Genomic DNA, 57671 nt, shown 5'->3' on the forward strand with positions numbered 1-57671 from the left:
AACCGAAATTCATCTCCCCCTTACCGTTGGGCTTTGCCCTTCACACGCTTGAAGAGGGAGACTTCTTTCGGAAAAACATTAAATAAAAAAGCCGATCATAAAGCCAAACTGGCCTTATCACCGGCTACTTACATTTCTGGTATTTCTAGTGAAATTCTCCCTAATATGCCTGAGCGCATCTCTCTTAGTATGATTTCTGCAGCCTTATCGTAATCGACATAGCCACCTCCTAGTAAACAGCCACGTTTTTTACCAATCTCATCAAAAAGAGCTACCCCTTCTTCTGGAACATGATTTAATTTATAACGTTCCTGCACTAAAGTTGGATAGTGGTCTTTTAAATAATTAAGGATAAACAGAGCAATGTCCTGAAAATCTAATAATTCATCTTTAATTGCCCCTGTTGCAGCTAGACGATAGCCAATGATTTGATCCTCAAACTTCGGCCATAAAATACCTGGTGTATCAAGTAATTCTAATTCAGTCCCTACTTTAATCCATTGCTGTTTCTTTGTTACACCTGGTCTATCCCCAACCTGGGCTGTACGCTTAGATGCAAGTCGATTAATTAACGTTGACTTACCTACGTTTGGTATGCCTAAAATCATTGCCCGAATAGCCCTTGGTTTCATTCCTTTAGAAATCATTTTGTCAATGATTGGCTTGGCCAACTGCTTGCATGCACCTGGGATTTTTTCCGTCCCTTTCCCTGTTTGTGCATTGATAGAAAGTACAGTAGCGCCTTTTTTTTCAAAGTACATCTTCCACTTTTCTGTCACAAATTGATCAGCCAGATCTGCTTTATTAAGTAATATTAAACGTGGCTTATGAGCTACGATTTCATCGATCATTGGATTACGAGAAGCTAATGGAACTCGTGCATCTAGAAGTTCTATCACAACATCAATAAATTTAAGTTTTTCGGTCACTTCTCTTCTTGCTTTTGCCATATGACCCGGAAACCACTGAATGGTCAAAATACCCCTCCTCTTCTAATTCGCAATTCGAATATTTGATACAGGCCAAAATACAACATTAGCTTTCCCGATTACTTCATCGATATGAATGGTTCCAATATCACGACTATCTTTGCTTCGACCTCGGTTATCTCCTAATACAAATAGTTCATTTTCAGGAACTGTAATAACTGAAAAGTCTCGTGTTAGTCTTTCCCCATTATACGATTGCTTTAGTTCATCTAAGTATGGTTCTTCTACAGCTTCGCCATTTACATAAAGAATGTCATTCTTAAATTCAATTGTATCTCCGGGTAAGCCTATTACACGTTTAATATAATCTTTTCCTGCCGGAGCATGGAAAACGATAATATCAAACCGCTCTGGTTCACCAAAAGAGTAACTGATTTTATTTACAATCATCCTATCGCTATGTTCAAGAGTTGGAATCATTGACTCTCCATCAACGATTACTGGAGCAAATAAAAAATGGCGGATAACAAATGCAAGGATAAGCGCAATAACGATTGCTTTCAGCCACTCCCATGATTCTTTCTTCTCCTTACTCATGCTAATTCCTCCATATATGTAATTCATCACAAACAATAGTTTACCACATTCTAGGATCGATGTCGGCTTTTATCTGATCATCAACTTTGGCTCTTATTCATCATTTGTAATAGCTCTGTTCGTTTCTGCTCTTTATAGCTGACTTTAGGCGTAAGACACCTCTCACGCCATTGGCAGCGACTTCGCTCATTGCTTTGAGGTCGTAAAAAAAGAGCTTAGTTTCCTAAGCTCTTTCCTCGCTCTATTATCGAATTTCTTTAATACGAGCTTTTTTACCACGTAGGCTACGTAGGTAGTAAAGTTTAGCACGACGTACTTTACCGCGACGCTTCACTTCGATCTTCGCGATCTTTGGTGAATGTAATGGGAATGTACGCTCAACTCCTACACCGTACGAAATCTTACGCGCTGTGAAAGTTTCGCTGATTCCAGTACCACGACGCTTAATAACAACGCCTTCGAATAACTGAATACGCTCACGAGTTCCCTCAACAACTTTAACGTGGATAACTAAAGTGTCACCAGGACGAAACGCTGGAAGATCACTACGTAGTTGCTCACTAGTAATTTCACGGATAATGTTGTTCATATAATTCCACTCCTTCCATACAGATGCTCATGTCAGCTATATACTACAGCGGAACATCGTAATAACAGGCCTTAAGCCACAAAAACTATAATACCACATTTGTCCGTCTATCACAAGGTTTAGTTATTCATTTCTAACAAATTCTTTGAGCCATTTTTGCTCTTGTTCCGTTAAATCTTTATCTTTAAGTAAATCAGGGCGCCTTTCCCATGTTCGTCTAAGAGATTCGCGATGGCGCCACTCATCAATATTTTTATGATGACCTGATAATAACACGTCCGGTACTTTCATTCCGCGAAAATCAGCAGGTCTAGTATAATGGGCATGTTCTAATAATCCTGTAGAGAAGGAATCTGTAATAGCTGATTGATCGTTTCCAAGCACACCTGGTAGCAGTCTTGTTACACTATCAGCTATAACCATTGCACCGAGTTCCCCACCTGTTAACACAAAATCACCTATCGAAATCTCATCAGTTACAAGAAATTGCCTGACACGTTCATCATAGCCCTCATAGTGGCCGCATAACAAAATTATATGGTCTTCCATCGCAAACTCTTCTGCCTTCTGCTGTGTGTAGCGCTCTCCTTGAGGACAGAGCATAACAACTCGTGGTTTTGACTTACTACCTTGTTGTAAATCTTCAACTGCATCGAAAAACGGCTGAGCACGCAAAACCATTCCTGCTCCACCGCCATATGGATAGTCATCTACTTTTCGATGCTTATTGTCTGCATAATCTCTGAAATCTACAACTTGATAGTCAACCGCGCCAGACTCCTGTGCATGTTTTAAAATTGAGGAACCAAAGACGTTTGTAAACATATCAGGGAATAGGGATAATACATCAATTCTCATTCCGCTAATCCTTCTAATAAATGTACACGAATGACTTTATTCTCTAAGTCAATATCTTTCACAACGTCTTCAATGTATGGCAACAAAATATCTTTTCCACCACCTAAACGCTGTACAACCCAGACATCATTCGCTCCTGTTTCAAAGATTTCTTTTACCTTACCAAGCTCTTCACCTGATTCAGTTATCACCGTTGAACCAATAATTTCATGATAATAAAACTCGTTTTCCTCTAACTCCTCTAGGTATTCTTCTGAAACATATAAAGTAGATCCTTTAAATTGTTCCACGTCATTTATTGAATGATACCCTTCAAACTCGAGTAGATCAAAGTTTTTATGACGACGATGATGACGAACGACGACAGAAATCTCCTTGTTTTCATTTTCATTTTTGATCATCAGTTTCGTTCCTACTTGATAGCGGTCGTCAGCAAAGTCAGTAGATGAAATAACGCGAATTTCACCTCTAACTCCATGAGTATTTACAATCTTTCCAACTTTAAACCATTCAGTCATCCTCATTCCTACCTTCTCGAATTTCTTGTACAATTCCATCTTTTATTATAATCTCAGGCATAGAGCCTAAGCCTGTCCACATATCGCCTTCATTTATTTCAATAATGCTTTCTGCTGTACCTTCACGAATTTCTGTTCCAATTTGTAATTGATTGATCTGTTGAATTTTAAATGAAAGAGCTTGAATACTGTCTTCTCGCTTTTTGATGTCTTTATTATATCGTGCTCGCAATTGTTGCTGTTCATGCTTCGTAACACGATCTTTAGTTGCTCTATGTAATTGAAAATTTAATTGGTCAATTTCACGCTTATATTGTATTAATCCTTCTTCATACTGCTGGATGATCGATGCTTTCTTTGCTTTTGTTAACACTTGCTTTATGACGACATTTTGTATTAACTTCATCATGCACCCCTAGAGCTAGAAAGTTCTTACTGATTCACATTGGTATTATGACTGCATTCCCTGCACTAAAACCTTATAGGTTGTTCAAAAAAGGGAATCCACCCTTTCTAAATACTTATAGATATACAAAAAGGGAGAGGTTATCCCTCACCCTTTTCTTGCGTTACTAATCCACGATGTCTAATCGTACTTTTTGCGATGGAGTTGCGGCATAAACAACCGAACGTATCGCTTTAATAGTCCGACCTTGCTTACCTATGACCTTTCCCATATCGTCAGGGTGAACGGTTAATCGTAAAGTAAGGTTTTTCCCTTCTTCAACTGCCTCCACTTGAACTAAATCTGGTTGGTCAACAAGTGCTTTTACAATGTGTTCAACTAACGCTTTCATTGAATTCTCCTTTTATTCATCTTAAAAAAGAGAGGCAATGGCTTCGCACGCTTCAATTATACCTAACAGCGTCTACGCTCATCGCTACGAGTTATAAGAAAAAGGTAAAGTTCAACCTTTTTGAATTGGCATGGCTCCACTCACTGCGCGTCAGAGAAAATCACTCATAACTGACTTAAACCCTTGCACTGGTTTCGCTCATACTTCAAGAGTGAACAAAAAGGTAAAAATCAACCTTTTTGTTCACTCTCTCTTACTTCTGGTTCTTTGCGTTGTGTAACTTTTCCATTAACCCTTCTTTAGAGAAAAGGTTGCGAACTGTATCAGATGGCTTTGCACCTTTTAACATCCAGTCTAGAGCTTTCTCTTCAGCAATATCAACTTTTGCTGGTTGAGTTAGTGGGTTGTACGTTCCAATCTCCTCGATGAAACGACCATCACGCGGTGCGCGAGAATCTGCTACTACTACACGATAAAATGGGGCCTTCTTAGAACCCATACGCTTTAAACGAATTTTTACTGCCATTCGTGGGACACCTCCAAAATTATTCACACAAAATTTTATATTATCATCAATTTTTCTAGTTTGCAACTAGAAAAATGGATTTCCAAAAATTAAAATGGAAGTTTGAAACCTCCAAGACCCTTTCCTCTTTTCTTTCCTTTACCTGAGGTCATACCGGTCATTTGTTTCATCATCTTCTTCATGTCTTCAAACTGCTTTAACAGACGATTAACATCTTGAATCGTCGTTCCACTGCCTTTAGCAATTCGGCGTCGTCTGCTAGCATTCATCAGGCTTGGATCTTGCTTTTCTTTCTTCGTCATCGAACGAACGATTGCTTCAACTTTGCTGATTTGCTTATCATCCACCTGTAAATCTTTCATACCCTTTGCTTTGTTCATCCCAGGCATCATATTTAGTAATTCATCAAGTGGTCCCATATTTCGAACTTGATCAAGCTGCTCAAGAAAATCATCAAATGTGAAATCCATCGTCCGCATTTTCTTTTCAAGTTCACGGGCTTTTTCTTCATCAACATTTGTTTGGGCTTTTTCGATTAGAGAAAGTACATCACCCATTCCAAGAATTCTAGAAGCCATACGGTCTGGATGGAATGGCTCAAGCTGATCAATTTTTTCACCCATACCAGCAAACTTAATTGGTGTATTGGTAACGGCCTTAACCGAAATTGCTGCACCACCGCGTGTATCTCCATCAAGCTTTGTCAATACAACACCCGTTACATCGAGTTGTTCATTAAAACTTTCTGCAACGTTGACAGCATCTTGACCAGTCATTGCATCGACTACAAGTAAAATTTCATCAGGACTTGCAATTTCTTTTACTTGTTTCAATTCATCCATTAACGTTTCGTCGATATGCAAACGACCTGCTGTATCTATTAAAACATAATCAAGATGGTCTTCTTTTGCCTTTGCAATTGCTTGTTTAGCAATCTCAACTGGACTCACCTTATCACCTAAAGTGAAAACCGGCATACTTAATTGCTTCCCTAATGTCTCTAACTGCTGAATCGCAGCAGGTCTGTATATATCAGCAGCAACTAATAGCGGGTTTCGATTATGTTTCTTCCGCAAATGGTTCGCAAGCTTTGCTGTTGTCGTTGTCTTACCTGCCCCTTGAAGACCGACCATCATGACGACAGTTGGTGACTTAGGTGCAACAGCGATCTTGCTTTGCTCTCCCCCCATTAATGTTGTTAACTCTTCATTAACAACTTTAATGACTTGTTGTCCTGGCGTTAAGCTTTTCATAACTTCTTGCCCAAGTGCTTTTTCTTTCACGCTGGCAATAAATTGTTTGACAACTTTAAAATTAACATCCGCTTCTAGTAGAGCTAGTCGAACTTCTCGCATCATTTCTTTAACGTCTTGTTCACTTACTTTTCCTTTGCCACGGATTTTGGTTAACGTCCCTTGCAGTCGTTCCGCTAAACCTTCAAATGCCATGTTGTCGCCTCCTAGTCCAATTTCTCAAGAGATTCAAGCAGTGACATAATCTCTTCAGGAGTCGCATTTACTTTGATTGCTGTTTTCATCTGAGTCACGAGCTCCGTACGCTTCTCAAACTTCGAAAGAAGCATTAACTTAACTTCGTAATCTTCTAACATCACTTCCGTACGTTTAATGTTATCATAAACGGCTTGGCGACTAATTTCAAACTCCTCAGCAATCTCACCTAACGATAAATCATCTAGATAATACAATGACATATACTTCCGCTGTTTCTGTGTTAGCAATGACTGATAGAAATCGAATAAATAATTCATCCTAAGTGCCTTATCTAACACACAACCAACTCCTTGTTAAGTGTTTTTCCTTTACGAGATTATATGTTACAACATCAGTGTTTAAGTGTCAAGTTTTTTTCTTAACATCACTTAAATGCACCTGGTTCTCTCTTGATTTTCTATTCTTCTTCTACTGCTTCAGCCTCGACAAGTTCACGGAACAGCCCGTACACAAATTGCTCAGCATCAAATACTTGAAGGTCATCCATTTGTTCCCCAAGCCCGACAAATTTAACTGGAATCTCAAGCTCATGACGAATCGCTAGGACAATTCCACCCTTTGCGGTTCCATCAAGCTTTGTCAACACGATCCCTGACACATCAGTGGTTTTCCCGAACGTTTTTGCCTGTGACATCGCATTTTGACCTGTTGTTGCATCGAGAACTAATAGTACTTCATGCGGCGCACCAGGAATTTCACGTTCTATGACACGCTTAACTTTTTCTAGCTCATTCATAAGATTTACTTTATTTTGAAGACGTCCTGCTGTATCACAGAGTAACACATCAATATTCCGGGACTTTGCTGCTTGCACAGCGTCATACATAACAGCAGCTGGATCGGATCCCTCTTGTTGCTTTATAACATCTACACCAACACGTTCTCCCCAAACTTCAAGTTGTTCAATTGCTCCAGCACGGAATGTATCGCCAGCAGCCATCATAACCGATTTCCCTTCTCGTTTCAGGTGATGTGCAAGCTTTCCAATAGAGGTTGTCTTCCCTACCCCATTTACACCTACAACCAATATAACAGTCATACCATCATCTTGAAGGTTCAGTGTCGTGTCATCCCCATCTTTTTCAAGAAGTTCAGCAAGCTTTTCAGAGATAACAGGTTGGATTTCTTTCGTATCTTTAATATTACGTAAACGCACTTCATCTTTAAGTTGATCAATCAACTCCATCACCGTTGTTACACCAACATCAGAACTGATTAGTAGTTCTTCTAATTCCTCGAAAAAGTCTTCGTCTACTTTTCGATATTTATAAACTAATTCATTCATCCGCCCAACAAAGGAGTCACGCGTTTTCTCTAGACCTTCTTTAAACTTGTCTGTTACTTCAGTCGTTTGATTTGTAATCTTCTCTTTTAGCTTCTTAAAAAAACTCATTCTTTGCACCTAACTTTCTATTAATTCTTTTGTTTCTTCTAGTTTAACGGATACTAAGCGAGATACACCCGATTCTTGCATAGTGACGCCATATAATACATCTGCTTCTTCCATTGTTCCTTTTCTGTGTGTGATGACAATAAATTGTGTTTCGTCACTAAAATCTTTTAAGAAGTGAGCAAATCGGCTAACATTGGCTTCATCAAGCGCAGCTTCTACCTCGTCAAGTACACAAAATGGCACTGGGCGCACTTTTAATATAGCAAACAAGAGACCAATTGCCGTTAGAGAACGTTCTCCCCCCGATAACAGGGCTAAGTTTTGCATTTTTTTACCTGGTGGCTTTGCGATAATTTCTACTCCTGTTTCAAGTAAGTTATCTGGATCTGTTAGTACTAAATCGGCTTGACCACCACCAAATAAATCTTTGAAAACGGTTTGAAAATGTGCACGAATTTGAACATAGGACTCATAAAACCGTTTCGTCATTTCTTCATCCATCTCAGAAATCACATCATGAAGTGTTGTTTTAGCAGTAAGAAGGTCTTTTTGTTGTTCACTTAAGAATTCGAACCTTTCTCTCACTCGTTCGTATTCATCAATGGCCCCTAAATTAACTGTTCCTAACTCTTCGATTGCAAGCTTAATTAATTTTACTTTTGTCCTTGCCTCATCAGGTTCGATAAAAAGGCGATATGTTTCTTTTGCAGCTTGAAACGAAAGCTCATATTCTTCACGGAGATGCGTTAAGCGGTTATCTAATTCCACATCCATACGGTTTACTTTCACTTCAATTTTCCGACACTCATCAGCCAATATAACGTGTTCAGCTTGCTGTTGTTTCAGGGCATGCTCTAGATCGGCATAGGCTATGTCTAATTCTTCACGCTCTCGTTTCATCTTTGCAATCGTTTCAGTTAGTTCATCCTTACGTACGCGTCCGAACTTAATCCGTTCATCAAGACTACTTTCTCCATTTGAGCGATCAGACATCTCCCCTACTAACAATTCATAATGATCGTTTATATCTTTTAATTCTTCTTCTAGTTGTAATTTTGCTTTTAATAACCCATTAGCTCTTGTTTCAATCGCAAGGAAGCGTTCTTTCGCAGTTGCAAGCTCTATTTTTTCCAAAACGAGTTCTTCTTTCAGACTCTCCTTAGATTCTAGCTGTTGTTTTTGCTGTTGCTCTAAGAGCTTTACTTTCTCTTCTAGCTCTTGTGCCTGCTTAGAAGCAATTTCATATGATTCTTCCAACTCGATCAAGCGATTTTTCAATCGTTCAATCTCATCAATGTATCCAGATTTATCACGATCAAACCTTGAAAATTGATCATGCATCCGTTCCGCTTCACGTTCAAGTTCACGTACAGAAGCTTTTGCCTCTTGCACAATATGACGTGCTTCTTCACCTTTTATTCGAAGTTCTTCAAGTTCATGCTCTTGTTCTGCCTGCTTATCTTTCAGGTGTTTAACCTCATGTTCGAGTTTCTTTGTGACAGCATCGAGCTTTTTTATTTTGTCCTTCAAATCATCTAGCTCTCGTTTTCTTCCTAAAAGAGGAGTTTGTTTTTGTTTACTAGCTCCTCCTGTCATTGAACCACCTGGATTGACAACATCGCCATCAAGCGTAACAATGCGGAAGCGATGACCTGAAAGCTTTGCTAGTTCATTCGCTCCTTGAAGTGAATCGGCAATGATAACATTACCTAATAAATTAGAAATGACATTCTCATATGTCTTCTCATATGAAACCAAGCTAGCCGCAACGCCAACAAAAGCTGTATGTTTTTTCATCTGTTCAAGCTGAAAGTCTGGAATACTTTTCGGTTTCATGACAGGTAACGGCAAAAATGTTGCTCTCCCAATACGGTTTTTTTTCAAAAAGCCAATCGCAAATCTAGCATCAGCTTCTGTCTTCATAACAATATATTGGGAGGCGCCACCTAACGTAATTTCTAATGCAGTTTCATACTCTTTGGGTACTTGAATAAGCTCTGCTACAGCACCAATGACACCCATCAGCTTGCCGTTTCTTTCTTTCAACACTTCTTTTACTCCGTGAAAAAAGCCAGAAAAATCAGCCTGCATTTCTTCCAAAACGTCCGCACGTGACTGTAGCTTTTGTACCATTTGATACGTTTCATATAATTGCGATTCTTTTTTATGATAACGATCTTTTTCTTGTTCGTAGTCACGTAATTGACTCCGATAATTTTCTCCGATTGTTTCCAAGTAACTTTCGTGCTTTGCAACATCAAGTTGCGCAGCCTCTAGCTTAGCATTTGTTTCGTGACGATTGGAAAGTAATCCTTTATTCTCGGTTAAAAGTCGTTCTTGGTTTAATTCCTGCTTTTGCAACTGTTCTTTTAAATACCGACTTTCATTGCGAATACTCGCTTGTTCGTTTAACACTTCAATAAAGTCAGATTTTAAGTGATCAATTTCTTCCTCGACATCTGTTTCCGTTCGTTCAACTAATGACTGCTTACTTTTAACAAGTGCTTCTAGTTCCGTTAATTTTTTTTGCGCTTCCTCAAGAAGCCCCTGTTCTAATTGCCATTCAGTTCGCACCTTTTGTAATTGCACTTCTTTATCTTTTAACGTTCGTTTAAGCTGCTCTTTGTTTTGTGAAGCATTTTTCTTACGCTCTTTTAATACTTCACGCTTACCTTCGCTTTTCTCAAGCTCTTCACTAGCTTGAAGTAACTCTTCTTGCAATTCCGTAAATTGACTTGATAAATACCCTGTCTTTTCTCGTAAAGATCCCCTCACTCTCTCCATTTCTTCAAGCTTCTCTTGCCGCTGCTCATACGTTTCTAACAGATTCTGCAAATTTTCTTTTTCTTTGGTCCATGTTTGATGTAAATCATCAATTTCATGAACTAATAACGCAATGTCCACTTCTTTTAACTCTTCGCGCTTATGTAAATAGTCTTTTGCTATCGAAGCTTGAATTTCAAGTGGTTCAACTTGCCCTTCTAATTCATTTAAAATATCCTCAACCCGGTATAAATTCTCTTGAGTTTCCACTAGCCTTTTTTCGGCTTTTACTTTTCTTGTCTTGTACTTCAGAACCCCGGCGGCTTCCTCGAAGATGACTCGCCTATCTTCGGCTTTATTGCTTAAGATTTCTTCTACTTTCCCTTGTCCAATGATCGAGTACGCTTCTCTCCCTAAACCAGAATCTAGAAATAAATCGATGATGTCCTTTAAGCGGCAAGCCTGTTTATTAATAAGATATTCGCTATCACCTGAACGATACACTCTTCGTGTGACACTTACTTCACTATAATCTATCGATAAATGCTGATCCACGTTATCGAGGACCAAACTAACCTCTGCATAATTTAATGCCTTTCGACTATCACTTCCGGCAAAAATAATATCTTCCATTTTCGAGCCTCTAAGTGATTTTGCTGATTGTTCTCCTAAAACCCAGCGAATACTATCAGAAATATTACTTTTCCCACTTCCATTAGGTCCAACTACTGCTGTAACACCTGGAACAAAATCAATATTGATTTGCTCAGCAAAAGATTTGAACCCTACGACTTCGAGCCGTTTGAGGAACATACTCTTTCCCCCTTACTTTAATTAACAACTAATCTATTTTACCACAGCCTCATCCTGAATTATAGAAGGACTAGGACAAATGGACAACTCTATGATACGATACATATATCTATAAAAAATTTAGGAGTGAAATCATGAATCTGGATGTAAATACACGTGATAATATTGAATTCATGTTAGATGAAATAAAAAATAAGCTACAAATTGTTAACGCTGCTGCCCTTAATTCCAAAAGCTTTGATACCGATCAATATGAAGATCTCCGTGATATTTATGAAATGATTCAAAAGAAATCGTCATTTTCAGTCAGTGAATTAGATGCCATTGTAACGGAACTCGGTAAACTACGTAAATAAAGCCAAAGGGTCTGACCCCCTAATACAGGGGTCAGACCCTTTTTTTGTAAGAATTTATAAAAATTGAGTAAATACAAAGAATTATGAAAGAACTCAATAAGAAAAAAACGATTTGCAGCTTATTCTTATTTTAACTTATCTTGCTCACTTAATTTCATTAACGCTTGTTGAGCAGCATGTTGCTCTGCTTCTTTCTTTGATCTACCTGTACCTATTCCAAGAGCAGAATCATTCAATTGAACTTCAGAAACAAATTCTCGATTATGAGCAGGCCCACGTTCCTGTACGATAATATATTGTATTTGTCCAAGGTTATCGCGTTGAATGAACTCTTGAAGCTGACTTTTAAAATCCATCATATGAGAAAAAGCACCATCATTTATTTTTGGATACATCGTATTATTTAAAAATATAAATACGGAATCCAATCCTTGATCAAGATAAAGAGCACCAATAAACGCTTCAAATACGTCGGCTAATAATGCCGGTCTAGCACGTCCCCCAGTCATTTCTTCCCCTTTTCCAAGTAATACAACCTCGCCAAAGTTTAATTCTTCGGCAAACCTGGCTAAAGAAGGTTCGCAAACGATTGAAGCACGTAACTTCGTCATATCGCCTTCACTCATTGTCTTAAATTTCTTAAATAAAAATTGAGACACAGCAAGTTCTAGCACCGCATCTCCTAAAAACTCTAAACGCTCATTATCTTGGAATGAATAAATTCGGTGCTCATTCACATAGGATGAATGGGTGAAAGCCTGGATTAGGAGCTTTCTGTTTTCAAAAGTCAACTCAGTTCGTTGCATTAAAGTATCAAATTTCTTTTTTTGTTCTTCAGTTAGAATCATTTTTCTATTTCCCCGCCTTCGATCATTCGCATGATGGGGCTTCGATTTTCGTTGGTATTTCGAAGATTGCGGCATAGTAACCTCCAACATCATAATTAGCGACCACTGTGTAACGTAGGGTACAATGGCTGGTTCACATTCATTTGAGAAGCAAGCCCCACATGAATATCACATGGGACTTCCTTTGAACTACTGACGGCTGTTTATGTAATCAACTACATCAGCTACAGTTGAAATTTTTTCTGCCTCTTCATCAGAAATTTCTAGGTCAAACTCATCTTCAAGTTCCATAACAAGTTCAACAACATCTAATGAATCTGCCCCTAAATCATCTTTAAAAGAAGCTTCTAGTTTTACTTCCGCTTCTTCTACACCAAGACGATCTACGACAATTTTAGTCACACGTGATAATGTATCTGCCATGTTCCGTTCACCTCCTCTCAAGTTTAACAGGTGCTTATTACAATAAGCTAAAGGACGAAGGCTAGGAAAAGTTTACCGATGAACGCCCGTTCTGTCAACCTTATTTTCTGTAAAGTGCCTTCAACGTTGTTCTAACTCATTACATTACCATTCCACCATCTACATGGAGAGTTTGTCCTGTCATATAATCAGCATCAGCACTTGCTAAGAAACGGACGACGTTCGCTATTTGCTCTGGCTTACCTAATGTTGCAAGCGGGATTTGCCCTAGTAATTGAGCTTTCATGTCCTCACCAAGCTCATCCGTCATATCAGTTTCAATGAATCCAGGTGCAACGGCGTTCACATGAATGTTACGGTTTGCAAGCTCCCGTGCCATTGTTTTGGTCAGTCCAATCACACCAGCTTTAGCAGCAACGTAATTAGCTTGCCCTGCATTTCCTAACACTCCAACAACAGAAGCAATATTAATAATTCTACCATACCGTTGTTTCATCATTTGACGAGTCACCGCCTTCCCGCAATTGAAGACGCCTTTTAAATTTGTATTAATAACAGCATCCCACTCGTCCTCTTTCATTCTCATAATTAAATTGTCTTTTGTAATACCAGCATTATTTACAAGAATGTCGATACTCCCAAACGTATCTATGGTCTCTTTTACCATGGCCTGTACTTGTTCGCTATTTGCAACATCCGCTTGTATAGCAAGTGAGTCAACACCTAGAGCCTTAATTTCTGCAACAACTTGTTCAGCACGTTCCTGACTACCTGCATAATTCACTACCACATTTGCTCCATTACGTCCAAGCTCGATCGCTGTTGCACGTCCAATTCCACGAGATGCTCCAGTGACAATGGCTGTTTTCCCTTGTAACATTATTCGCTCACCCCTTCTAGTAATTCTTTTACTTTCAACACGCCTTCTCGATCGCTTACTGCAACGGCTTTTGCTTTTCTTTCTACTTTTCGGACAAGACCAGTTAGGACATTCCCTGAGCCAACTTCTACAAATACATCTACACCGTTATGCAGCAGATCGCGAATCGTATCTTCCCATAGAACAGGTGAATACACTTGTTCTATAAGATTTGCGCGAATTTGAGTAGATTCTTGAACACCTCTTGCTGACACATTTGCAACAACAGGGACCGATGCATCTTCAATGGAGATTTGCTCAAGAACATTTTTTAATTTCTCAGCTGCAGGCTTCATTAAACTTGAGTGAAATGGTCCACTAACTTGCAACGGGATGACCCTTTTTGCACCAGCTTCTTTTGCTTTCACACTAGCTAACTCCACACCTTTAGCGGAACCAGAAATAACAATTTGCCCTGGACAATTTAAGTTAGCTAGTTCTGCTGTTTCACTAGAATTAAGTTTAATTTGTGAACAAACTTCATCAAGTGTTTGTCTATCTAAGCCAAGAACCGCCGCCATCGCCCCTTCACCAAATGGCACAGCTTCCTCCATAAATAAACCGCGATTTCTCACAGCATATACCGCATCCTCAAAAGACATCGCTCCTGCTGCAACAAGCGCACTATATTCCCCTAAACTATGACCAGCTACATAGTCAGGTTTAATCCCTTCTTGTTCCAACAGCTGTAATACAGCTGTACTCATCGTCACTAATGCTGGTTGAGTATGTTCTGTACGTCGCAATGTGTCCTCTGGACCTTCAAGCATGATTTTAGATAGGTCATACTCTAACTTTGCATCCGCACGGTTAAAAATCACCTTGCAAGCTTGTTCCTGCTCAATTAATTCTCGGCCCATTCCAACTGATTGTGACCCTTGTCCCGGAAATAAAAATGCAATCTTTCCCATAAACATCCTCCTCTACTCTCTTTCTACTACTTTGGCTACTTCATTTTTAATGATTGTGACAACTTGTTGCTCAACCATTTCCTTCGCTTGGCGAATCGCATGAAATATTGCTGTAGCATCAGAAGATCCATGCGCTTTTATAACAGGCGCCTTAAGTCCATAAAGCCCTGCACCACCATACTCTGAATAACTCATCGTATTCTTTATTTCTTTAAATCCTGATTTCAGAACACCCGCTGCGATTTTTTTGACGATAGAACTAGTTAATTCTTTCTTCAACAAAGTAAACAAAGTTCCTGCTGTTCCTTCAGTAGATTTTAAGACAATGTTCCCTGAAAAACCATCACAAACGACAACGTCAGCAACACCCGACAATAAATCACGAGCTTCCACGTTTCCGATGAAGTTTATGTCACTCGATTGAAGAAGCGGAAATGTAGCTTTTGTTAGTTCATTTCCTTTTCCTGCCTCAGTACCAACATTTAATAGTCCAACACGAGGACTTTCTATATTCCGAACCATTTCCATATAGGTTTTCCCAATAATCGCGTATTGTTGAAGATGTTCAGGCTTAGCATCCATGTTCGCTCCTACATCTAATAACAAAAAACCTTTTCCATCTAGAGTTGGTAACATCGGAGACAAGGCAGGACGATCAATCCCTTTTATACGACCAACATATAATAAACCTGCCGTCATTAACGCTCCTGTATTCCCGGCAGATATACATGCATCAGCCCGTCCTTCCTTCACTTCACGTACAGCTAGAACCATAGAGGAATCTTTTTTTCTCCGGACGGCTGTTGTTGGTTGATCTGTATCATCTATCTTTTCCGTTGTATGTAAAATCGTTATTTGCTTTTCATTCGTTATGTGTTTACGAATCTCACTCTCGTTCCCAACAAGGGTTATGTTCACTTTCGGAAACGATTGAATCGCATTTTGAGCAGCTTCGACCTGCGCTTTCGGTGCTTGATCGCCTCCCATGGCATCAATCGAAATGTTCATTCAAGTTCTCTCCTTTTCGTCTCTCTTTCATTTGTTCGATACATAACGAATTCGCCCAAAAAAACCAACTCTTGTTCAACATAGCTTGTAACATCTACTGTTGTACGGTCTTTTTCAATTCCAACAACTCGAGCTTTCGCGATCACTCTTTCTCCAGCTTGGACTTGCCTTTTGAAATGGATCGTCGCTTTAGCAGTTAACGCCATCTCATCATTAATAATAGCGACAGCTAACGAGTTGGCTTGAGCAAATAGATGGTGGCCTCGAGCAATTCCACTACGCGCAAAAACATGCTCTTCTCGTACATCTAAAATAGATATAGCACGTTCGTCAAGCTGAAGGTCAACGATTTCTCCTATAACTTCTTCAGGAGATAGTGCCTTCACATCGTCAAGTTGTTTTTTTGCGACACCTTTTATACGTTCACGTAGTTCAGGTATTGCGAGTTCTAATCGATCAAGACGAATTGTTTGAATACTGACAGAAAAACGCTCTGCAAGATCTTCATCCGTCATAAAGGGATTCTCTTCTAACGCCTCTTTTAAGAGTTCCTGTCGCTCCTTTTTTTTTCGCCTCATGTCTTGCACCGCCCACTTTACTAAAGTACTATATTTACGTTTTTAGTTGGACTCACCTTAAGTTATATGACTAGGTACTAAGAGTAGTATATAATTGCTTATCTACGATTTCAATAGTCAATCAATTTTTTCGCCATTCAAAACTCCCTGATCTTCAATGTATGTTCGCAAACCTTCGTAACTCGGATCTGTCCAAAACCCGTCTGTATAAATTAACTTTACAGCATCTTGCCTCGCAACTTCTAATGCCCTGTAATCATGGACCACATCTGCGATTTTAAAATCAGGAAGACCACTTTGCTTTGCACCAAAAAAATCTCCAGGACCTCTCAACTCTAAATCACGTTCGGATAGAACAAAACCGTCGTTTGTTTCCGTCATAATTTTCATACGCTCTTTTCCTACTTCAGATTTTGGATCAGCTAATAAAACACAGTAAGACTGAGCCTCCCCTCGTCCAACTCGACCTCTTAATTGGTGCAGTTGAGCTAATCCGAATCTCTCGGCATCATAAATAACCATAATCGTTGCATTAGGCACATTCACTCCAACCTCAACAACCGTCGTTGATACTAGGATTTGCGTCTCATTCTTACTAAACGCCTCCATAACCGCTTCTTTTTCTGAAGGGTGAAGCCGTCCGTGCATTAAGCCAACTTCCCACTTCTCTTTATAGTGCTGTTTTAAAATCATATGAACATCAATGGCATTTTGGACGTCAAGTTTTTCTGACTCTTCGATTAACGGACAAATAACATAGGCTTGTCTACCTGCATGAATTTCTTTTTCAATAAAATCAAGCACACGTTCAAGCATGTCAGGTTTAGCCCAATATGTTTCAATTGACTTTCTCCCTGCTGGCATTTCATCGATGATTGAAACATCCATATCTCCAAATACTGAAATAGCTAACGTTCGCGGAATCGGAGTTGCCGTCATAAAAAGAACGTCGGGATTTTCTCCTTTATCACGTAATACTCTTCGCTGTTCTACCCCGAAACGATGTTGCTCATCCGTAATCACCAACCCGAGTTTACGAAAATGAACATCATCCTGAATTAAAGCATGCGTACCAACAACAAGTGATAACTCTCCACTCTCTAGCATAGAAAGTCGTTCTGCTCGTTTCTTTCCTTTTACGGAGCCAGCTAATAATTCAACCGTTACTCCAAGTGGTTCTAAAAGTCCTTTTAATGACTGGACATGTTGTTCAGCAAGTATTTCTGTAGGGACCATTAAGGCAGTCTGATAACCAGCACAAATCACCGCGTACATACAAATGGCAGCCACAACCGTTTTACCTGACCCTACATCCCCTTGCAATAAGCGATTCATTCGATAACTTGATTGAATATCTTTGATAATTTCATCAACTACTCGCTTTTGAGCCCCGGTCAATGGAAATGGAAGTTGTCTGATAAATGCTTCTATTTCTTTTTCAGGAACAGCTAGAGCTCGTCCATTCGTTCGATCTCGATTCGCTTTTCTAAAAGCTTGCATTTTCAACTGAAACAACAGAAACTCCTCATAAACCATGCGCCTTCTAGCATGTTTCAATGACTCGGCATTTGGTGGAAAATGCAACCTAGACAAAGCCTCTTTTTTTGTTGGTAATTTGTACGATTGTAATAAGTCAGGCGGTAGCAAGTCTGGGATGTACGAACCAAACTGGTTCATTGCTTGATAAACATATTTACGGATCGCTTTCGTTGTCAATTTACCAGCCACAGAATAAATTGGAGCTATCGTTTGCCCTCTCTCTTCGCGACCTTTTTTTAACTCACTTCCAGTAATCGTCATCCGGTGCTGGTCCCACTTTCCAGTGATTGTCAATTCAGCCCCAACCGTCACTTGATTTTTTAAAAAAGCTCGATTGAAGAAAGTAACTGTAACAAGGATCTGATTAACCAACAATCGAAAGGATAGGCGATTTTTCTTTTTCCCAAAATAACGAACTGAAACTTCACTTTGAACCTTACCGACAACCGTCACACGTTCCTCATGCTTAACATCATGTAAATCTTTTAATTGATAATCTTCATATCGAAATGGAAAGTGTTCAAGCAAATCCCCCACTGTAAAGATTCGTAATCCTTGTAATAACTTCGCTGTTTCGTCCCCTATCCCATTAACATCTATCACTGGTCTTTTCATTGCATCATTCATTTTTTATTAAGCGACACTCCAAAGATTCTCACGTCTAACTCTCAGCCCTTTAGTGTCGCTTATAACCCTCCTTGTGCCGTTTGTCTTATTGATTAGACATTGTTTGCCCAATCTTATACATCGCATTAATTACTTCTTCATAAAAATTCACTTGAATGCTTTCTTCTTTAGCAATAGCTAGCCTTAATGTCAATTATCACTCGCATTTATACACATTATCTTTTTAAAAAAAATAAGGGCGACTCTCTAGAATTAGCCCACAACTAGCGCAAACAATTTAGTAACAAGTAAAAGCACAATCCTTTTTCTTGTCTATTGTACACTAGAGGTCAGACTGCTTCACTTGAGTCACCCTCAATATTATCAATATATCAAGCTTTTGTCATAGCTATTGAAACCGTGCCCGGCCCTACATGCGCCCCAATGACAGCACCTATGGATGTAACGACATCACTTTGAACATTAAACTCTTCTTTAAACCTAGTGATTATTTCCTCGGCTAATGGTTCATTAACAGCATGGGAAATCCCAACATGAACAGGATTTGATCCATACTTTTCTTTTAGAATTTCAATAATCCGGTTTATCGCCTTCTTTTGTCCTCGAACCTTTTCAAAAGGATATACTTCCCCCTCTTTTGTTAAAGACAAAATCGGTTTAATTTTCAACATAGATCCAAGGACTGCAGAAGCTTTCCCAATACGACCATTTTTCTGAAGATATTCTAGCGTGTCTACCATAAAAAATACATTCGTATCTTGCAACAATTCATTTAATCTTTCCTTACATTGTTCTAAAGAATGACCCTCTTTTGCTAATTTCGCTATTTCTACAACAATAATCCCAATGGCATACGATGCTCGTTTAGAGTCAACGACATGGATAGAGTCATCCTCATCCATTGATTGTTTAGCAATCGAAGCAGCTTGATACGTCCCACTCATTTTAGAAGATAAGTGAATAGAAATGACCTTACTTTCGTTATCATGCAACAAAGAACGGTACACTTCCTCAAACTGATACGGTGTTGGTTGTGAAGTTGAGGGAATGATATTTAATTCTTGTACTTTTTTGTAAAATTGGTCTGCTACAAGTGTCACTCCATCTTCATACGATTCGTTATCTGAAAAAATAACATTTAATGGAACTACTGTAATGCCTAAATCACTTACCAAATCAGCGGGAATGTCAGCCGTACTATCCGTTACAATTTTTATATTGGGCACTTTTGCACCCCTCCTTTAAATCACTTTACTCAACAGAGACAATATACGAGTAAAGTGGCTGGTTCCCTGAGTGTACATCGACTTCTACATCTGGGTGATGCTGTTCCAAGAACGAAACAAGTAGCTCGGTTTGATCATCGGATGCATCCTCACCTTGTAAAAGTGTAACAATTTCACTTTCATTATCCAACATTTTTGTAAGGAGATCTTTTGTAACTTCGAGAACATCCGCCCCTGAACTAACAATTTTTTTCTCGGAAATCCCCATAAAATCATTTTTCTTAATATCTATCCCGTCAATATTTGTATCACGGACTGCAAATGTCACTTGACCTGATTTAACCGTCGTTAATGCATCTTTCATCATTCCGGCATTCACTTCTAACCCTTGCGTTGGGTTAAATGACAATAACGCAGCTAACCCTTGTGGAACTGTCTTCGATGGAACAACGACTGCTTTTTCCCCTACGACTTTGGCAGCTTGTTCGGCAGCCATTATGATATTTCCATTATTAGGCAAAATAATTACCTTTTCCGCATGAACTTCTTCAATTGCATTAACGATATCTTCTGTACTCGGGTTCATCGTTTGTCCACCCTCAATGATGACACCAGCTCCTAAACCTTTAAAGATTTTAGCAATTCCTGCCCCCATTGCGACCGTTACAATGCCAAATTCACTCTTTTCCTTTTTCTTTGGATCAGGCCAAACAGGTGATTCTTGACCATATGCTTCTTTTGTTTCATCAAGAAGATGTGTATGTTGTTCACGCATGTTCTCAATTTTTATATTAATGAGCTCACCATACCTTTGAGCTTTTGTTAATACTTCTCCTGGTTGCTCAGCATGAATATGTACTTTTATTAAATCGTCATCTGAAACAACAAGTAAAGAGTCCCCAATTTCACTTAATTCTTTCTTGAATTCCGCTTCTACAAACGGGTGTATTTTTGTTTTTTCCTCATCAATCCGAACCATCACTTCTGTACAAAAGCCAAACTCGATATCCTCAGTTGCCATATGACTTTGCGCATTGTGATGTTCAATCTTCACAAGATTATCCATTGAGAGTTCTTCTGAAGTCGGATTATCTGAAAGTTTTTCGCCTTTTAACACCGCTAGAAATCCTTCATAAATGTAGACGAGCCCTTGTCCACCAGAGTCAACAACACCCACTTCTTTTAAAATCGGAAGTAGGTCAGGTGTACGTTTTAACGAGGCTTTCGCTTCTTTTAAGGTTTCTTCCATAACATAGACTACATCATCATGTTTCTTCGCTGTTGTTAATGCGTGTTTCGCTGCATCTTTCGCAACTGTAAGTATTGTACCTTCTACTGGCTTCATTACAGCTTTATAAGCTGTTTCAACACCATTCTCAAAGGCTTGCGCTAAATCACTAGCCGTGATTTGCTTTTTTCCTTCCACTTGTTTCGAGAACCCTCTAAATAATTGGGAGAGGATAACTCCAGAATTCCCTCTAGCCCCCATTAATAATCCTTTTGCAAAAGAAGCTGCAACTTTACTTGAATCATCTTGAATGTTTTGTTTTACTTCTTTGACACCTGATGTAATAGATAAATTCATATTTGTTCCTGTATCACCATCTGGTACTGGAAACACATTTAACGCATCGACCACTTTTACGTGCCTCGATAAATTGGTAGCTCCCTCAATAAACATGTAAGCGAGCTTTTTACCTTCAATTTGTTTTGCCACGAACTTTTTCCTCCTTACTAAGCGCTTACGGTGTGACGCGGACTCCTTGAACAAAGATGTTCACAGAATCAACATCAAGGCCCAACATTTGTTCTAGTTGATATTTCACTTTTGTTTGTACGTTGTAAGCCACTTCAGAGATTTTAGTGCCATAGCTAACAATGATGTACATATCAATATGAATTTCTTCTTCGTCTTCACGAATGACGACACCACGACGGAAATTCTCTTTTCCTAGTAAATCTGTAAGGCCATCTTTCAGTTGCTTTTGAGAAGCCATTCCAACGATTCCATAACAGTCAATAGCTGCTCCACCAGCAATTGTTGCAACAACATCCTTTGAAACATCTACAACACCTAGTTGCGTTTTCATTTCAATTGACATTCTTATTCCTCCCTCTCGAAAACAGACTTGATTCATTAACGTCATTTTACTATACAATACCTTAATTTAAAAGCGTATTCGAAACGAAGCTCGCTCATCAGGTGTCAAGCAAGATTACTTGATAAAGTTTTTAGGAAGCTATTGCATTATACCAAGGGCTATGCTACTATATTCAAGTATGATTTCAAGGTCTGTATTGGGAATAAGGAGGTGCATATCATGGCACGTAAATGTTATATTACAGGAAGACAAGCTCGCACAGGAAACAAGCGCTCTCACGCACTAAATAAAACGAAGCGCCGTTGGGGTGCAAACGTTCAAAAGGTACGTATTTTAGTAGACGGTAAACCAAAACGTGTATACGTTTCTACTCGCGCACTTAAATCTGGTAAAGTAGAACGTGTGTAAGTTACGAAAATAAACTTTCACATTGTTAACAAAAAAGCACCGTAAATACGGTGCTTTTTTGTTTTACCCTTTTTTTAATGAGTTCAGTACTGCCCTGACAAACCCACCTAAAAACTTAGGTAGCTTGATCGTGTAGAATTTCATAGCTCCTCCTCCTCAACGTGAATAGCCACGGGGATAATGTTAAAGAAACTTGACTCACGACCATAGGACGTGAAGCGAAGTCGCCCCTATCCATCAAGCCATTTGTTCAGACAAGAATCATGATAAGGATAAAAATAATTGCTCCTTTTAAACTAATATATGCAGATACGACAAACTATTCCTAATTTTTTATTTATGCCGTACCCTTTTATTTTGCATGAGCAAATTATCCTTGTCTTCTATCATTATGCTTATGCCCTATACCCCAATATATGTCTATAGTTAAAGAATGTTCATGACCAAATAAAAAATCTTCGCGCATACCTATGTACCAAAATAGACAATTCGTTGTTCACCTTGAGAAATCAACATTACAACATAATTGTTTTCTTTAATAAAAAGACAAACAACATGCCTATTGACATGTTGTTTGTCTTTTTAATTCGAATTTGAACCTCTTATTTCTAATATCGCATTTGCTCTGCTTTCTTGCGAGTAAATTGCTGACCCTGCAACTAAAACATTGGCCCCAGCTTCTACACACCTTTTGGCAGTTTCAGCATTTACTCCACCATCAACTTCAATCTCCACATTTAAACCACGTTCTTGAATCATTTTTGCCACTTTTTCAATCTTTGCTAGTACTGATTCAATAAAGCGCTGTCCACCAAATCCAGGGTTAACTGTCATTAATAAGACTAAATCTACATCTCCTATAATTGGTTCGATTACATCCACAGGAGTTCCAGGGTTTAATACAATTCCAGGCTTTACTCCTTGTTCTTTAATAAGGTGAATGGTCCGATGCAAATGAGGACACGCTTCTACATGTACAGATATAATATCCGCTCCCGCTTTTGCAAATTGCGGAATATAGGCATCTGGATTTTCAATCATTAAATGAACATCCAAAGGTAAGTCCGTAATTGGTCGAATCGCTTCTACAACAAGCGGTCCAATCGTAATATTAGGGACAAAGTGTCCGTCCATAACATCTACGTGAATATAATCAGCGCCTCCTAATTCCACATCTTTTATTTCTTCACCTAATTTAGCAAAATCAGCTGATAAAATGGAAGGTGCAATCTTAATCATTTGTCATACCTCTTTTTTTGATTTTTTATTTCTTCTAAAAATTGCAAATAATGCTTCATTCTTGATTCACTAATCTCTCCTTGCTCGAGTGCAGCTTTCACTGCACACTTCGGCTCTGATGTATGGGTACATCCCCGAAACTTACAGTTTGATGCTTGCTCGTCCATTTCAGGAAAACAAGCTGATAAATCTTCAGCTTCTAAATTACTAAAATCTAGTGAACTGAACCCCGGTGTATCAGCTACTAGTCCACCACCAATTCGTAACAATTCGACGTGTCTGGTTGTATGTTTGCCCCGTCCTAGATGGGACGAAATTTCATTCGTTTCAATATTTAATTCTGGCTGTAAACTATTTAGGAGAGAGGATTTCCCTACTCCGGATTGCCCCGCCACAACGCTGACTTTCTCATTTAGAAATGGAACAATTTCATCAATCCCATCACTTTGCAACGTAGATGTCAACAAGACAGTATATCCAATCTCCTCGTACAATTTTTTGTATGATTCAATAATTGTCAAGGCACGACTATCTAACAAATCAACTTTGCTAATAATAATAACTGGCGTTAAATCATTGGCTTCGATATGAACAAGAAATTTATCAAGGAGCAATGGGCTAAAATCTGGTTCCAATGCAGAAAAAACTAGAAGTGCTTGATCGACGTTAGCAATCGGCGGACGAATTAGTTCATTTTTCCGTTCGAATACATTGAGGATATAGCCATCTGTAACATTTTCTGCTTCAAATTCTACTTGATCGCCAACTAATGGTTTAATTTGTCTTAAGCGAAAATTCCCTCTCCCTCGACATTGGATAATACCTTCTTCAGTTTGAACATAATAAAAACCACTTAATGCTTTTACAATCATTCCTGTTGCCATTTACAACCTCCTAAGGATATACAAATGACAAGAGGCCAAAGCAAATGAAAGCCTCTTGTCAGCATGACATTTAATTCGGATACTCATACTGCTTTGTTTGTTTTTCAAGTTGACCGTTAATATATAAATCAAATGACCCACTTTGTGAAGGGCTCACGGTCAATGGTACAACATACTCTGCCGTTTCACTGATTGTTTCATCTACAAACACTTGATCTTCTCCATTGGTCGTTGCGTCCCTGTACACAATACGGATCTCAACCGTCTTACCTTCCTCTACCTCTTGCTCAGACATACTAATCACTTGCCTAACTTCCCATTGATACGTAGGATCTTCTTCAGGTTCTGGTTCTGGCTCTGGTTCTTTCCCTCTTGAGATAACGATTCGCACCTCATCCCCACTATTTAACACTGTATAGGGAGAAGGAGACTGACTAATCACTCTTCCAGAATCCACTGAATTAGAAAATTCATAATCATAGCGCCCTACTAACCCTTCTTCCAACAGATACTGTTGAACTGATGATTCATATCTATTCTTAAGGTCCTGTAAGCGAATTTCCTTCTCTACACTATAAGTTAAATAAACCGTCGTTTCATCGACTATTACGATTGATCCTTCATCAGGATTTTGTGATAAAACCAACCCTGGAGAATGTTCGTCTGTTTCTGTTTCATCCTTCTCTACCTGAAATCCCATTCTTTTCAATCGAGACTCTGCAGTATTAATATGCATTCCAACGACATTTTCTAATTCAATTTCTTCTTTCCCAAGACTGACATATAACTTTATCGTGGATCCTTCTTTTACGACTGACCCAGGTGACTGACTTTGTCTAATAACATAGTTTTTCTCAATTATATCATCTTTGATATCTTCACGTTCGGCATGAAGTTTATGTGCACGGAGTTCCTCCTCAGCTTCCTCAAATGGTAGCTCTATCACATTTGGAACCTCAACTTCACCTACTTGAAAGATCGTTGGCAAAATGAAAAATGCCGTAACAAGCGCCCCGAAAATTAGAATCGCTATAACAATTAAAATCGTAAGCCATTTCGTTGCTTTCTTTTTTTGCTTCGGCTTTTGCTTTTCTATTTTTTGAACAGGTACTTTAGGTGGAATAGTAGTCTCTTTAACAGCTGGTGCTTCAACCGTCTTTTCTAAGTCGGAAGGATCGACATCACGAATAATTGGTATTGCTTTTGTAGCTTCATCATCATCGACAAGTGCAACAAAAGGGGCTTCATTTACCCGTTCGGGATTTAAAGCTGTAGTAACATCCTCTTCCATCTCTTGAATCGTTGAATAACGTTTCAGAGGATCTTTCTCTGTTGCTTTACGAATAATATTTTCAATACTTTGCGGTAACTCTGGGACTATGAGTCTTGCTGATGGAATTTCACTTTGCAAATGCTTAATCGCAATTGATACGGCTGTATCCCCTGAAAAAGGCAACACTCCAGTAACCATTTCATACAAAACAATACCGAGCGAATAAATATCTGATTTATAAGTGATATGCCCGCCCCGTGCTTGTTCAGGAGATAAATAATGTACAGACCCCATGACTGAATTCGTATGTGTAATCGTAGCAGCTGAAATAGCACGTGCAATCCCAAAATCAGTTATCTTCACAACACCATCGTTGCCAATTAATATATTATGCGGCTTAATATCTCGATGAATAATATGATTTTCATGAGAATGTTCAAGAGCTGCGAGCATCTGTTCCATATAACCAACCGACTCTTCTATAGGAATCGGTCCACGTGATTGTATTAATTCTTTTAATGTTTGACCTTCAACAAATTCCATTACTATGTAGTATGTGTTACCTTCTTCACCAACATCGTAAATGTTTACGATGTTCGGATGAGCAAGACTTGTGGCAGATTGAGCTTCACGTCTAAACCGCTTAATAAACTGCTCGTCACCTGAAAATTGTGGTTGTAATACCTTTACGGCAACATAGCGGTCGAGAATGACATCGAGCGCTTTATATACATTTGCCATCCCGCCGCCACCAATTGTTTCAAGGATTTCATAACGACCACTTATCCGTTGTCCAATCATTGCTTTGGTCCCCTATCAAAGGTACTCGAATAATGAATTAAGGCAACTGTTATATTGTCTTCGCCACCGCGCTCATTTGCTAAAGTAATTAGCTTTTCTGCTTTGGATGATAAATCATCGTTTTCGTCAAGATGCAATTTCAGTTCATCATTCGTTACCTTATTTGTTAAACCATCTGAACATAATAAGATCGATTGATCTTCCTCGACTTGTAAAGTTGTCACATCAATCTTTATTTCACGTTCTGTACCAAGCGCACGTAAAAGAACGTTTCTCCTCGGATGATGTTCTGCTTCTTCTTCAGAAATCTGTCCGTTACGAACTAGTTCTTGAACAAGAGAATGATCGGATGTCTTTAAGTGAAATCCAAATTCATTAAACACATAAGCACGACTATCCCCAACATGAGCAATCGTGATAAATTCTTCTGTACACAGTGCTATAACAAGTGTTGTTCCCATCCCACGACACTCTTCATGTTCATCGGCATGAGAATACAGTTGTTCATTTATTAATTCGAAATGACTCAGAAGCCACTGTTCTGCTTCTACGACAGAAGAAATTTCTGGTGTTCTCTCCCAAACACTCCGAAAATAATCGGTGGTCATCGAACTAGCTACATCCCCAGCACGATGCCCCCCCATTCCATCAGCTACCACCGCTAAAATTCCTATATCATTCTTAAATACCCCACCACTGTCTTCATTATGAGCACGAACTTTACCTACATCTGTTCGAAATGTAAACTCCATCAAAAAAAGTCACCTCGTCTCTTCTTTCCGCTCCTTTGCTCGAAGCTGTCCACACGCTGCGTCAATATCATGTCCTTGTTCTCTTCTAATGGTTACATTGATTTTGCGTTTTTTCAATACTGCTTCAAACGCAAATATTTGATCCCTCGGAGTTCTGACGTAATCACGTTCTAACACATAATTTACTGGAATTAAATTAACATGACATTTTAGATCTTTAATTAAATCAGCTAGTTGTTCTGCATGTTCTTCTTGATCATTCACTCCACCAAATAACCCATATTCAAATGTTACTCTTCGTCCTGTTTTCTCAATGTAATAGCGAATTGACTCCATTAATTTTGGCAATGGCCATGCTCGGTTAACGGGCATGAGCTTGCTTCTGATTTCCGTGGTCGGGGCGTGTAAGGAAATAGCAAAATTTATTTGCATTTTTTCATCTGCAAATTTATAAATTTTTGGAACAACACCACTTGTTGATACAGTGATATGACGCGCTCCAATATTAAGCCCCTTATCATGATTAACTGTTTTTAAGAATGGAACAAGCTCGTCATAGTTATCAAATGGCTCTCCTATTCCCATCACAACAACAGAACTCACTCGCTCGTTAACTTCATCCATTGCACGTTGCGACTCTAAAACTTGTGCAACAATTTCACCTGCTTCAAGGTTCCGTTTTAAACCGCCAAGTGTAGATGCACAGAACGTACAGCCAAGTCTACAGCCAACTTGAGTTGTTACACAAACACTATTTCCATAGTCATGTCGCATGACAACTGTTTCGATTGAATATCCATCATGGAGCTCAAATAAAAATTTCACCGTTCCATCAGAAGACATTTGCTTAGTTACGATTTTTAATGTCGTTAACACGAATGATTTCGACAACTTTTCACGTAAATCCTTTGAAAGGTTTGACATTTGTTCAAAATCATTCACCCGCTTTTGATAAAGCCATTCAAAAATTTGAGTCGCACGAAACTTTGGTTCACCTTGGTCTATTAACCATTCTTGCAATTCATCAAATTGTACAGAATAAATGGACCTTAGTTGTCCAGTATCTGGGATTTTCACTGTCGTCTTTAATTCTTCCATCGTTGTACACCTTTTTCTATCAGTTATTGTTTAATGAGACTTGCAATAAAGAAACCATCTGTCTGAAAATCTTGAGGGAGTATTGTTATCATTCCCTCTTGATAACGACCTACTACTTTTTCAGGAAGTCTCTCTCGTAACGTCTTGTCTAGTTGAAATTCCGGATGCTCAGCTAAGAAACAGGCGACATTCTCTTCATTCTCATCTTTATCTACTGTACACGTACTATAAATAAGCGTGCCACCTGATTTCACAAATGGGGCAACTGAGCGCAAAATTTCTAATTGGATCTTCTGAATTGCTTTAATATCTTGTTCCTGTTTTGACCATTTAATATCTGGCTTTCTTCGGATTACACCAAATCCACTACAAGGAGCATCCACTAATACACGATCAAATGGCTCCACTTTCTCATCACGTATCTTTCTTGCATCCATCGCTTCTGCTGTTATACAAGTTAACCCAAGTCGATTCGCTTGATCATGTATGAGCTTCACTTTATGATCATGTAAATCAAAGGACAAAACAGTACCTGTATCATCCATTTGCTCAGCAATATGAGTTGATTTCCCTCCAGGGGCTGCACATGTATCTGCTACACGCATTCCCGGTGTTGCACCTAGCGCACGTCCAACTAGCATAGAACTTTCATCTTGAGCTGTCACATACCCTTGTGTATACACATTCGTCTGAAATATATTTCCTTTTTCCACGACAATTGCATCCGGTGATAACTCGCCTTGTTTAACTTCAAGCCCCTCTTCTCTTAACAGCTTCAACACTTCTCCAACCGTACCTTTGACTCGATTCACCCGAACAGTAACAGATGGGGGAATAAGGCTAGAAAAGCACATCGACTTCGTTTCTTCTAACCCATATTGATTAATCCAGCGTCGTATGAGCCATTCTGGAAAACTCGTTTCAAGTGCTAACTTTTTCGTTTCATCACCTACCTTGTCTATAGAAGGTAAGCCCTCGCGTAGGATTGACCGTAATACCCCATTTACCATCCCACTAATTCCTTTATGCCCTCTTTTTTTAGCGATTGTCACAGCTTCATGGACAACAGCACGTTCAGGTACACGGTCTAAATAAGCGAACTGATAAACAGAAAGTCTTAATAGAACCTTTACCCAATCTTGCAAGGAGTCTACACCTTTTTTTACAAACGATTGTAAGTAAAAATCAAGTGTGCTCTTACGCTGAATGGTCCCATAAACAATTTCTGTTAACAGTCCAACATCACGAGGGTCTAAATTTGTCCGTTTAACGGTTTGATTTAATAATAAATTGCTGTAAGCCTGATTTTTTTCAATTTGAAGCAAAACGTCTAACGCTACTTCTCGAACTGGTTTACTCATCTCATTCTCCTAGCTTTACTCCAATAGTTAGATGGGCACCTGCACCGCGAATAAACGACTGCACATCCATCTTCTTTTTACCTGAAGGTTGAAGTTCTGTTATCTTAATAGCTACTTGATTGCCTGTAGATACGACAATCCCATCATTTTCTATACGTTCAATAGTGCCTGGCTCCATTTTCTCTGTGGATGCTACTTTCTTTGCCCACCAAATTTTCAAAGGCTTTCCTTCTAGCATTGTGTAAGCAACAGGCCATGGGTGCATCCCACGGATATGGTTGTACAACTCCTCTCCAGATCGCTTCCAATCAAGGAGCTCCATTTCACGGGAGATATTTTTAGCAAAGGTTACTTTCGACTCATCTTGCTTTATCGGGTTCATATCTCCGTTTATTAACGCAGGAATCGTATCCAATAATAAACGAGCGCCTGCCACGCTCAATTTATCAAACATCGTTCCTACATGGTCCTCTTCATTAATTGGTACAGTTACATGAGAAAGCATATCACCTGCATCTAATTTTTCAACCATGTACATGATCGTCACGCCCGTTTCTTTCTCACCATCAATAATTGCCTTATGAATTGGTGCCCCTCCGCGATACTTTGGTAAAAGAGAGGCATGAACGTTAATGCATCCATGCTCCGGATAATCTAGCAGCTCTTTCGGCAATATTTGTCCAAAAGCTGCGGTTACAATTAAATCTGGTTTATAAGAAAATACCTTATCTAATTCAGACTGCTCACGAATTTTTTTAGGTTGAAGCACGTCTATTTGATGTTTCTCTGCCTCAACTTTTACAGGAGTTGGTGTTAAAACGCGTTTTCTTCCAACTGGACGATCAGGTTGAGTGACAACGGCTACAACATCATACCCTGCTGTTACCAAATTTCTTAAAACAGGAACAGAAAAGTCTGGAGTCCCCATAAAAACAATTTTCATATATTTATCCGCCTTTCACACATGCGTTCGATATTCATATATTTTCACTTTTAACTCAGTAAGCCTCCATCTGTCATCTGCATCTAATCGTGAATGGTTTAGTATGCCAATAGCTTCAAGCTATGCACAATAGGAGAATCACGACATTCTCACACATTCTCTATTTAAGTAAATAAATAAGGTTGCAAATCTATCGAAATTTGCAAATCCCCTTGATTAATTTCACGAATAAAGTGTTGTCTGATTTCACGTAATGCTTCTAATAACCTCGGCTCGTTTCTGTATTTTATCATGCATTGATATCGATATCTATCTTTTATCCGTGCTAGTGGTGAAGCAACTGGACCAAGCACAGTTGTCGATTCAAAAAGCTCTCTTCTCAAAAACGAAACCACTTTTTCAGACACCGTTATGACATTTGTTAATTCAGAATGAGAAATCGTAATTAATACCATGAATACGTATGGCGGATATAAGCCTACTTTACGTTGGGTCATTTCCATTTGAAAAAACTGTTCATAATCATGAGATTTTACAAGCTCGATGCTATAATGATCCGGCGTATAAGATTGGATAATCACCTCACCTTTTAGATCATGTCGACCTGCTCTTCCGCTCACTTGTTCCATTAACTGAAATGTACGTTCAGCTGATCTGAAATCAGGAATATGAAGCATTGAATCAGCAGCTAGAACTCCCACTAGTGTAATCTTCGGGAAGTCCAATCCTTTTGCAATCATTTGTGTTCCGAGTAAGATATCAGCCTCGCCTCGCCCGAACGCTGAAAGAAGCCTCTCATGTGACCCCTTCCGTCTTGTTGTATCAATATCCATCCGAATGACTTTTGCCTCAGGTAAAACCCTCGTAAGTTCTTCTTCTACTTTCTGAGTTCCTGAACCAAAAAAACGAATATGCTCACTCCCACAAGAATCACATTTAGTAGGCATTTTTTCTTCGTGTCCACAATAATGACACTTCAATGAATTCTGAGTACGGTGATAGGTTAGCGAAATATCACAATGCTCGCAAGAAGCTACGTATCCGCAGTCTCGACACATAACAAATGTCGAATACCCTCTTCGGTTTAAAAAAAGAACCGTTTGTTCACCTTTTTCAATTCTATCTTTTAATTTTTCAAGCAATATATAGGAGAACATTGAGCGATTGCCACTTCGAAGTTCCTCACGCATATCTACTACATGAACTTCTGGCATTGCACGATTATGTACTCTCTCTGTTAGTGGAAGGAGCCTGTACACATTCTTTCTTGCCCTAGCATATGACTCTAAGGAAGGTGTAGCACTTCCTAATATTACTGGGCATTGATGATGTTTCCCTCGAAATATAGCGACATCTCTTGCATGATATCTCGGATTTTCTTCTTGTTTATAGCTTGTCTCATGTTCTTCATCAATGATAATAATCCCCAAATTTGTAAAAGGAGCAAAAATGGCCGATCTTGCACCGACAACGACCTGCACTTCTTTTCTTAAGATTTTTCTCCACTCATCGTATTTCTCTCCCATTGACAGACCAGAATGAAGAACAGCCACTTTTGAACCAAAGCGTCCTTTAAATCGTTGCACCATTTGCGGGGTTAGTGAAATTTCAGGGACGAGAACAATCGCTTCTCGCTTTTGTTCAAGTGCCTTGTCAATTGATTGTAAATATACCTCAGTCTTTCCACTCCCCGTTACACCATGAAGCAAAAATGTATAATGACTCTTTGTTTCAAGAGTATCTAGAATGGGTTGTATTACGTCTCGTTGTTGGTCTGTTAGTTCTAAGGGTAAGGTTCGCTCATATTCTACTCCAGCAAGAGGATCTCGATATACCTCTTTATCGAACTCTTGAAGAACTCCTTTTTTCACAAGTGTCGTAATCGTTTGCCGTGTCATTTTAGTTTCTTGCAACAGTGCCTGTACAGCTATTGGTTTTCCAAGTGATTGTAAGTAAGCTAAGAGCTCACGTTGTTTCACAGCTCTTGTCGGAATATCACAGGTAGTATTTTCACTTACCTTTACATAACGCTCCATTTTCTTTTTTCCCTTTTCTTCCACTTGATAACGAACCTCAAGTTTTCCTTCTTTCACTGCTTGTTGAATTTCCTTGAGACTAACATTTTTATCTTTTACAAGGTCATTCCAGAGTGGGCTTTTGTCTCCTTGAAAATGTGGGCGAATGGAGTAAGGCAATGTTTCAATATGAGCAAGTAAACATAGTTCTTTTTTTACTTTGGTTCGTAGTGCCGCTGGAATCATTAGTTGATACGCTGATAATTGAAAACAAAGAGTTTGATCAGCTAACCATTCACCTAATGAAAGTAGCTCACTAGTTAGAACGGGCACAACATCTAAAAAATCATCAATTGGTTTTGTTTTATGAAAGGTTGAATCGTTTGTAACGTCAACAACAAACCCTTGAATCTTACGTGGCCCAAATGGCACAACGACTCGTACTCCAGGTTGAATGACTTCCTCCCATTCTTTAGGTATATCATAATCAAATACTCGATCCGTATTGGAAGTAGGTACATCTACTATCACTTTTGCAATCATGAATGTTCTTGCCTTTTTGTATAGGAAATAATGTCTTCTATAATACATTTAGCTGCTTCTATTTTTGATAGAACAGGATATTCTTTCTTCCTTCCGTCTTTGGCAATTGTCATAATAATATTGGTCTCCCCTTTAAAACCAGCACCTTCTTGTAATATATTGTTCGCTACGATAAGATCAAGATTTTTCGAGTGCAATTTGCTTAAAGCATACTCTTCTACATTTTCTGATTCAGCTGCAAAACCAACAAGTAATTGCGTTGTTTTTTGTTCCCCTATTGTTTTTAAAATATCAATGGTTCTCTCCATTTCAACAGACCAAGTGCCAGGTTGCTTTTTTCTTTTATGCAAAAACGTATCCTTTGGCCTATAATCAGCTACCGCTGCTGATTTAATGACTATATCGGCGTGAACAAAATACTTTATCACAGCTTCATACATATCTTGTGCTGAGATTGTGTGTACCACTTCTATTCCGTCTGGTACTTGTAAAGTCGTCGGACCAGAAATCAAAACTACCTCTGCCCCTTGTTCCTTTGCAGCTTGCGCGATTGCATACCCCATTTTCCCCGAAGAATGATTTGTAAAGTAGCGTACGGGATCGATACGTTCTTGTGTTGGTCCAGCAGTGATTACCACTTTTTTCCCCGCTAAAAGATTCCTACTTTGACTTGAAAAATGCTTTTGCAAAATTTGAAGAAGATCATCTGGTTCGGCCATTCTTCCTTTTCCTGTCCACCCACATGCTAAATAACCTTCCTCACCATCAATCACTTTGTAACCATCTTCTTTTAATGTCTTTACATTTCTTTGGACTGATCGACGGTTATACATATTAACATTCATTGCTGGAGCAAGATAGATTGGAGCAGTTGTTGCAAGTATTGTTGTTGTGAGCATATCGTCTGCAATTCCATTGGCTAGCTTCGCAAGAACATTGGCTGTTGCTGGAGCAACAAGGATCACATCAGCCCAATCGGCGATATCAATATGAGCAATTTTCGTGGGGTCTGGCTCGTGAAATGTATTGTCATATACAGGTTGACTGGAAAGGGCTTGAAACGTAAGAGGAGTAACAAATTCCTTGGCCGATTCTGTCATCATAACTTTTACATTCGCTCCTGCCTGTACGAGTTTGCTCACTAGAGCAGCTGATTTAAATGCGGCTATTCCGCCACTCACTGCAAGAATCACATTTTTTCCTTCTACCATCTTTTCCACCTACTCCCAACTATAAAGAAATTTATTTGGTTTATGTACATGAGGTAACGTAACCACTATAGCGCCTAATCACTTCTTAGCTTCGATCTTACTTATGAGTCATGTTAATCTCAGTATCGTTGTTGCCTTTGATTCTTCTCATAGAAAAAAAGACTGACTCAAAGATTAAGACCCCTGCAACAATCTCTACGAACACAATGTGTCTATCGGGGTCTAAAACTTACGTGTTGAGTCAGTCTCTAGCTCTTATTCCTCATCATCTAATGGGGTAATTCGTTTAAAATGCAAATGATCATCTATTATTTCTTCAAGCGCAACCCCTACCGGTTTATAAGATACAGGTCGATGCACCATAGGTCCACGTGATAAATCTTCCTTAATCTCACGTGCCCGTTTAGCTGAAACCGTCACAAGCGTGTACTTTGAATCTAGTTTTGTTAAAAGCGAGTCAATAGAAGGATATAGCATTAGTTGACCTCCACAAGTTGTTTGTATTTTTCAATTAGGCGTTCACGTTTACAATGTTCTGCTGTTACAATTGACTTTATTCGTTCAACAGCTAAATGAACTTGATCGTTTTCTACGACATAGTCATATTTTTTCATCATTTCAATTTCTTCGCGAGCCACAGTCATTCGTTTATTTATAATATCTTCTGTTTCCGTCCCACGTCCAACAATTCGACTTCTCAGTTCTGCTAAACTAGGCGGCATTAAGAAAATAAAAACACCCTCTGGAAAGCGTTCCTTAACTTTTAAAGCACCTTGAACTTCAATTTCTAGGATGATATCTTGACCACTTTCAATTGTTTTCTTCACATACTCAATCGGTGTTCCATAATAGTTCCCAACATACTCTGCCCATTCTAATAGCTGATCTTGTTCAATCATTTTTTCAAATTGCTCTCTTGTTTTAAAAAAATAATTGACTCCATCCTTCTCTCCGCCTCTAGGAGATCTGGTTGTTGCAGATACCGAATATTGAACGGATGTGTCCTCTTGGCGTAATGCAGCACAAACTGTCCCTTTTCCAACGCCAGCGGGACCTGATAATACAAGTAATAGACCTTTCTCTTTCTTCATGGAAACCTCCTACATCTTACATTCAACTTATGTATCCTATCATATTTCTTATTAATCTTCACCTGTGTCGTCTTTACTTGTTAAACGCTGAGCTACTGTTTCAGGCTGAACAGCGCTTAATATTACGTGATCACTATCAGCAATAATAACAGCACGAGTTCTACGACCATATGTTGCATCAATTAACATATTACGATCTCTTGCATCTTGAATAATCCGTTTAATTGGTGCTGACTCTGGACTTACGATGGAAATAATTCGATTTGCCGATACAATATTTCCAAACCCGATGTTTATTAGTTTTATGTTCATTCTACTTTCCCCCACTTCAGGAGAGTCGCATCCACTCTCAACATTGTTATCCAAACTAATCTAACTATATACGAAAATCCGTTCGAATTCTAGCTTCTATTCAACATTTTGTACTTGTTCTTTTAATTTTTCTAGGTATCCTTTCATTTCCACAACATGTTGTCTTATTGAAGAATCAGGAGCTTTAGAGCCAATTGTGTTGACTTCTCGATTCATTTCTTGTACAAGAAAATCAAGACGTCTTCCTATCGCTTCGTCTTTTACATCCATGTATTTCGTATATTGTTTACAATGAGAACGTAAGCGAACAAGTTCTTCACGAATATCCATTTTCTCTGTGAAAATGGCGATTTCAGTAAGCAATCTTGTTTCATCCATTTCTAGTTCAGCATCTAAAACAGCTCGAATCCTTTGTTCTAGCTTTTCACGATAACGATCTACCAATGAAGGAATTAATGTTTCAATTTCATCGCAGCACTGTTGCAATTTATGTAACCAGTCCATCATATCTTGTTGTAAGTATGCTCCCTCTTCCTCCCTCATTTTGTTAAATGACGAAAGAGCTTCACTTATGCCCTTTAAAATTAACCTTTCTTCCTCTTGCCAATTTACATTGCTAATTTCTTCAACTTGAGCAATCGCTGTATCCATTAGAAGGGCACTAACCTCAAGCTTCATTTCTTGACTGAACTTTTCGTTGATCATGTTTGCAGCTGACACATATTGATCCAGTAATTGCTCATTTATAGTGAGAACACGCTTTTTGCTTGTTCTCTCTTCTACATGCACAGAAATGTCAATTTTCCCGCGTAAGACATGCTCCTTAATTTGCTTATGAATCTTATCTTCAATAGCCATTAATTCATATGGCAATTTGATTTGACTATCAAGAAATCGGTAATTTACAGCTTTTATTTCAATTGTAATTTCTCCACATTCAACATTAATTTTGGTAGAACCATACCCTGTCATACTTTTCATTGTTATCACATCCAGCTTTCATTTTACAGAAAAAAACTACCAGCAACAAGCAAGTAAACAAAGAAATAGGTTGACCCTAGTCGGCACTTTAGACTTACGTAAAACTGTCTGAAGCTTCCTCATGAGTCAACCAGATCAATCTTATTTCTTTCTTAACAATTGAAAACCTCCAAGAACAACTGTTGGAATCGAAGCCATTGCCAACACTAGTAACCATTCATGTCCATTTAAAGCGACCGTGTGAAATACTGTTTGCAATGGTGGATAATAAATAACAGCGAGCATTAATAATGTCGAAATGAAAACAGCTCCAACTAAATAGCGGTTTTCAAACGGGTTACGATGATACACTGAATACTCACTTCTACAGTCAAAAACATGTATGAGCTGTGCCATTACAAGTGTGACAAAAGCCACTGTTTGTGCTCTTGTTAAGTCACTTGGATCCGCTTGTAATGTCACCCAAAAAGCAGCAAGTGTGACAACCCCAATCATGAAACCACGACTTAAGATTTTCCAAGTTAACCCACGAGCAAATACTCCTTCGTTCGGACTTCTTGGCGATCGCTTCATCACGTCCCCTTCCGCTTGGTCCATCCCAAGGGCCATTGCCGGCAATCCATCTGTTACAAGGTTAATCCAGAGGATTTGAATGGCCACTAACGGCAGCGGCATTCCAAGAATCATCGCAAACAACATCACGAGAATTTCACCGACATTTGAAGCCATCATATAACGAATGAATTTACGAATGTTTTCGTAAATATTGCGACCTTCTTTAATGGCTGCTTTAATGGTAGCAAAATTGTCATCACTTAAGATGAGTGAGGATGCCTCTTTTGCGACGTCTGTACCCGTAATTCCCATTGCGATTCCTATATTTGCTGCTTTAATAGCTGGGGCATCATTCACTCCATCACCAGTCATTGCAACGATATGCCCTTTAGCTTGTAGCGCTTTAACAATCTTTAGCTTATGTTCTGGGGAAACTCGTGCATACACATCAACATCATCCACTACTTCCTCAAGCTCAGCAACACTCATTTTTGAGAGAGCTTGCCCGTCTAATACCTTCCCCTTTTTTGATAAAATTCCTAACTGATTTGCAATCGCCGCTGCTGTTATCTTATGATCACCCGTAATCATAACCGTTTTAATACCAGCTTGCCTACATTCAATAATAGAATCCTTTACCTCGGGTCTAGGTGGGTCAATCATCCCTTGTAACCCAATAAACGTTAATCCACGTTCAGCTTCAAAAGGTTGCTTACATACTTCTTTGTCATGAAGAGGCCTATACGCTATGGCAATCGTTCGTAAAGCACTCCCTGCTAACTGATCAATAACTCCTTCAACCTCCGTACGCCTTCTTGAAGTAAGAGCTTCTTCATTGATTCCATAGACAAGTTTGTTACAGCGCTCTAGAACAACATCAGGAGCACCCTTTGTAATCACATAGGATCTTCCTTTTTGATCTTTCACAATGACAGACATCATTTTTCTTCCTGAGTCAAATGGAAACTCTAGTACTCTTGAAAAATGCTTATCAAGTCCTTTTTTTGTATATCCTGCTTTCATTGAAGCGACAACTAGTGCTCCCTCAGTAGGATCACCGTCAATCACATACTCTGTCACTTGTTTTCGTAACATTCCTTGTTTCACTGTTTTCTCTAATAAATTAGCATTATTACAAAGCCACCCATAGCTTAAAAGTTGCTGTAACTTACGATCGCTAGTAGGCTCAACTTTTTTGCCGTTTTGTATAAACGTTCCTGACGGCTCATACCCTCCTCCAGTGATTTCCCACAGCTTTCCACCACTCCATGCATGAGTAACGGTCATCTTATTTTGCGTGAGTGTGCCTGTTTTATCTGAACAAATAACAGATGCACAACCTAGCGTTTCGACTGCTGGAAGTTTCCTTACAATTGCTTTTCGTTTAATCATTCGCTGTACACCAAGAGCGAGAGCAACCGTTACGATTGCAGGCAACCCCTCAGGTATTGCGGCAACGGCAAGTGACACACCAGATAAAATCATTGTATACACATCATGACCTTGTACCACTCCAATAATGACAACAAGAGCAGTTAATACTAATGCAACAGCAATTAATATTTTTCCTAACTGTTCAAGTCGACGTTGCAACGGTGTAACAAGAGTAGTTGTTGATTGCAAGAGATGGGCAATCTTCCCCATTTCCGTCTTCATTCCAGTACCGACGACTACACCAATCCCACTTCCTTGTGTCACAAGCGTTCCCATAAATGCCATATTTGACTGGTCGCCAAGTTCGGCGTGTTCACAATTAAGCAAATGTTGCTGTTTTTGTACCGGAACAGATTCTCCAGTTAAAGAAGACTCTTCAATACGTAATCCATTAGTTTCTAAAAGGCGCAGATCTGCTCCAATACGATCTCCACTAGAAATCTTTACAATATCACCAGGAACAACATGTGCAGACAAAACCTTTTTCCATTCCCCTTGCCTTAGTACCTGCATTTGCGGAGCTGATAATTCTTTTAGTGCATCAAGTGATTTTTCTGCTTTTCGTTCTTGAACAAAACCAAGAATTCCATTTAATAGAACAATAATCATGATGGTAATGGCATCAATATACTCCCCAAGCATACCGGAGATAAACGTAGCTGCTAAAAGGACAAGAACCATAAAGTCTTTAAATTGACCGAGAAAAACAAACAATGCAGATGGTCTTTTTCCTTCATCTAACTTATTCTCCCCGTACTTCTTTAACCTTTTGTCTACTTCTTTTTCTGTTAACCCCTTTTCTATATTTGTACCAACGGATGAGGTTACTTCCTGTTCCTCTAACTTGTACCAATTCATCTCGACACACCCCACATGATATTCTCTTTTCACATTTCTTAACTGAAGTTAGAAAAGGCTTATCCAATCGTTTATACAAGCCATCATATTCAGTGAAGTCGCAAAACATGCTATACTCATAAGAGCAATCCTCCAAAAAATGTGAATGAGTTTCTTACATGCTGATTTATCATAATGTTTATTTAGAAGTTGGGAGGAAAGGAAAGGGATGAAGCAGCCATGTCATTTGATGGATTTATGACAAGGGCGATGACACACGAGCTTAAAACGTTGTTAACGTCAGGAAGAATTTCAAAGATTTATCAACCATATAAAACAGAATTAATTTTTACGATCCGTGCAAAAGGAAAAAATCACCATTTGTTATTATCAGCGAACGCTAGTTTTGCAAGAATACACATAACAAAAGAAAAATACGATAATCCTTCTACACCACCGATGTTTTGCATGTTATTACGAAAACATTTAGAAGGAAGTATTATTGAAGAAATTGAGCAACTTGACATGGAACGCGTCATCATCTTTCATATCAAAAATAAAGATGAACTCGGGGATGAAACATACAAAAAACTGTATATTGAAATTATGGGACGCCATAGTAATATTAGTTTGGTCGATAAGAAAACAGGCCTTATTTTAGATAGTATTAAACATATTAGTCCCGCTCAAAGCAGCTATCGGACCGTTATGCCAGGTCAAATTTATAAGCTTCCCCCTGAGCAACATAAAGCCGATCCTTTTAAATTAGATTCAGATGAATTATTAAAGAGAATTGATTTTAATGCTGGAAAGATCGATAAACAATTAGTTGGACAAATTGCTGGACTTTCTCCACAACTAGCTAGAGAGATTACATTTCAGTCAGGTTCGTTTGTAAATAGAAACACGCTCCCTCCTGCGTTTTTAAAAATAATGAATCGTTTACAAGAACACGACTATCACCCTGAAATGATTACAGTAGACGGGAAAGAATCGTTTTCAATTGTTCCATTAGAACATGTAAAAGGAGAGAGGAAGGCATTTCAATCGGTCAGTGAATTACTTGATCGCTTTTATTATGGCAAGGCAGAGCGAGATCGTGTGAAGCAGCAAGCTCATGATTTAGAGCGATTCCTCCGAAACGAATGGCAAAAGAACAAAAAGAAAATAAAAAAATTAGAACAAACGTTGCATCAGGCGGAACGAGCAAAGGAATACCAAAAACTTGGAGAGCTCCTAACAGCTAATTTACATATGGTAAAACGTGGAGACAAACAGGTCGAAGTAATTGATTATTATGATGAAGAGGGTGGCATGACTCTTATAAAACTCGATCCACAAAAAAATCCTTCAGATAATGCTCAAGCCTATTTTAAAAAATATAATAAAGCGAAAAATTCAGTCGCTGTCGTCGAAGAACAAATTGAAAAAGCAAAAGAAGAAGTCATTTATTTCGATCAACTAATTCAACAGATGGAAAGTGCAGCCCCTAAAGATATTGAGGAAATACGTGAAGAGCTGATAGAAGAAGGGTATATTCGCAGGCGTCTTAAACAGCAAAAGAAAAAGAAAGAGACGAAGCCACAACTTGAGCAATACGTCTCTACGAATGGAATTGAGTTTTTCGTCGGTAAGAACAATAAACAAAATGATTATGTGACAAATAAATTTGCTAGACAAGATGAGATCTGGTTACACACAAAAGATATTCCAGGTTCCCATGTTGTCATTAGAAGCACGGAGCCTGATGAAGAGACTTTACTTCAAGCAGCTACGGTTGCTGCATTTTATAGTAAAGCAAAACAATCAAGCTCAGTTCCCGTCGATTACACAAAAATTCGTCATGTAAAGAAACCAAATGGATCGAAACCAGGTTATGTTATTTATGATAATCAGACAACCATGTTCGTTACTCCTAATGAGGATCTCGTACGTGCTCTTAGGAAATAAACAATGAGAGAAACTAGTGAACAGGTCGTTTTTCACCATTTCACTAGCCTCGAAACAACGGGCGTAGTCTCATTGCCATTGTATCCTCAGTACTTTTCTTAGAAAAAAGTAAGCAGACTATTCTTACAGAAAATAGCCTGCTTACAAGGCGCCTGAAAAAGGTAAAAAGCAACCTTTTTCAGGCGTCTTTTTCTTACTTCTTATTTTATTGCTATTGTAATCGTAGCTAGTCTGTCCAATACAGGTATATGCCGAATGTTACTTATACCTAACACTGTTAATAGCTCATCAAGCTCCTTGTCAGAATAACGATGTCTTTTCGTTGAAACATTTGACCAAGCAAGTAGCGATTCACGCTCAAATCCACTCATTTGATTCAGTTTTGCAAACTGGTCTGCTGAATCTGGCGACATATCAGGAGATGGATTCAACATCGCTACAACTCCAGCTGGTTTTACCACTCGAATCATCTCAGCTAACCCTTTTTTGGGTTCGGGAAGAAGGAACATCACACATGTTGATAAAGCAACATCTACGTGATTTTCTTTTAAAGGCAGCTTGTATGCATCACCAACAAGTAGTCTACTTGTAGCTGTACCACCATCTAATAGTGAACGACTTTTCTCAACCATTTCTTGTGAGAGATCAATACCTATGAGTTCACTAGCTTCTATTTTTCCCCGTTCTAATAACCTACCTGTGCCACAACCAATGTCCAATATCACCTTATGCCTCCAACTACCTGTGAGCTCCTTTAATTGGTTATGAATCGTGTTCAGCCATTTCGTTTGTGCCATAGCGTCAAAAAAATCAACAAGATCGTCAAAGTCGGGTCCACTCATTTTCCTCATTCAATTCCCGCCTCCTTTACAGTCACCTTATCATAAAAGGTGTTCCAAAAGGCTTAAAAACAACCATTTAGAACACCTCATATTTCTCTACACTTGCTCTTTCATCCAACCTTGTGAAGTTGGGTCTTTCCGCCATTCATTTAAACGTTCCATTTGATCAGCTGTAATAGTGCCTTGTTCCTTTGCAACCGAAAGCAATGTCGAATAAGATGTGATCACATGTGTCGGAATATTAGCCTCTCCAAGCGCGTCATATGCTTTTTGAAATTCATATGTAAAAATCGCTACGATCGCCACAACTTCCGCACCGCTTGCACGTAATGCTTCTGCAGCCTGAATTACACTTCCACCCGTTGAGATAAGATCTTCAACAAGAACAACTTTTTGACCTTTTTCGATTTTTCCTTCAATTTGATTTTGTTTTCCATGCCCCTTTGCACTTCCTCTAACATAAACCATCGGCAAATCTAGATGATCTGCTAATAAGGCAGCATGTGGAATTCCCGCTGTAGCAGTCCCTGCAATTACATCAACTTCAATACTTTCAAGAAGTTTAGCAAAGCCAGCTATAATATCTTTACGTACATCTGGGTACGAAAGTGTTAAGCGATTGTCACAGTAAATCGGTGACTTGATTCCAGATGTCCAAGTAAATGGATCATTGGGTCGTAGATGAACTGCACCAATATTTAATAAATGCTTAGCAATTTGCTCTTTCATAATTACCCCTCCCAGTCTTGTTTCATTGCTTGATATACTTCAAATGGGTGCTCTGCATTTGTGATGCTTCGTCCTACGACAATGCCCCAACTACCTAATTCTCTAGCCTCTTGTGGAGTAACAACACGTTTTTGATCACCAATCGCATCTTCTGCGCGGCGAATTCCAGGACACACCGTATAAAACGATGAACCACAAGAATCATGGATTAAAGGGACTTCTTTCGCTGAGCAAACCACACCATCAACACCACTTTCTTGCGCAAATGTTGCATACGACTTTACAACATCGTCGAGCGGTTGGTTAATTAGCAATTCAGAGCGCATTGTTTCTTCATCTGTACTCGTTAACTGAGTGACCGCTATTAATATAGGTCGTTCTTTCCCAGCTAACGTCCCTTGCTCTAAACCTTCACGGGCTGCACTCATCATTTTTATCCCACCTGCAGCATGTACATTTACAATATCTATATCCAGACTAGCAAGCTCTCGCATTGTTCTTTGAACTGTATTTGGGATATCATGCAATTTTAAATCAAGAAAAATTTGATGGCCATTTTCTTTAAGCTCATGAATGACTTGTCTTCCTTCACGGTAAAATAATTCCATTCCTACCTTAACAAACAAAGACTCACCTTGTAACTGGGCTAGAAGTTCTCTACGTTTTGCTGCATCATCTAGGTCTAGGGCGATTATGAGTGGACGTTGCATTTCTTCCAACTCCCTCCAATAAGGTCTTGCACATTGTCAACTTCTAATTCGTCAAGAAGTGCAGGAAGTTCATCAATAATCGTTGGACATACAAATGGATCAGTAAAATTCGCTGTACCTACCGCAACTGCACTTGCACCTGCAAGCATGAATTCAACTACATCTTCAGCTGTATAAATTCCGCCCATACCGATAATCGGAATATCAACAGCTTGACTGACTTGATGAATCATTCGAATTGCTACAGGTTTTATGGCTGGACCTGATAAACCGCCGTAGCCATTTGATAAAATTGGCTTTCTTCTTTTTAAATCAATTCGCATTCCAAGAAGCGTATTAATCATAGAAAGACCATCCGCTCCAGCTTTCTCTACAGCACGAGCGATTTCAACGATATCAGCAACATTCGGTGATAGTTTTACATAAACAGGGACATCTGAAACATTTTTCACTTCTCTCGTCAATTCAGCTGCAACATGAGGAATGGTTCCAAATGCGATTCCACCTTGCTTCACATTTGGACAAGAAATGTTTAATTCAATTGCATGAACATTCTCCGCTTTGGAAAGTTTCGCCGTAGTCTCCACATAATCAGCAATTTCTGTACCAGCAACATTTGCCACAATCGGTACATCGTATTTCTTTAACCAAGGCAGTTCGTTATTTAATACTCCTTTTAGTCCAGGATTTTGTAATCCTATCGCATTGAGCATCCCTGCTGATGTTTCTGCAACACGTGGCGTTGGGTTGCCAAATCGTGGTTGATCCGTTGTTGCCTTTATAGCAATGGCACCTAAGAGCTCAAGATCATAATAATTAGCGTACTCTTTCCCAAATCCAAAACATCCAGAAGCAGGCATGATTGGATTTCTCATCGAAAGACCTGGTAGTTCAATTTGTAATCTGTTCATAGTACAACCTCCCCAACCGGAAAGACTGGACCATCTGTACAGACTTTGCGGTAACTTGTTCCTGAAGTATCGCCTACTACATGACAAACACAGGCAAAACAGGCTCCAATACCACATCCCATTCGTTCTTCAAGTGAAATGAACAAGCGCTTATCACTATAAATACTTGATAAAGCTGCTAGCATCGGTGTTGGTCCACATGAATACATCGTATCAAATGCTAGGTTTTTCTCTTTAATGACATCTGTCACATAACCGATCGAACCATAAGTTCCATCAGCCGTAACGACATACGTCTCACCTAGCTCTTGAAACTCACCTTCATAGAAAACATTTTCCTTGCTTTGAAAACCTAATACATGAATGACATGGACTCCACGTTTTTTTAATTGCTTAGATAAATAATAGAGAGGTGGGACGCCGATTCCGCCCCCAACAAGGAGAGCTGTCTCTCCTTGTTTAGTAGCATCTAATGGAAAGCCATTCCCCAGTGGACCTAGCACATCAATCTTTTCTCCTTCTTCCTTGAGAGATAACCGCTTCGTTCCTTTTCCTTCTGCGCGATACAGCATTGTGACAGTTTCATTTTCTATATCTACATCACAAATGCTGATCGGTCTTCTTAGCAAAAGGTCGTCACTATTATCTACTCGTAAATGTAGGAATTGACCTGGTTCTGTCATTTGTTTTGCTAGGCTTCCCGAGCATATAACTTCCATAATGTTTGAGGCGATTTCTCGCTGCTTCGTAATTGTTAGTAAATCTTTTTTTATCATGGTCCTCACGCCTCTCTCTTACATTTGCATTTGTGGCATACTTTCAGAAGAAAACGTAATTGATTCAAGAACTCTTAAAAGAGCTTCACCTGTATCAATCGATGTTAAGCAAACAACACCATTTTCAACTGCTTCACGACGAATTCTAAATCCATCACGAGCTGGTTGCTTTCCTCTTGTTAATGTATTAATAACAAAATGTGCTTGTCCTTGTTGAATGACGTCCAATAAGTTTGGTTTTTCTTCTCCAATTTTGTTCACAATTGTTACCGGAATATTCGCTTCTTTAATAAAGCTTGCTGTACCTGCAGTTGCTAAAATATCAAAGCCAATTTTATGGAAACGTTCAACGAGACTAAGCGCTTCTTCTTTATCTTTATCTGCAACTGTAAATAGAACAGATCCGTGAGTCGGAATACTCATTCCTGATGCAATTAAGCCTTTAAATAATGCCTTTTCTAAAGTTGTATCACGTCCCATTACTTCACCGGTTGATTTCATTTCAGGTCCAAGTGTAATGTCGACTCGACGAAGTTTAGCAAATGAGAAAACCGGAACTTTTACCGATACTTCTTTTGCTTCAGGATGATAGCCCGTTTCATACCCTAATTGTGGAAGAGACTTGCCAAGCATCACTTTTGTCGCAAGGTTTGCCATTGGTACGCCTGTAATTTTACTTAGGAAAGGTACGGTACGACTTGAGCGAGGATTTACTTCTAGAACATATACCTCATCCTTATGCCATACAAATTGAATATTTAGCAACCCAACAATTTTCAATCCTCTTGCAATCGAAATCGTTCGATCAATCAGTTTTTGTTTCAAGTTCTCTGGTACAGTTTGTGGAGGATAAACCGCGATTGAATCACCAGAATGAACACCTGCACGTTCAATATGTTCCATAATTCCTGGGATATAAACATTTTCCCCATCTGAAATCGCATCGACTTCTAGTTCTTTTCCTGTTAAATATCGATCAACTAATACAGGATGCTTCGGATTTACACTCACTGCATTTTTCATATAATTAAGAAGTTCTTCTTCTTTGTAAACAATCTCCATTGCACGTCCCCCAAGAACATATGACGGCCTAACAAGAACTGGATAGCCAATATCATTAGCAATAGTTACTGCGCCTTCAACAGATGTTGCTGTACGTCCAAGTGGTTGTGGAATATCTAGTGATAAAAGGGTTTGTTCAAATTTATCACGATCTTCAGCACGATCCATGCTCTCAAGTGACGTACCAATTATAGGTACTCCTCTTGCTTCAAGTTCATCCGCTAGGTTGATTGCTGTTTGTCCGCCAAATTGAACAATAACTCCTTCTGGTTGTTCTTGCTCATATACATGCATAACATCTTCAACTGTAAGTGGTTCAAAGTAAAGCTTGTCTGACGTACTAAAATCTGTTGATACTGTCTCTGGGTTATTATTAATAATAATCGCTTCATAACCAGCTTCTTTAATAGCCCAAACAGTATGAACAGTTGCATAGTCAAATTCAATTCCTTGTCCGATTCGAATAGGACCTGATCCTAGAACCAAAATGCTCTTCTTCTCTGTTTGAATCGCTTCATTCTCATCTTCATATGTCCCATAAAAATACGGGGTAGTCGATTCAAATTCAGCTGCACAAGTGTCAACCATTTTGTAAACAGGCCGAATATTCTGCTCCATGCGAAGATTATAAATGTCACGCTCATCTTTATTCCATATACGAGCAATTGCAATATCAGAAAAACCACGTTCTTTAGCTTTTTGTAATAACTCAAGATCATTTACAGATGCCGTTAACTCTTTTTCAAGGGTAACGATTCTTGCTAACTTTTGCATAAAGAAACGATCAATTTTGGTTAATTCACATAGCGATTGGATTGATTGACCTCTTCGTAACAATTCTGCTAATACAAACAGACGCTCATCATCGGTTATATCTAGACGTTTAACTAATACATTCGTTTCAGTATTAGCGATTTTCGTATCATAAATATGATCGTATCCAGCTTCCAATGAACGAACAGCTTTTAATAGAGACTCTTCTAAGTTACGACCAATTGCCATAACTTCCCCAGTCGCCTTCATTTGTGTTCCTAACGTACGATTGGCAGCCTCAAATTTATCAAATGGCCAACGAGGTATTTTTGAAACAACATAATCAAGTGCAGGTTCAAAACTTGCATACGTTTTTCCTGTAATTGGGTTCATCAACTCATCTAAACTGTATCCTACAGCGATTTTTGCCGCCATTTTTGCAATTGGATAACCAGTTGCTTTTGATGCAAGTGCTGATGACCGACTTACACGAGGATTTACTTCTATAATGTAGTATTGATCACTGTCAGCGTCATGAGCAAACTGAACGTTACAACCACCTTCAATTCCTAAGGCGCGGATGATTCGTAATGATGAGTTACGAAGACGTTGATAATCACGATCAGTTAGAGTTTGGCTAGGTGCGACGACGATTGAATCTCCTGTGTGAACTCCAACAGGATCAATGTTCTCCATGTTACACACAACAATTGCTTGATCTTTGGCATCACGCATTACTTCATATTCTACTTCCTTAAACCCTGCGATACTCTTTTCAATTAAACATTGCGTAACTGGACTATACTTTAGTCCACTAGTCACAATCTCACGTAACTGTTCTTCGTTATGAACAATTCCACCACCAGTTCCACCAAGTGTATACGCTGGACGAACAATAACTGGAAATCCAACTACTTTCACAAACTCTTGTGCTTCTTCAAGCGTATGAACAATTTCACTTTCCGGAACAGGTTCATCTAATTCATTCATTAACGTTCGAAATAAATCACGGTCTTCCGCTCGCTTAATTGCGTTCAAGTCTGTACCTAATAATTCAATATTATAGGCTTTTAAAATTCCAGACTCATCAAGTTCCATAGCCATATTAAGTCCCGTTTGACCACCTAGTGTTGCGACAATTCCGTCTGGACGTTCCTTACGAATGATACGACTAACAAAGTCTAATGTAATTGGCTCGATGTACACTCTGTCAGCCATTGTTGTATCCGTCATTATTGTTGCAGGGTTGGAATTAATTAAAACGACTTCATATCCTTCTTCTTTTAATGCTTGACAAGCTTGCGTGCCTGCATAGTCAAACTCTGCTGCTTGACCAATTACAATCGGGCCCGATCCAATTACTAAAATCTTATTTATATCATTACGTTTTCCCATGTTTAAATCTCCCCTCGATTAAGCAAGTACAGTTGCTTTCTTTTCGGCTTCCATCATTTTCACGAACTGATTAAATAAACTGTTCGCATCATGTGGTCCTGGTGATGCTTCTGGATGATACTGTACACTAAAAGCTGCGTGCTTAACATGTCTTACCCCTTCAACCGTGCCATCATTTACAGCCACATGTGTTAATTCAAGACCTGTTCCTTCTAGTGAATCAAGATCTACTGTATACCCATGATTTTGAGCGGTAATGTCGATTTTCCCGGTTGAGATTTCACGAACTGGATGGTTCGAACCACGATGCCCAAATTGTAATTTACTAGTTGTCGCACCACATGCCAGAGATAAAAGCTGATGTCCAAGACAAATACCAAAGATTGGGACTTGTCCTAATAGTTCATTTATCATATCAATCGCCTCAGGAACATCAACTGGATCTCCAGGTCCATTACTTAACATAATACCGTCCGGACGAAGACGAAGAATTTCATTTGCGCTTGTATTATAAGGAACAACAACCACATCACATTGCCTTGCAATCAGTTCGCGTAAAATACCATGTTTCATGCCAAAGTCCACAAGTACGACTTTCAATCCTCTTCCTGGAGCATGGTAAGGAGATTTTGTTGATACTCTCTTAACCTGATCTCGAACGAAGGTTGTTTGTTTTAGCTCTTCGATCACTTGTTGCGCATCAACCTCTAGCGAACAAATACGTCCACGTAGCGTACCGTGCTCACGAATTAAACGCGTAAGCTTACGTGTATCAATTCCTGCAAGACCTGGAATTTCTTTAGCACGCAGCAATGTATCAAGTGATTCTTCTTCACGCCAATGACTCGGCTCTGGCTCATATTCCTTCACGATAAATCCGTTAATTGCTGGAGTCACCGATTCAAAGTCATCACGATTAATTCCGTAATTCCCAATCAGGGGGTACGTCATTGTGACAATTTGACCACAATACGAAGGATCAGATAGTATTTCTTGATAACCAGTCATTCCTGTGTTGAAAACGACCTCCCCACTCATAACTTTATCTGCTCCAAATCCTTCACCAACAAAGACATTCCCATCTTCTAAAATAAGTTGACGCTTCATGCTGTCACCGTTCCTTTCTCAAATACAAGCTTTCCATCAACAAACGTATATACTGGCCACCCAAAACATGCCCATCCGTTAAATGGTGTATTTTTCCCTTTAGATAAGAATGCTTCTTTATCAATTTTGCGCTCTTGTTCAAGATCAATTACTGTCACATCAGCAATCTCACCTTCATTTAAAACACCTGATTGCAAGTTAAATGTTTTGGCTGGCTTCACTGTTAACCAGTCTACTAATTGTTTCAATGTTGCTTTTTCAGTTTTAACTAAATGTGTATAAAGCAATGGAAAAGCTGTTTCTAACCCAACAATACCAAATGGTGCTCGTTCCATTCCAACAGCCTTCTCATCCTCTGTATGCGGAGCATGATCTGTTGCAATAAAATCAAGGGTTCCATCTAAGAGCCCTTCCCAAAGAGCTTCTTGATCTTCTTTTGCTCGTAATGGTGGATTCATTTTAAAATTAGTATCTAATCCAGGAATATCATCTTCACAAAGCAAAAGGTGGTGAGGTGATACTTCCGCCGTTACTTTAATACCTGCTTTTTTTGCATCACGGATTACACGAACCGATTCTTTCGTACTTACATGACAAACATGATAGTGAGCACCTGCTGCTTCAGCTAGCAAAACATCACGTGCAATATGTACTGATTCGCATACGGATGGAATAGCAGGTAACTTGTGTTCTGCTGAAAAACTCCCTTCATGTACACAACCACCATGGATTAACGTATCTTCTTCACAGTGTGCCACAACTGCCATATCAACCTCGGCAGCTTTTTTCATCGCCGTAAGCATCATATCAGCTGATTGAACACCTACTCCATCATCAGTAAAGGCGAACGCACCTGCTTTTTTTAATGCTTCGAAATCGGTTAATTCTTTTCCTAATTGTCTTGTCGTGATCGCAGCATATGGCAACACACGTACATGCCCAGTTGATTCAATTCTTTCTTGCAGCCATTCCATTTGTTCTTTCGAATCTGGAACTGGTCTTGTATTCGGCATTGATGCAATCGTTGTAAAGCCACCCGCCGCTGCTGCTTTCGTTCCTGTTTCGATTGTCTCTTTTTGTTCTCCACCTGGTTCACGTAAATGAACATGAACATCAACAAGTCCCGGTGTTATTAATTTCCCCTCTACATTTATAACTGATTCTTCTTCTGTAGTTGGTGGTGTGAATTGAATACGGGCATCCACCATATACACGTCTTTCACTACCAAAGTACCATCTTCTGCTAAAATAAATCCGCCTTCAAGTTTGATTGTCATTTCTCATTCCCCCTTAGTATTGGTCAAGAGCACGTCTTACAACAGCTTTTCTTACGGCTACACCATTTTTCATTTGTTTAAAAATTCTAGAACGACCACATTCAACAAGTTCATTCGCTAATTCTACTCCTCGATTAACCGGTGCCGGATGTAGGATAATTGCATTTGATTTCATTCGATTTTCTCTTTCGATTGTTAAGCCAAATTGTTGATGATAGCTTTCTTTGGACCATTCCATTTTTCCATCGTGTCGCTCATGCTGAATACGCAAAAGCATTATAACGTCAGCTTTTGGTAATTCATCATCTAAATTCACATATTGATAAGCCTCGTCATACCCAGCCATCCATTCTTTCGGCCCAGCTATTTTTACTTTCGCACCTAACCTAGTGAGGACATCCGCATTGGACCTAGCCACTCGGCTATGGCGTAAATCACCAGCAATAATGACATTCAAGCCAGAAAATGACGAAAACTCTTGTTGAATCGTTAGTAAATCAAGTAAAGACTGTGTTGGGTGATGACCGTTACCGTCCCCTGCATTTATAATTGGAATTTGTACCTGTTGACGGATATGTTCGTAATAGTCATTCTCTGGATGTCTAATGACAAGAGCATTCGCTCCAATTGCTTCAAAGGTTTTTACTGTATCAAGTAACGATTCACCCTTTTGAACACTTGAACTCTCTTCTGAGAAAGACAGAACATGCAGACCTAGCGTTTTTTCAGCTACCTCAAAGCTATAGCGCGTTCTTGTTGACGGTTCGAAGAAAAGATTAGCGATAAATAACTCTTTATTTGGACGCCACTCTTTGCCACTTGCAAAATGCGCTGCCTCTTGTAGAATATTTGAAATTTCAACTGTTGACATTGCTTCTAACGTTAATAATTCTCCTCTGATTGCTTTTTGTTCTGTCATTGTCACCATCCAAACCAGCCTCCTCATTAGTATGTATTTGTAATATGCTTATAAAAAATACCCTAAGAGTATCTCTTAGGGTATACGGAACAGGAGAAGTCTTTCCCTCCTCGTTACCGAACCCCTTTGAAGTCTCTCTGTACCTCGTTTAAAGGGAATTATTCTTTTGTTACTCAGATTCAAACATCGCTTTCTTTCCGTAGCTAACTTCTTTCTCAGGTAAAATCATATGCAGGATAATGCCAATGATGGTTGCTAGAGCCATACCTGGAATAACAATGTTCTCAGTGACTTGTATGAAAGCTCCACCGATTCCAATGACTAAAATAACTGATGAAATAATTAAATTTCTTTTTAATCCAATATTTATTCCATTATCAATCAGCATCCGTAAGCCTGAAGAAGCAATTACCCCGAATAATAGTATGGAAACACCACCCATAACTGCGGTTGGAATTGTTTGAATGAGAGCTGCAAATTTACCGATGAAGGAAAATGATATAGCAAGAACTGCCGCACCTGCAATCACAAACACACTGAACACACGCGTGATCGCTAATACACCGATATTTTCTCCATAAGTTGTATTAGGAGGACCACCAACGAACGAAGCAATGATGGTTGCTACTCCATCCCCTAAAATAGAACGGTGTAAACCAGGCTCTTTAATAAAATTCTTCCCCACCACTTTACTTAGTACCATTTGGTCTCCTATATGCTCTGCAATAGTAACAACTGCAATCGGAACCATGATAAAAGCAATTTCCCATGAGAAAGCCGGGGAATAAGTTACAAATGGGATCAAAACATCTGGTGCTGCAATCCAACTCGCGTCACGAACTGGTTGCCAATCAATAAGTCCAAAGAATAAGGCCGTTATATATCCACCAACGATTCCAAACATAATTGGAACGAGGCTAAAGAATCCTTTAAAAAACATCGATGCGACAACTGTTATTGCAAGTGTTATAAGAGCAACTGTGAAATGAGTTGTTGAATATTCTCCTGTGGCCGGTTCATTCATGGCCATATCAATCGCGACTCCAGCTAAACCTAGTCCAATTACCATAATAACTGGACCAACTACAATCGGTGGCAAGAAACGCATAATCGAGTTAACTCCAAACGCTTTAATGATTAGGGCAATGATTCCGTATGCTAAACCTGCTAAGAAACTTCCAATCATGACACCCTCAGGTCCATTCAAACTTGTTGCTGCAATAATTGGGGCGATAAAAGCAAAGGAAGAACCTAAATACGCTGGTATTTGTCCTCTCGTAATGACAAGGTATGCTAACGTCCCTAGTCCACTTGATAACAAGGCAACAGCAGGACTTAAATCAACTAAGTATGGAACAAGAATTGTTGCACCAAACATAGCAAATAAATGCTGTAAACTTAAAACAATCCACTTATCAAACCTTGGCACTTCGCGAATGCCAACTTCTTTTGTCTTTAATGCCATTAATATATTTCCTCCTAAACCTTATACAAAAACCTCTTTGTCAAGACAAAGAGGTGCTACAGACTGATTCGTATTATCACGAATCGGAATGAGACCCTCTTATCAGTCTCGCAGGACTCATTTAAAGAGGTACTTTTTTATTTTGTTCAATTGTTACTTCATCAATTGAATCAACTTCTTTTACTTTCGCAACAATGATTTCACTTTTTGATGTCGGAACATTTTTCCCTACATAATCAGGTCGAATTGGCAATTCACGATGACCTCGATCAATTAAGACGGCCAATTGTATTTGCTCTGGCCTGCCAATATCAATCAATGCATCAAGACCAGCTCGAACCGTTCTGCCAGTGTAAAGAACATCATCAACAAGAATAACTTTTCGATTTCTAATATCAACTGGTATGTCTGTCCCTTGTAAAATTGGTTCTTCTTTATTCGTTTTAACTGTTAGATCATCACGATAAAGGGTGATGTCAATTTCTCCAACTGGAATTTTCGCACCTTCTATTTGATCTATGCGTTCTGCTAATCGCTTGGCAAGATAAATCCCACGTGTCTTTATTCCAATCAGAATACAATTTTCCACACCCTTATTGTGTTCAATGATTTCATGTGCAATACGTGTTGTTGCTCTTCTAATCGCTTGTTCGTCTAAAATTATACGTGACAACTTTCCCACCTCCACATTATCCTAGAAAACGAAAAAACTCTCATGTCCATTTAGACATGAGAGGATAAAATACGTAGGTGAATACAGACAGACTATGTTCAGTGCCTGTTTCTTACGGATCCGTTTCCTTCTCAGCCTCACAGGACTGTAGTTAAAGGACTATTAATTTCTATATTAGTATGACTTAGAAACAGATAACTGTCAACCATTTTATTTTGTTCTTAATTGATGTAACAACTGTTTCATATCTTCTGGAATTGGCGCTTCAAAAAGCATTTCTTTTCCTGTTCTTGGGTGAATAAATCCAAGTACCGCCGCATGAAGAGCTTGCCCCCTTATATCAAGTGTTTTCTTTTTCGGACCATACTTAGGATCACCTGCTAATGGGTATCCAATGTATTTCATATGAACACGAATCTGATGCGTTCTTCCTGTTTCTAACTCGCATTGCACGTAGGTATACTGATCAAATGTTTCGAGTACAGTAAAATGCGTGACTGCATCACGACTATTCACTTCAGTTACAGTCATACTTTGGCGGTCTTTTTTATCTCTACCTATAGGAGCATCGACTGTCCCATGCTGATGTGGAATAATACCGTGGACAATCGCTTTATATAATCGTCGTGTCGTTTTTGCTTTTAATTGTTCAACTAGAGATTCATGCGCATGGTCATTTTTAGCAACCATTAATAAACCAGATGTATCCATATCAATACGATGTACAATTCCCGGTCTGATTACACCATTAATACCTGATAAGTCTTTACAGTGGTACATTAATGCGTTAACTAACGTGCCTGTGTAATGACCAGGAGCAGGATGAACAACCATCCCTCTAGGCTTATTGACAACAATTACATCTTCATCTTCATAAACAATTTCAAGCGGAATATTCTCTGCTATTATTTCTAACTTCTCAGGTTCAGGTATTTCTAGAGTGACAACATCACCTGATGCCACCTTATAATTGCTTTTCACTTTCGCATTATTCACTTTGATATGTTCTTCTTTTATCCAGATTTGCACTTGTGTGCGTGACCACGATTCATTCATTGTTGTCAAAAATTTATCAATTCGCTCACTTGCTTGATCCGTTGTGACAGTCCATTCAAATTGTTCCATTACGCGCGCTCCCTCTTTTGTTTCCGTTCATCAATAATCATTTTCACAAACAATAGCCCTACTCCTATACAAAGTGCGGCATCAGCTACATTAAAAATAGCAAAATTATAAGTGAAGATATATGTATCTACAAAATCTACTACTTCTCCACGAAACAACCGATCAATAAAATTCCCAATAGCGCCTCCAAGAATTAAACCTAAAGAGACTCCGATCAGCCTACTTTTTCCCGCTTCCTTTTGCATATAATAGATGAGTCCAATAACGACAATCGTTGTGATAATATAAAAGAACCACATTTGACCTTCAAGTATTCCAAATGCTGCACCTGTATTTCGATGCGATGTAAAATAAAGTACATTTTCAATAATTTTTATACTTTCTCCAATAATCATTTGTTTATCAACAATCCACTTGCTTATTTGATCAATGATGATAACAACAATTGCTAATGCATAATACTTCAACGTAATTCCCCCGATCTGTCCACATCTTTCCATACGTTTAGCATTATAGCACAAAAAGAGGGGGATGACCCCCTACTTTCCGTTTAAGTATTGGTCGTAGTGCACGTTACGTTGAAATACGACATCTTCATCACCTGTATAGCCATCAATTCCCGTTGATAGAAATCCTTCAATTTCTTCTACATATCCGATCAATTCTCCGTTTTCGTCAAGTGATGAATCTTCAAATACCATCGAATTCTCATTAAACTGAGCTACCGATTGATATGCATCCTCTGCATCAAATTCTGTTTCTTTATCATTATTATCATAATTAAATCGTTCAAACCCGTCTAATACATCTTCTTCAGATGGTCGATCATTCGTTACATTATGCTCTGCTCGAGCAACGACTGTTCTAGCTGCAGGGTTTGCTTCTAACCGTTCATATGGAATTACTTCTCCAGTCGATTCACAGAAACCAAATGTGCCTTCATTAAATTTCGCAAGAGCATGTTCAATTTCTTCATGCTCTCTTTCCAATTGTTCAAGTAAAGCAAAATCTTTCTCTCGTTCATATAAATCAGTCGCTGTATCTGCAGGATGATTATCATATTGAGACAGTTCTCCTGTTGAAAAAGACAATGTTCTTGATTGTTCTTCTTGAAAATGCTTTTTAATACGTTCTTCTACTTTTGATTTACGATCGAGCAGTTGTTGTTTTATCTTTGTGTAATCAGTCATGCTATCTCCCCCAAATAAAACAAGTCAAGACGTCTTGTGACGCTCCTTTTTATTGTGACCATTTGATGGTGATATAGCCAACACAACATTTGTCAGCTTTTAGCCAGAAGCAAAAAGTCAACCTAAAATAATTCGCTTAGATTCTTTTTTAATCAACTAAGAGATTGTTTGAGCCTTTTAGCTAACCTGTCACATCATTATAAATAAAAAAGGCCTGCCTCATCTAGTTAGCACTAGGAGGCAGACTTTTAAAGAAATTTAAGCATAATGCGCTATAACTGTTTCAGTACATGATGAACATAATCCGGGATGATCGTCTTTTTGCCCAACGGTTTCAGAGACAACCCAACAACGTTCACACGTCTCACCTTTAGCTGATTCTACCACGATTGCAAGTTGCTCAAAGGCAATAGCATCATGAGGTGCATCATTCACTTCACCTGCTAAGGTTACATTAGAGACAATAAATAATTTTTCGAGCTTTGGAATGTCACTCAGTAAGGTTTTTACATCACCACTTGAATACAACGTGATAGCTGCCGTTAGTGACTTCCCAATTTTCTTTTCGTTTCTTGCTTGCTCAAGTGCTTTTAAAACATCATCTCTTACAATCATGAAGTGATTCCATTTTTCTTTCAAATGCCCTACATCACCAAACGCTTTTGCTTTTGGCATATCTGTTAATTGTACACTTTCTTCTTTAACTGCAGGAATATGTTCCCACACTTCGTCAGCTGTATGACTTAAGATTGGAGAGACAAGCTTTGTAAGAGCAACCAGAACCTCATACATAACTGTTTGGATCGCACGACGTGATGGATGATCTGCATGCTCGATGTATAAAGTATCTTTTGCTAAATCCATATAGAAAGAGCTTAGTTCAATGGTACAGAAATTATGAATCGTATGATATACAGTCGAGAATTGATATTGATCATATGCTTGATCAACCTTTTCAATTACTTCATTTAATTTAACTAGTATAAACAAATCGACGCCTTCAAGATCGTTTACATAGTCTTTTGTTGGATCAAAATCATGAAGATTTCCAAGTAAGAATCGGAAAGTATTCCGAATTTTACGGTATGATTCAGACACTTGTTTTAAAATCTTATCTGAAACCCGAACATCAGCTTGATAATCAACGGATGCTACCCATAAACGTAAAATATCTGCTCCTAATTGTTTCATGACATCATTAGGGACAACGACATTTCC

At 38.9% G+C, this 57671-nt stretch carries 55 protein-coding genes (1 of these 55 running past the window's edge); 3 read left to right on the forward strand and 52 right to left on the reverse strand.

Annotated features, from left to right (window positions below):
- Window positions 1-128: 128 nt before the first annotated feature.
- The 12 genes from ylqF to smc all read right to left on the reverse strand — a co-directional run bounded on the left by ylqF (window position 129) and on the right by smc (window position 11294).
- Window positions 129-977, reverse strand: coding sequence for a ribosome biogenesis GTPase YlqF (gene ylqF / locus SLH51_RS09175; protein ID WP_335960863.1), 849 nt, complete (start codon window positions 975-977; stop codon window positions 129-131).
- A gap of 15 nt (window positions 978-992) precedes the next feature.
- On the reverse strand, window positions 993-1526 hold the full coding sequence (gene lepB / locus SLH51_RS09180; RefSeq protein WP_335960865.1) for a signal peptidase I: 534 nt from the start codon (window positions 1524-1526) through the stop codon (window positions 993-995).
- 244 nt (window positions 1527-1770) lie between these two features.
- Window positions 1771-2115, reverse strand: a complete 345-nt coding sequence (gene rplS, locus SLH51_RS09185) for a 50S ribosomal protein L19 (RefSeq protein ID WP_034629686.1) — start codon at window positions 2113-2115, stop codon at window positions 1771-1773.
- Window positions 2116-2238: 123 nt separating this feature from the next.
- Window positions 2239-2973: a tRNA (guanosine(37)-N1)-methyltransferase TrmD gene (gene trmD, locus SLH51_RS09190; protein WP_335960869.1), complete on the reverse strand. Its 735-nt coding sequence runs from the start codon at window positions 2971-2973 to the stop codon at window positions 2239-2241.
- Entirely contained in the window at window positions 2970-3491 is a 522-nt protein-coding gene (gene rimM / locus SLH51_RS09195) for a ribosome maturation factor RimM (protein ID WP_335960870.1), read from the reverse strand. The genes trmD and rimM overlap by 4 nt, the downstream gene beginning before the upstream one ends.
- Entirely contained in the window at window positions 3484-3897 is a 414-nt protein-coding gene (locus SLH51_RS09200; protein WP_335960872.1) for a YlqD family protein, read from the reverse strand. The genes rimM and SLH51_RS09200 overlap by 8 nt, the downstream gene beginning before the upstream one ends.
- Before the next feature lie 166 nt (window positions 3898-4063).
- The gene (locus SLH51_RS09205) at window positions 4064-4288 is read right to left on the reverse strand and encodes a KH domain-containing protein (RefSeq protein WP_335960875.1); all 225 of its coding nucleotides are present in this window, start codon (window positions 4286-4288) and stop codon (window positions 4064-4066) included.
- Window positions 4289-4541: 253 nt separating this feature from the next.
- The gene (gene rpsP, locus SLH51_RS09210) at window positions 4542-4814 is read right to left on the reverse strand and encodes a 30S ribosomal protein S16 (protein WP_034629696.1); all 273 of its coding nucleotides are present in this window, start codon (window positions 4812-4814) and stop codon (window positions 4542-4544) included.
- An 89-nt stretch (window positions 4815-4903) separates the two neighbouring features.
- Window positions 4904-6262, reverse strand: coding sequence for a signal recognition particle protein (gene ffh, locus SLH51_RS09215; protein WP_335960877.1), 1359 nt, complete (start codon window positions 6260-6262; stop codon window positions 4904-4906).
- An 11-nt stretch (window positions 6263-6273) separates the two neighbouring features.
- Entirely contained in the window at window positions 6274-6603 is a 330-nt protein-coding gene (locus SLH51_RS09220; RefSeq protein ID WP_335960879.1) for a putative DNA-binding protein, read from the reverse strand.
- A 119-nt stretch (window positions 6604-6722) separates the two neighbouring features.
- Window positions 6723-7718 carry a signal recognition particle-docking protein FtsY gene (ftsY, locus tag SLH51_RS09225; protein WP_335960881.1) on the reverse strand — a complete coding sequence of 332 codons (996 nt, stop codon included), beginning with the start codon at window positions 7716-7718 and terminating at the stop codon, window positions 6723-6725.
- Between the two features lie 9 nt (window positions 7719-7727).
- A complete protein-coding gene (gene smc / locus SLH51_RS09230) occupies window positions 7728-11294 on the reverse strand; it encodes a chromosome segregation protein SMC (protein ID WP_335960883.1) in 3567 nt (1188 codons plus the stop codon).
- Window positions 11295-11428: 134 nt separating this feature from the next.
- On the opposite strand from smc, the gene SLH51_RS09235 reads away from it, so the two are divergent.
- Entirely contained in the window at window positions 11429-11650 is a 222-nt protein-coding gene (locus tag SLH51_RS09235; protein ID WP_332690196.1) for a DUF1128 domain-containing protein, read from the forward strand.
- Between the two features lie 125 nt (window positions 11651-11775).
- Here the strand turns inward: SLH51_RS09235 and rnc are convergent, their stop codons facing one another.
- The 10 genes from rnc to SLH51_RS09285 all read right to left on the reverse strand — a co-directional run bounded on the left by rnc (window position 11776) and on the right by SLH51_RS09285 (window position 21831).
- Complete coding sequence (gene rnc, locus SLH51_RS09240; RefSeq protein WP_335961044.1) at window positions 11776-12498, reverse strand: ribonuclease III; 723 nt, start codon at window positions 12496-12498, stop codon at window positions 11776-11778.
- 189 nt (window positions 12499-12687) lie between these two features.
- A complete protein-coding gene (gene acpP, locus SLH51_RS09245) occupies window positions 12688-12921 on the reverse strand; it encodes an acyl carrier protein (RefSeq protein WP_034629715.1) in 234 nt (77 codons plus the stop codon).
- 139 nt (window positions 12922-13060) lie between these two features.
- Window positions 13061-13801 carry a 3-oxoacyl-[acyl-carrier-protein] reductase gene (gene fabG / locus SLH51_RS09250; RefSeq protein WP_335960886.1) on the reverse strand — a complete coding sequence of 247 codons (741 nt, stop codon included), beginning with the start codon at window positions 13799-13801 and terminating at the stop codon, window positions 13061-13063.
- Entirely contained in the window at window positions 13801-14751 is a 951-nt protein-coding gene (gene fabD / locus SLH51_RS09255) for an ACP S-malonyltransferase (protein WP_335960888.1), read from the reverse strand. Before fabD ends, fabG begins: the two co-directional genes overlap by 1 nt.
- 12 nt (window positions 14752-14763) lie before the next feature.
- On the reverse strand, window positions 14764-15759 hold the full coding sequence (plsX, locus tag SLH51_RS09260) for a phosphate acyltransferase PlsX (RefSeq protein ID WP_335960890.1): 996 nt from the start codon (window positions 15757-15759) through the stop codon (window positions 14764-14766).
- Window positions 15756-16337, reverse strand: a complete 582-nt coding sequence (fapR, locus tag SLH51_RS09265) for a transcription factor FapR (protein ID WP_335960892.1) — start codon at window positions 16335-16337, stop codon at window positions 15756-15758. Before fapR ends, plsX begins: the two co-directional genes overlap by 4 nt.
- Before the next feature lie 117 nt (window positions 16338-16454).
- Window positions 16455-18503 (reverse strand): ATP-dependent DNA helicase RecG, encoded by a 2049-nt coding sequence (gene recG / locus SLH51_RS09270; RefSeq protein WP_335960893.1) that lies wholly within the window; start codon window positions 18501-18503, stop codon window positions 16455-16457.
- A gap of 371 nt (window positions 18504-18874) precedes the next feature.
- Window positions 18875-19729 carry a DegV family protein gene (locus tag SLH51_RS09275; protein WP_335960895.1) on the reverse strand — a complete coding sequence of 285 codons (855 nt, stop codon included), beginning with the start codon at window positions 19727-19729 and terminating at the stop codon, window positions 18875-18877.
- Between the two features lie 25 nt (window positions 19730-19754).
- Window positions 19755-21410 carry a DAK2 domain-containing protein gene (locus SLH51_RS09280; RefSeq protein ID WP_335961045.1) on the reverse strand — a complete coding sequence of 552 codons (1656 nt, stop codon included), beginning with the start codon at window positions 21408-21410 and terminating at the stop codon, window positions 19755-19757.
- A 61-nt stretch (window positions 21411-21471) separates the two neighbouring features.
- Window positions 21472-21831 carry an Asp23/Gls24 family envelope stress response protein gene (locus tag SLH51_RS09285; protein WP_335960897.1) on the reverse strand — a complete coding sequence of 120 codons (360 nt, stop codon included), beginning with the start codon at window positions 21829-21831 and terminating at the stop codon, window positions 21472-21474.
- Window positions 21832-22050: 219 nt separating this feature from the next.
- Between SLH51_RS09285 and rpmB the strand changes: the two genes are divergently transcribed.
- Complete coding sequence (gene rpmB / locus SLH51_RS09290) at window positions 22051-22239, forward strand: 50S ribosomal protein L28 (protein WP_250095351.1); 189 nt, start codon at window positions 22051-22053, stop codon at window positions 22237-22239.
- Between the two features lie 63 nt (window positions 22240-22302).
- Here rpmB and spoVM read toward each other — a convergent pair whose 3' ends face one another.
- From spoVM to SLH51_RS09365, 15 genes are all read right to left on the reverse strand, one after another.
- A complete protein-coding gene (spoVM, locus tag SLH51_RS09295; RefSeq protein ID WP_332690628.1) occupies window positions 22303-22383 on the reverse strand; it encodes a stage V sporulation protein SpoVM in 81 nt (26 codons plus the stop codon).
- A 438-nt stretch (window positions 22384-22821) separates the two neighbouring features.
- Window positions 22822-23478, reverse strand: a complete 657-nt coding sequence (gene rpe / locus SLH51_RS09300) for a ribulose-phosphate 3-epimerase (protein ID WP_335960901.1) — start codon at window positions 23476-23478, stop codon at window positions 22822-22824.
- Window positions 23475-24362 (reverse strand): ribosome small subunit-dependent GTPase A, encoded by an 888-nt coding sequence (gene rsgA / locus SLH51_RS09305; protein WP_335960903.1) that lies wholly within the window; start codon window positions 24360-24362, stop codon window positions 23475-23477. The genes rpe and rsgA overlap by 4 nt, the downstream gene beginning before the upstream one ends.
- A gap of 70 nt (window positions 24363-24432) precedes the next feature.
- Window positions 24433-26436 carry a Stk1 family PASTA domain-containing Ser/Thr kinase gene (gene pknB / locus SLH51_RS09310; protein ID WP_335960905.1) on the reverse strand — a complete coding sequence of 668 codons (2004 nt, stop codon included), beginning with the start codon at window positions 26434-26436 and terminating at the stop codon, window positions 24433-24435.
- Complete coding sequence (locus tag SLH51_RS09315; protein WP_335960907.1) at window positions 26433-27188, reverse strand: Stp1/IreP family PP2C-type Ser/Thr phosphatase; 756 nt, start codon at window positions 27186-27188, stop codon at window positions 26433-26435. The genes pknB and SLH51_RS09315 overlap by 4 nt, the downstream gene beginning before the upstream one ends.
- A gap of 9 nt (window positions 27189-27197) precedes the next feature.
- Window positions 27198-28286, reverse strand: a complete 1089-nt coding sequence (gene rlmN / locus SLH51_RS09320) for a dual-specificity RNA methyltransferase RlmN (RefSeq protein WP_335960908.1) — start codon at window positions 28284-28286, stop codon at window positions 27198-27200.
- 23 nt (window positions 28287-28309) lie between these two features.
- Window positions 28310-29647, reverse strand: coding sequence for a 16S rRNA (cytosine(967)-C(5))-methyltransferase RsmB (gene rsmB / locus SLH51_RS09325; RefSeq protein WP_335960910.1), 1338 nt, complete (start codon window positions 29645-29647; stop codon window positions 28310-28312).
- A 1-nt stretch (window position 29648) separates the two neighbouring features.
- A complete protein-coding gene (fmt, locus tag SLH51_RS09330) occupies window positions 29649-30590 on the reverse strand; it encodes a methionyl-tRNA formyltransferase (RefSeq protein ID WP_335960912.1) in 942 nt (313 codons plus the stop codon).
- Between the two features lie 164 nt (window positions 30591-30754).
- Window positions 30755-33148: a primosomal protein N' gene (gene priA, locus SLH51_RS09335; protein ID WP_335961047.1), complete on the reverse strand. Its 2394-nt coding sequence runs from the start codon at window positions 33146-33148 to the stop codon at window positions 30755-30757.
- Window positions 33145-34359 (reverse strand): bifunctional phosphopantothenoylcysteine decarboxylase/phosphopantothenate--cysteine ligase CoaBC, encoded by a 1215-nt coding sequence (coaBC, locus tag SLH51_RS09340; protein WP_335960914.1) that lies wholly within the window; start codon window positions 34357-34359, stop codon window positions 33145-33147. Before coaBC ends, priA begins: the two co-directional genes overlap by 4 nt.
- Before the next feature lie 255 nt (window positions 34360-34614).
- Complete coding sequence (rpoZ, locus tag SLH51_RS09345) at window positions 34615-34836, reverse strand: DNA-directed RNA polymerase subunit omega (protein WP_335960917.1); 222 nt, start codon at window positions 34834-34836, stop codon at window positions 34615-34617.
- On the reverse strand, window positions 34836-35450 hold the full coding sequence (gmk, locus tag SLH51_RS09350; protein ID WP_335960919.1) for a guanylate kinase: 615 nt from the start codon (window positions 35448-35450) through the stop codon (window positions 34836-34838). Before gmk ends, rpoZ begins: the two co-directional genes overlap by 1 nt.
- Window positions 35451-35501: 51 nt before the next feature.
- Entirely contained in the window at window positions 35502-35762 is a 261-nt protein-coding gene (gene remA / locus SLH51_RS09355; protein ID WP_034629754.1) for an extracellular matrix/biofilm regulator RemA, read from the reverse strand.
- Window positions 35763-35858: 96 nt separating this feature from the next.
- A complete protein-coding gene (locus tag SLH51_RS09360) occupies window positions 35859-36743 on the reverse strand; it encodes a YicC/YloC family endoribonuclease (RefSeq protein WP_335960920.1) in 885 nt (294 codons plus the stop codon).
- Window positions 36744-36884: 141 nt separating this feature from the next.
- The gene (locus SLH51_RS09365; RefSeq protein WP_335960922.1) at window positions 36885-39590 is read right to left on the reverse strand and encodes a calcium-translocating P-type ATPase, SERCA-type; all 2706 of its coding nucleotides are present in this window, start codon (window positions 39588-39590) and stop codon (window positions 36885-36887) included.
- Between the two features lie 219 nt (window positions 39591-39809).
- On the opposite strand from SLH51_RS09365, the gene SLH51_RS09370 reads away from it, so the two are divergent.
- Complete coding sequence (locus SLH51_RS09370; protein WP_335960924.1) at window positions 39810-41519, forward strand: Rqc2 family fibronectin-binding protein; 1710 nt, start codon at window positions 39810-39812, stop codon at window positions 41517-41519.
- Window positions 41520-41719: 200 nt separating this feature from the next.
- Here SLH51_RS09370 and SLH51_RS09375 read toward each other — a convergent pair whose 3' ends face one another.
- From SLH51_RS09375 to ileS, 15 genes are all read right to left on the reverse strand, one after another.
- Window positions 41720-42370: a class I SAM-dependent methyltransferase gene (locus SLH51_RS09375; RefSeq protein ID WP_335960925.1), complete on the reverse strand. Its 651-nt coding sequence runs from the start codon at window positions 42368-42370 to the stop codon at window positions 41720-41722.
- Between the two features lie 87 nt (window positions 42371-42457).
- Entirely contained in the window at window positions 42458-43090 is a 633-nt protein-coding gene (gene pyrE, locus SLH51_RS09380; RefSeq protein WP_335960927.1) for an orotate phosphoribosyltransferase, read from the reverse strand.
- A 2-nt stretch (window positions 43091-43092) separates the two neighbouring features.
- Complete coding sequence (gene pyrF, locus SLH51_RS09385; protein WP_335960928.1) at window positions 43093-43800, reverse strand: orotidine-5'-phosphate decarboxylase; 708 nt, start codon at window positions 43798-43800, stop codon at window positions 43093-43095.
- On the reverse strand, window positions 43782-44711 hold the full coding sequence (locus tag SLH51_RS09390; RefSeq protein ID WP_335960930.1) for a dihydroorotate dehydrogenase: 930 nt from the start codon (window positions 44709-44711) through the stop codon (window positions 43782-43784). Before SLH51_RS09390 ends, pyrF begins: the two co-directional genes overlap by 19 nt.
- Complete coding sequence (locus SLH51_RS09395; RefSeq protein ID WP_335960931.1) at window positions 44708-45487, reverse strand: dihydroorotate dehydrogenase electron transfer subunit; 780 nt, start codon at window positions 45485-45487, stop codon at window positions 44708-44710. The genes SLH51_RS09390 and SLH51_RS09395 overlap by 4 nt, the downstream gene beginning before the upstream one ends.
- Window positions 45488-45505: 18 nt before the next feature.
- The gene (gene carB / locus SLH51_RS09400; protein ID WP_335960932.1) at window positions 45506-48697 is read right to left on the reverse strand and encodes a carbamoyl-phosphate synthase large subunit; all 3192 of its coding nucleotides are present in this window, start codon (window positions 48695-48697) and stop codon (window positions 45506-45508) included.
- A gap of 18 nt (window positions 48698-48715) precedes the next feature.
- Complete coding sequence (locus SLH51_RS09405) at window positions 48716-49804, reverse strand: carbamoyl phosphate synthase small subunit (RefSeq protein ID WP_335960933.1); 1089 nt, start codon at window positions 49802-49804, stop codon at window positions 48716-48718.
- The gene (locus SLH51_RS09410) at window positions 49801-51081 is read right to left on the reverse strand and encodes a dihydroorotase (RefSeq protein WP_335960935.1); all 1281 of its coding nucleotides are present in this window, start codon (window positions 51079-51081) and stop codon (window positions 49801-49803) included. Before SLH51_RS09410 ends, SLH51_RS09405 begins: the two co-directional genes overlap by 4 nt.
- Window positions 51082-51094: 13 nt before the next feature.
- A complete protein-coding gene (locus SLH51_RS09415) occupies window positions 51095-52009 on the reverse strand; it encodes an aspartate carbamoyltransferase catalytic subunit (protein WP_335960936.1) in 915 nt (304 codons plus the stop codon).
- Window positions 52010-52169: 160 nt separating this feature from the next.
- Window positions 52170-53465 carry a solute carrier family 23 protein gene (locus SLH51_RS09420; RefSeq protein WP_335960938.1) on the reverse strand — a complete coding sequence of 432 codons (1296 nt, stop codon included), beginning with the start codon at window positions 53463-53465 and terminating at the stop codon, window positions 52170-52172.
- A gap of 121 nt (window positions 53466-53586) precedes the next feature.
- On the reverse strand, window positions 53587-54138 hold the full coding sequence (gene pyrR, locus SLH51_RS09425) for a bifunctional pyr operon transcriptional regulator/uracil phosphoribosyltransferase PyrR (RefSeq protein WP_335960940.1): 552 nt from the start codon (window positions 54136-54138) through the stop codon (window positions 53587-53589).
- 210 nt (window positions 54139-54348) lie between these two features.
- The gene (locus SLH51_RS09430; RefSeq protein WP_335960941.1) at window positions 54349-55263 is read right to left on the reverse strand and encodes an RluA family pseudouridine synthase; all 915 of its coding nucleotides are present in this window, start codon (window positions 55261-55263) and stop codon (window positions 54349-54351) included.
- Window positions 55263-55730: a signal peptidase II gene (gene lspA / locus SLH51_RS09435; RefSeq protein ID WP_335960943.1), complete on the reverse strand. Its 468-nt coding sequence runs from the start codon at window positions 55728-55730 to the stop codon at window positions 55263-55265. Before lspA ends, SLH51_RS09430 begins: the two co-directional genes overlap by 1 nt.
- Before the next feature lie 72 nt (window positions 55731-55802).
- Entirely contained in the window at window positions 55803-56453 is a 651-nt protein-coding gene (locus tag SLH51_RS09440; protein WP_335960945.1) for a TraR/DksA C4-type zinc finger protein, read from the reverse strand.
- Between the two features lie 258 nt (window positions 56454-56711).
- A protein-coding gene (gene ileS, locus SLH51_RS09445; RefSeq protein WP_335960948.1) for an isoleucine--tRNA ligase crosses the window boundary here: on the reverse strand, window positions 56712-57671 show its final stretch. 1797 nt of this gene lie beyond the right edge of the window; only the last 960 of its 2757 coding nucleotides appear in the window; its start codon lies off the right edge, out of view; its stop codon occupies window positions 56712-56714.

The sequence above is a fragment of the Halalkalibacter kiskunsagensis genome (assembly GCF_037027555.1).
Classification (GTDB): domain Bacteria; phylum Bacillota; class Bacilli; order Bacillales; family Bacillaceae_D; genus Halalkalibacter; species Halalkalibacter kiskunsagensis.

What these genes read in the sequence shown, in the direction of transcription:
- lepB (WP_335960865.1), bottom strand. Translation starts at nt 1,526, where the DNA reads ATGAGTAAGGAGAAGAAAGAATCATGGGAGTGGCTGAAAGCAATCGTT.
- rplS (WP_034629686.1), bottom strand. Translation starts at nt 2,115, where the DNA reads ATGAACAACATTATCCGTGAAATTACTAGTGAGCAACTACGTAGTGAT.
- trmD (WP_335960869.1), bottom strand. Translation starts at nt 2,973, where the DNA reads ATGAGAATTGATGTATTATCCCTATTCCCTGATATGTTTACAAACGTC.
- rimM (WP_335960870.1), bottom strand. Translation starts at nt 3,491, where the DNA reads ATGACTGAATGGTTTAAAGTTGGAAAGATTGTAAATACTCATGGAGTT.
- SLH51_RS09200 (WP_335960872.1), bottom strand. Translation starts at nt 3,897, where the DNA reads ATGAAGTTAATACAAAATGTCGTCATAAAGCAAGTGTTAACAAAAGCA.
- SLH51_RS09205 (WP_335960875.1), bottom strand. Translation starts at nt 4,288, where the DNA reads ATGAAAGCGTTAGTTGAACACATTGTAAAAGCACTTGTTGACCAACCA.
- rpsP (WP_034629696.1), bottom strand. Translation starts at nt 4,814, where the DNA reads ATGGCAGTAAAAATTCGTTTAAAGCGTATGGGTTCTAAGAAGGCCCCA.
- ffh (WP_335960877.1), bottom strand. Translation starts at nt 6,262, where the DNA reads ATGGCATTTGAAGGTTTAGCGGAACGACTGCAAGGGACGTTAACCAAA.
- ftsY (WP_335960881.1), bottom strand. Translation starts at nt 7,718, where the DNA reads ATGAGTTTTTTTAAGAAGCTAAAAGAGAAGATTACAAATCAAACGACT.
- smc (WP_335960883.1), bottom strand. Translation starts at nt 11,294, where the DNA reads ATGTTCCTCAAACGGCTCGAAGTCGTAGGGTTCAAATCTTTTGCTGAG.
- SLH51_RS09235 (WP_332690196.1), top strand. Translation starts at nt 11,429, where the DNA reads ATGAATCTGGATGTAAATACACGTGATAATATTGAATTCATGTTAGAT.
- rnc (WP_335961044.1), bottom strand. Translation starts at nt 12,498, where the DNA reads ATGATTCTAACTGAAGAACAAAAAAAGAAATTTGATACTTTAATGCAA.
- acpP (WP_034629715.1), bottom strand. Translation starts at nt 12,921, where the DNA reads ATGGCAGATACATTATCACGTGTGACTAAAATTGTCGTAGATCGTCTT.
- fabG (WP_335960886.1), bottom strand. Translation starts at nt 13,801, where the DNA reads ATGTTACAAGGGAAAACAGCCATTGTCACTGGAGCATCTCGTGGAATT.
- fabD (WP_335960888.1), bottom strand. Translation starts at nt 14,751, where the DNA reads ATGGGAAAGATTGCATTTTTATTTCCGGGACAAGGGTCACAATCAGTT.
- plsX (WP_335960890.1), bottom strand. Translation starts at nt 15,759, where the DNA reads ATGAACATTTCGATTGATGCCATGGGAGGCGATCAAGCACCGAAAGCG.
- fapR (WP_335960892.1), bottom strand. Translation starts at nt 16,337, where the DNA reads ATGAGGCGAAAAAAAAAGGAGCGACAGGAACTCTTAAAAGAGGCGTTA.
- recG (WP_335960893.1), bottom strand. Translation starts at nt 18,503, where the DNA reads ATGAATGATGCAATGAAAAGACCAGTGATAGATGTTAATGGGATAGGG.
- SLH51_RS09280 (WP_335961045.1), bottom strand. Translation starts at nt 21,410, where the DNA reads ATGTTTATTGAGGGAGCTACCAATTTATCGAGGCACGTAAAAGTGGTC.
- SLH51_RS09285 (WP_335960897.1), bottom strand. Translation starts at nt 21,831, where the DNA reads ATGTCAATTGAAATGAAAACGCAACTAGGTGTTGTAGATGTTTCAAAG.
- rpmB (WP_250095351.1), top strand. Translation starts at nt 22,051, where the DNA reads ATGGCACGTAAATGTTATATTACAGGAAGACAAGCTCGCACAGGAAAC.
- spoVM (WP_332690628.1), bottom strand. Translation starts at nt 22,383, where the DNA reads ATGAAATTCTACACGATCAAGCTACCTAAGTTTTTAGGTGGGTTTGTC.
- rpe (WP_335960901.1), bottom strand. Translation starts at nt 23,478, where the DNA reads ATGATTAAGATTGCACCTTCCATTTTATCAGCTGATTTTGCTAAATTA.
- rsgA (WP_335960903.1), bottom strand. Translation starts at nt 24,362, where the DNA reads ATGGCAACAGGAATGATTGTAAAAGCATTAAGTGGTTTTTATTATGTT.
- pknB (WP_335960905.1), bottom strand. Translation starts at nt 26,436, where the DNA reads ATGATTGGACAACGGATAAGTGGTCGTTATGAAATCCTTGAAACAATT.
- SLH51_RS09315 (WP_335960907.1), bottom strand. Translation starts at nt 27,188, where the DNA reads ATGGAGTTTACATTTCGAACAGATGTAGGTAAAGTTCGTGCTCATAAT.
- rlmN (WP_335960908.1), bottom strand. Translation starts at nt 28,286, where the DNA reads ATGGAAGAATTAAAGACGACAGTGAAAATCCCAGATACTGGACAACTA.
- rsmB (WP_335960910.1), bottom strand. Translation starts at nt 29,647, where the DNA reads ATGAGTAAACCAGTTCGAGAAGTAGCGTTAGACGTTTTGCTTCAAATT.
- fmt (WP_335960912.1), bottom strand. Translation starts at nt 30,590, where the DNA reads ATGAAAATTGTTTTTATGGGGACTCCAGACTTTTCTGTTCCTGTTTTA.
- priA (WP_335961047.1), bottom strand. Translation starts at nt 33,148, where the DNA reads ATGATTGCAAAAGTGATAGTAGATGTACCTACTTCCAATACGGATCGA.
- coaBC (WP_335960914.1), bottom strand. Translation starts at nt 34,359, where the DNA reads ATGGTAGAAGGAAAAAATGTGATTCTTGCAGTGAGTGGCGGAATAGCC.
- rpoZ (WP_335960917.1), bottom strand. Translation starts at nt 34,836, where the DNA reads ATGCTATATCCTTCTATTGACTCGCTTTTAACAAAACTAGATTCAAAG.
- gmk (WP_335960919.1), bottom strand. Translation starts at nt 35,450, where the DNA reads ATGAAGAAAGAGAAAGGTCTATTACTTGTATTATCAGGTCCCGCTGGC.
- remA (WP_034629754.1), bottom strand. Translation starts at nt 35,762, where the DNA reads ATGAACATAAAACTAATAAACATCGGGTTTGGAAATATTGTATCGGCA.
- SLH51_RS09360 (WP_335960920.1), bottom strand. Translation starts at nt 36,743, where the DNA reads ATGAAAAGTATGACAGGGTATGGTTCTACCAAAATTAATGTTGAATGT.
- SLH51_RS09365 (WP_335960922.1), bottom strand. Translation starts at nt 39,590, where the DNA reads ATGAATTGGTACAAGTTAGAGGAACAGGAAGTAACCTCATCCGTTGGT.
- SLH51_RS09370 (WP_335960924.1), top strand. Translation starts at nt 39,810, where the DNA reads ATGTCATTTGATGGATTTATGACAAGGGCGATGACACACGAGCTTAAA.
- SLH51_RS09375 (WP_335960925.1), bottom strand. Translation starts at nt 42,370, where the DNA reads ATGAGGAAAATGAGTGGACCCGACTTTGACGATCTTGTTGATTTTTTT.
- pyrE (WP_335960927.1), bottom strand. Translation starts at nt 43,090, where the DNA reads ATGAAAGAGCAAATTGCTAAGCATTTATTAAATATTGGTGCAGTTCAT.
- pyrF (WP_335960928.1), bottom strand. Translation starts at nt 43,800, where the DNA reads ATGCAACGTCCACTCATAATCGCCCTAGACCTAGATGATGCAGCAAAA.
- SLH51_RS09390 (WP_335960930.1), bottom strand. Translation starts at nt 44,711, where the DNA reads ATGAACAGATTACAAATTGAACTACCAGGTCTTTCGATGAGAAATCCA.
- SLH51_RS09395 (WP_335960931.1), bottom strand. Translation starts at nt 45,487, where the DNA reads ATGATAAAAAAAGATTTACTAACAATTACGAAGCAGCGAGAAATCGCC.
- carB (WP_335960932.1), bottom strand. Translation starts at nt 48,697, where the DNA reads ATGGGAAAACGTAATGATATAAATAAGATTTTAGTAATTGGATCGGGC.
- SLH51_RS09405 (WP_335960933.1), bottom strand. Translation starts at nt 49,804, where the DNA reads ATGAAGCGTCAACTTATTTTAGAAGATGGGAATGTCTTTGTTGGTGAA.
- SLH51_RS09410 (WP_335960935.1), bottom strand. Translation starts at nt 51,081, where the DNA reads ATGACAATCAAACTTGAAGGCGGATTTATTTTAGCAGAAGATGGTACT.
- SLH51_RS09415 (WP_335960936.1), bottom strand. Translation starts at nt 52,009, where the DNA reads ATGGTGACAATGACAGAACAAAAAGCAATCAGAGGAGAATTATTAACG.
- SLH51_RS09420 (WP_335960938.1), bottom strand. Translation starts at nt 53,465, where the DNA reads ATGGCATTAAAGACAAAAGAAGTTGGCATTCGCGAAGTGCCAAGGTTT.
- SLH51_RS09430 (WP_335960941.1), bottom strand. Translation starts at nt 55,263, where the DNA reads ATGGAACAATTTGAATGGACTGTCACAACGGATCAAGCAAGTGAGCGA.
- SLH51_RS09440 (WP_335960945.1), bottom strand. Translation starts at nt 56,453, where the DNA reads ATGACTGATTACACAAAGATAAAACAACAACTGCTCGATCGTAAATCA.